We start from the raw sequence: 57,671 nt of genomic DNA, 5'->3' as shown, positions 1-57,671 counted from the left end.
TTTTTTGTAATTCGGATGAATCATCTAATCACCGTCCATTATCATATTTTGTAGGGAGTAGTCCAAAATGAATGACTGGAAATTCCCCTCAAAATATTCGATGGAATCGTTATATGCATAACGACTCCGCTCAAATACCAGTTCAATAAAGTTTAAGTCATTGTTTGCATCATACGGACCCACAAGCTGATTAATCCGCATGAAAGAAGCCGATAAAATATTTTCAAGGTTTTCGTCTTCTGACTTCCCGAAAATTTTCATCCGCTTCTTAAAGTTTGCTAGTTCTTTTGTAGCTAACTCATTCGCTTGTTCTTTATTCATTGGCATCGCCTCCTATTAAAGCGAGTAATTCTGCCTTTGTAGCCGTTTTAGAGTACTTGATACCATTTGCATCGAGGTATGCTTTAATCTCTGCTACCTTCCACGTTTCGTCGGGGAACGCCCCTCTTAAAAAAGGCGCTGTTAGTTTCCCAGTTCACCAACGGGGATCGTCAACGTCCATACTGCAGTTGCTTTAATATCTTTTGCACGACCATGAGCGAAAGTTTTTGCAACATATAGCTCCATGTCTTCTAGAGCAAGGGTTTGATCAAACTTATTAACTTTAGTACCGCCACCAATCCATGCATCATAACGACCTGTGACAAAGGTTAATACTTCACCTTTAGGTTGTGCAACAGATTCAACAATATCTAAATTGTAAGGCAAAGCTGTCACATATACGCCATTTGCATTTAAATGAGTGTACTGTGTTTTGACATCCCAAGCATCACCAGGATTCACAACCATCACGACTTTTCCTGCTACTGATAATGGTTTTCCGTTTTCTTTAACCGAATGGTATTTGTAAACACCAGTAATTTCTTTAACAGTTGTTTTAGGATCTGCAAAAGTTAAAACACCTTCAGCAGTTTTACGTGGATAAGTCGTAGCGCTACCTGAAGTAGAACCATTATTAATATCACGGTCTAACCCGATTGGCTTATCTTGTCCATCACCTGTTAAAAATGCTAACTCCAAAGCAACAGAAAAAGCTTCCTGAATTTGTAATCGAACGAAACGCTCAATCCATCCAGGTCCGAAGTCTTCTAAATCTTTTGGAATCACAACAAAGCAAGTTAATTTATTTTGAATCGCTTCATCATCATTAAACGTAGCTTCAAGTTGACCTTTGATTTCACCAAAGATTTTACCCCAAACAGCCACACCTGTCGTTTCCGCTTTTAAGAATTTCAAACGGAGCCCAGCATTTCTTAAACCAATCTTAGCAAGTAATGGATGTTCAGAAACCATATCATCAAAAATGTTGTCTTGTGTTTCTTGTGGTAGTAATTGTTCATCCTTGTAGCCTACTTCTTTATTGATTTCGTTAAAGAACTTTCGTTGAGAAGCATTTAGTTTACCATCTAAGGTTGTTTGACCGGCGAATGATTCAGCGCCTTGCGCACCTGCTTGTTTTGCTTCTTCCATCATAATGTCTAGCATTTCACTGTATAACTCACCTTGACGCTCAACTGGTTCGCCGTTTTGAACGGAATCAATCCATTGTTGTTTGACCTCTGTAAAGTTGCTTGATAATTTAATTGCCATATTTTGTTTCCTCCTAATTTTAAGTTAAAAAATAAATCTAGCAAACGGTGATTCGTTTACAGGTTTTTCCTCTTCGTCAATCCATTGTTGTAAAGTTTTCCCTTCGATAACTGTTTCTTTTTTCAGTTGATCAATGGCATTTTTTACGATACCTTCTAATTCTTCTTTTGGTACAGAAACTTTGACTGCTGCACTCGATACGTCTTTCTTACTTTTTAACTCTTTCATCGCCTGGATTACTTTTTCAGGCACCAATCCCATTCCCGTACTCGCAACCAATTGCGTATACTCTGGCTTAGTAAACATTACTTCATCAGCAAAACCGAGTTCAACTGCTTTTTCAGCGGTCATCCATGTTTCCTCATCCATTAAGACTCGTAACTCTTCTTTGCTTTTGCCTGACTTAATTTGATAAGCATTACTTAAAGAATCTGCCCAATTTTCTAGGTATTCAGCATCTTTTCGAAGGTCATTTTGATCACCTGCAGTGTACATCCAGGGATTGTGTATCATGATTTGTGCTGTTGGACTAATCGATACTACGTCTCCTGCCATCGCAATAATACTAGCGGCACTTGCAGCAACCCCCAAAATTTTAACGGTTACTCTTCCTGGATAGTCTTTAATCGTTGTATAAATTTCGCTTCCAGAATAGACATCGCCTCCAGGAGAGTTGATAAGAATTTCTACTTCCTCACCCGTACTTGGTAATTTAATATCATTTGGACAAGTTGAATCTTCATCAAACCAATCATAAAACCATTTGTCACTATTAGAGATAATTGGCCCACTCACTTTAATCTGTATTGTCATCTGTTTTCTCACCTTCTTTCAATAGTTCATAGTTTTTAGTCATTGCACGTTCATCCATTGTTGGGTCTGCTGATTTTTCGTACTCAAATTCTTCAAGCACCTGATTTGGTGTAAATACTCTAGAAGCAACCAGTTTATCAATCTGAACAGCAAACTCAAATGGATCACGCCTTAATACATTTTGAACTTTTACTCGCTCACCTTTTAAATATTCTTCTTTTTCAAGAATTTTATTTGTTAGTTCTGATTCTATCTTCTGAATCAGCGGTAAAATACATAGTTTTCGATAAGCTTCTAGGTTAAATTTCAAATCAGCCATTTCTCCATGAACTAAAGCTGAAGGAACACCAATCATTCTTGAAATATCATTTATCAAAGATTTCTTCATTTTATCCAATTCTTCAAGTGATTGATTCGAACTCCCAATCTTATTGGTGTATTCTTCATATTCAAAACCTTTTAGTTTCGGTACAATCGCAATCGAACGATCTTTAAACGATTTGTACATCTTATCGATAAATCCCTGTAATTTTTCTGTTGATGTCTTACCATTCTCATCCTTTTCATTATTGAATGTTCCTGTTTGTTCCACAGATACGGAAGCTCTTATTTGATTATTTCTCATTGATACTTCAATGATTCGGCCAAACAATTCACCATAGTCTTGAAACAAGCCATCAGTGAAACGCTCTAGTTCTTCATTGTTATACTCTAGATAAATAACCTCTGACATTTTGAAATTCCGTTTAAAAGTAAATCCTTTTAACGTTACTCCTTTAAAAACATCCTCATACAGTGCTGATTCCTCACGATAAAAATCTTCAGCAATTAATAATTGGTCATCGTCAGAAACAACGATTAAAACTTCATTATCATTCATCAAACGATAAATGACCTTTTGCCAAAACTCACTAGCAGACATATCTTTATTAGGCCTGACATTAAGAAGATATTGCCAATCTACCTTTGTTAGACCTGTTTCATCGCGAATCTTTACTTGCATTGTAGACATCGTACGACTAACAAAATTAAGTACTGATTCCAAAGCCATTCTTTTTAAATAGGATCTTATTGATGGGTCTGATGCAAAATCAAAGTCAAACATTTCTGCAATTTCTTTATTTTTTGTAAACACTTTTGTTAAACTATCAAACAAACTCATTTGTTCACCACCTTTCGATATAATATTCTAAATAATCTAAGTGTTGATTTAAAAAATAATACATTGTATAATGTTCGTTATAAAGTTATGGAAGGGTGGCCGAGTGGTTTATGGCGCTGTACTGAAAATACAGTAATCGAGTTTTCGATTCAGGGGTTCGAATCCCCTTCCTTGGTATTATTCTAGAGCGCAATTGCGCTCTTTTTTATTTTAAAAATCCAACTCATCCAACATATCGAATGCTGAATTATAATCCACTTGATCTTCTAACTCATTCGCTTTATATAAAGCATGAATGAATGCTTGGAAGCCATCTGTCTTACGTTTGATTTCTTCTTTCTTCAAAAATTTCTTTCCATCTTCTGTTTCTTTTACATAAATATTATTGGTAAACCATCGCATTAACGGATTATCACCAAAAATAAACTTGCTATTAGCAAAACCATCTTCAACTCTCGGTGCCAGTAATGGATGCAAATTGGACGGTTTCCGTAATCGAACCACTTCAAAACCTTCTTTTTCAAGCATTGGTCCCAAGATATCCGCTTTATAGTTATCTAGTACAATCATTCGTACTCCATATTGGTTCCTTGCTTCAACAAACCAATTAACTACGTGTTTTGGATTTAATGATGGTTCATTTACAACTTTCATCAACCCCATTTTTTCCCAACTTTTAATTGGTGCTTTTTTTTCACTTCCGACTACTTGTTCTTTTAATGAATAACCATAATGGACATCACAGAATTGTTTCATCGCAAAAGTAAATGATTTAAATGCATACTCATCTTTCTTTTTAAATAGAAGCCCACACGTTGCAAAATCTCGAACACTACCAAAATCTAGTCCGCCAATCGGAACAGAATCGAGTTTAAAGAATGGTCGATTAGTTGCCGTCAACTCTTCTTTAGTCGCAACAGAGTTTTCCATCTTGTCTTCAATAAAATTCATTCGTTTCGTAACGAATGCTGGTCTTCCTGAAGGTTCTGTAGCTAACTTTTTGTATTCCTTCATAATTCGGGTTAACAGACGTTTACCACGCTTGTTTAATGGCGGTTGTAAAGCAGGATTCGCTTTTGGCCACAATTCTGGCTTATCCATTTCTCCAATATCATCTAACTCACAAATAAAAGGAAATACTCCGATAAATTCCGTTAAGCCATTTAAGATATCTTCACTTTCCCGGTATTTTGTATCAAAATAACCTTCTCGTACAAATCCTTTTGTACCAATAAAGAACTGTCTGCCATGATCAACTTTACCTAGACCACCTGAAAACACATCGACGATTTCGCTGTTTTCCATTTCGTGGAATTCATCATAGATAACGGCACCTTCACGGCCACCATCTTGTGAGCTCGCGTTACTGGTTTTATATTCAAAAGTTGATTGAGTTTCTCGACTAGTGATGCTACTTTTATATGCTTCAAACTCTTCTTCTAAATCCTCATTACCTTTTTTCTTAATGACCTGGTAACACTCTTTGTGGCTTCGCTTTGCTTGCTTCTCCGAGTTGGCCACAATCGATACATCATAGTAATCAATTCCATGTAACGAACTAATAAAGTAATTTGATAATGTGGAGATGAAACCATTCTTCCCCTTACCACGACCGCCAACAATTAAAAATTCATCAAATACTGTTTCATCGTCTTCAAGGGTAAACAAAAAGATGAATGGGGCAATAAATTTTTCCCAATCATCTAATTCAAAATACCAACTTTCACTAAAATTGATATAATTTTCAATTTGTTCTTCATCGAAGTAATAGAGATCACTTCTCGGTAAAATAATTGTTTCGATTAATCCAATTAATTTTACCCGTTTATCATTTAAAATTAATTCCCCGTCTTTCCATCTGTTAATGTATTCTTCTACATATTTATTTCTTAACATCTATTTCATCGCTTCAACAATGGAGATTTATTTTTTGGTTTCACTTTTGTGATTGGTAATAATTCGGTTAACTGCTTAATAATCGCTTGATATGTTTTGTCTCGATTATCATAGTTTTCCACTATCGGCCTTCGTCTATCGTACGGGGTTTGATTTTCACTCTGGCTAAATTTTTCATATTCTCCATTTTCAAGAATATCTTTCCAATTATCATCAAGCAAAACTTTTAATCGCGCTGCTTGAGTAATTAATCCTTCGACTAACTCTTTTAGGTTTTTAGGGATCGTTTCGAAAAGTTGAGCGATTCTATTTTCTTCTTCATTCACTCGTTTTTCCATCTCATCAATTCTGTCGTTTAATAGGTAAACTACCGATACGTCTAGAGCAGCTGCAATTTTAATTAACGTTTCTAAACTTGGCGAATTTCTTCCATTTTCGATACTGGAATAATAGCGAGAAGAAATGCCACAAACCGTTGATAACTCAACTTGTGTTAAGTTTAAATGAATTCTTTTTTCTTTCATTCGTGAACCAATCAACTCTTTATTCAAAACGATCACCTCCTTCAATTTTTATATGTACTGGGTGGGGGGAGGGGGTGGCTCCCACTTTTAGTTGCATTTGCTGAGTCATCCCCATCCACCGGTTCCCAGAATTGGGATTTGACCCCAAAATATATCGATGGGGGGTATGCTGTCCCTCACTTTTAATCTTTCTCAGATTTCTCTATTTGAATATCTTTTAAATCTTCTACTTCAACGAACATATCAATTGATACTGTGTTGGCCATTTCTCCATTTGTATTAACATTTAAAGTAAAGTCAGTAACACCTTTCAGCTTAACGCCATCAAGATGTACATGCTTATCAATGTATTCAAACTTCATTCTCTCACCACCATTCGTCGTCCCAGCGCTTTTTCTTTTCGCTAGGCCTGTAGTTAAACCGCTTATGCCTTTTGTTGTGACAGTCCTTGCATAGTGTACGAAGGTTATCAATATCTAAAGCAAGCTCTGGATAATCTTCTAGCTCTTTGATGTGGTCCACTTCGAGAATAGAATCATATTGTGTAGTTAACTTACCTTCATTCTTGCACCACAAACATTCGTAGTGATCTAACTCTAGTCGTTGCTGCCTTAGTATCTTCCATTCACTTGATGAATAAAACTTTGCGCGTGATTGTTTAGTTGAGACATCTAACATATTCCACCTCTTATGTGTAAAATTGGATAAAGAAAAAGACACCCAATGGATGCCTTACCCTTCTTCTTTATTATTCAAATGTTCGACCAATTGCTTTATTTCTTTATTTATTCCTTTAAATTTGTATACTCTTTTAGTTATATTATTTTTGGATGCTTTTAATCCTGTAGATATTTGATTTTGATTGATATCTACACCGACTAGACCATTTTTATCATCACTATAGTACTCTTCGATTTCGACCTCTTCTGAGTTGTTAATCCTTTCAGCAATCGCAATTTCTTTAAGTAACGGACCTACATTTGCTTCAAGTATAATATTTGATAATTTTTCCATCTCTTCTTGATCAAACTCTTTTTCTTTACTATCAGTTTGGATACCATATAGATTTAGCAATACTCTTGATAATTCTGATGTAAAACTAGACACTATTGTATTTAACATTCAAACACTCTCCTTGAATTATATTACCATAATAATACAAAACCCCTACCAATTAAGATAGGAGAAAAGAAGGTTTTTCGTAATCTTTCGACAATATTAGAATACCACATAAAAATCAAGGTGTCGGTAACATCAAGGTACCTTACGTAACGTACTGATTATATTACACCTGTTGATATAGCTATAACCATATCAGTCAGTGAAGAATATTTTATTCCGCTTTTTGTTTGAAAAGACATAAAATCTGGCTCTAGCACATATAAAACCAAATCTTCTAAATCAATTTTTCGAGATTGACACAATGTAGTAAGATAAAAATTTCCAGGTTTTTGTTGAATGTAATTTTTTAAAATTTCTAAAAAACTTATTAATTGATTAGTGTCCAACCTTCTCTCATTTCCTTGAAAGAATACCTCTGGCATTACAAATGTTAGTTTTATCTCTCCAAAACTTGCAGAAATTTCAGCATTTGGGTTACTACTATTAGTACTTATCTTTATCTCTTCTATCAACGCAGATGTACGTAAATTTTTACCGTTGTCTTTTACTGAAATCTCATGTGGTAATCTTTGATAAAATGGTGGTTCTTTGACCGAAGTTTCTTTACCATCTCCACTTGTGGTTATAACTTCACTATTAGGATCATAATTAACTTTGATGCCTGTTTTAGTTGATGTCTCCGCATCCGTCTTTTTCTTAGTATTATTTTTTTTATTATGTGGTTTATTTTCTTTTTTTTCCGGAGGATTAAAATAATCAAAAAGAACTTGAATAGAGTCATTTTTTCTTCTATCTATTCCTTTACTTGATAAACCACCGTTCACTTCAACGTATTCAGTGATTGACCTCACTCCAGTTTCCTCATCCTCCAAACGAGGACAATTGGCATCATGCTCATATGATCGATGCTTACTTAAATAAACCAATCCAGTACTTCTTCGGTTATAAACTAACTTTGCACCACACCCTTGTTCTGGACAGAATAAATTATCAATAACTATCAAAAAGTCTTCTCTTCTTAAGATATCCTCACGTTTAATAGACTCTTCAACACCGTCGATAACCACTAAAGCCTCATCAAATTTCATTAAAAAACCACCTTTTGCTATTATTAAGACAAAAAATCTGCTAGTATAATAGTCGGCAAACATAATACAAAACAGAAGAGCTAAGCGTTCCGCGCTTAACTCTGTATTTGTCTACCTATTATTATAGTGCCTTGTTAAGGTTTTATCAAAGGAATGCATAAATTAATTTAATTTATATTTTTTTATCGACTCTTTAATAGTAAAAGTCGGATGTTTTGTAACCCTACTATTGTCAACCACTCCATAATAATGTGGTACTAACGTGTTTCTTTCATCTAATTCTACATCAAAAGCTTCCTTGTTTCCTTTGTTGAAAAATAGGTATGTTCTTTCATAAGGGATATCAATCAACTCCCATCCATCCAATTCAATATTTTCTTTTTTCATATTATTTAAAGTCCCTTGAATGTCATTTTTTACCACGCTATCCAGGTCCTTTTCAATTCTTTGAAAATCCATTAGTTTAAATTGCATAATTTTTTATCCCCTATCAAATTTTATAATCCGCATCAACTCAGCATGTTTGTTCTTTATGTACTGATAAGCATATCCCGTCTCATCCGCTATTGATTCCAACGTCAACCCTTCAACATATTTCAATTTCAATATTTGCTGATTCAATCCAGTAAACTTCCCAATCAGCTCAACAATTTCTTTACGTTCTTTCTCAAGCTGTTCAATCCGATTGCTCAAATCTCTGATCACATCCTTTAATCTTGCTTGCTTTCTCAAAGCTGTTATAAAATTTTGGTGTTTAGCAAGGTCACCATCTTCACCGCTTGTATAATTGGACCAACGATACAGTTCTTTTTGATTTAATTTGAGTGACAGCCTTAAATCAATTAGTTCTTCATCAATGCCAATAATTGAGTTTACCCATTCATAAATGACAAATCACCTACTTTAGATTATTTTTACTTCATTCTAAATCTCTATCTCGCTCCAATCCTCAATCAAATCAATTGTTTTAACTCCTAGAGCTTTTGCTATTTTTTGTAAGGATAAAATACTGCAGCCATTTGTTGTTTTCTTTGTTAGCATATTTTGAATCGTTGCGCTGCCGAGTTCTTTTTCTAAATGTTTTCGCTTAATGTTATTTAGTTCCATGTAACGATTCATATTCTCATTGACGACATCAATAATATTTCGTTCCATATCAAAATCACTGCTCCTTCATTCGATATCTTTTTCCCAGCTATACTAAATCCAGTCTGGTTTGTTGTATTCTTGCTTTCGTAACTGACGATGGTTCCCAATGATGAACAAAATCCAAAGCTCTCATAAAATCTTTGTCTTTGATTCGCCCACGATTCGGTACGTTAAACAATTGCTTAATGCTCCTACCTAAATCAGCGAATAGCATACTTTTTGCTGATTGGTCTAAACGCCACTCATTACAAATTTGTGATACTTTACGTCTAACAGCTCTGTCAATCGTTCCTTTGTCTTCGTTAGTGATTAACTTATTTTCCTCAATCTCAGTTAAACGATCATCTAAATCGTCTACTCTTTGGTTGGTTTCAACGTTACCTGCTAAAGCTAATTCAATTAGTTCACGTGGTGACGTTGGAATTTTTAGTTGTTGAGCTTGATTGAAATAGTTTTCTTCTAAAGCATCGAACATGTCCCAAGCTTGGTCTGTTCCAAGCATTTTCGAATGACGGCCGGCTCCTTGTTTTGTGTAAAGGATCAATTGTCTAGCATATTTGTTGATAGCTACTTCGGAATTTGCTAAGTACCTCTTGAACTCAACTAATTCTTCGCCTTCTAATCGAATGTAATGTTTTCCTTCAATGGAACTTGTCTTTGTTATATCCAAAGTTCTGTTGAATACGCATCGCAGTTGTACCGTAAAATTCCGCTAATTGCTCAGCTGTCAATAACCGCTGATTGTTTAATTCAATTACTTCTGGTCTAATCATTTGTTTTCTCCTCTCATCCACTTCTGATTGTTTTTAACTGGTTTTATAACTCTCTTTGGTTTTGGAAAGATACGAATCACACGACCTCCACAGTTCGCAGCGATTCTTTCTGCTTCGCTAAGCTCAACAAATCCTTTTACAGACGATAACGAATCAACTTGCACGCCATCGCTTCCTTGATAAATATCACGTTTCACTGCATACATCACTTATCGCTCCTTTTTAATCGGCATAAGAGAATCTGAATCCTCTTGCTTTTCCATGTCTTGTAACATTTCCAGTTTTGCAACCTAAAGTTACTGTTTGTCTGGTAATAAGATAAGTATTTGCGACATCGCCAACTGAATCATAAATTTTTGTTGTTCCATTTGGCTCAATAACTTTTACTCTTCTTCGTTTTGCAGCATTATCGAAATTACGTTTTGTTCCCTCAATTGAAAAATCAGTTCTTTTACCAGGCTTTCCAACTAATTCGCAAACGTAAGTATAACCATCATCAGCTTTGACAACCATCGTTCGTTCATTCCTTGCTGTTATTTCACCATTTACTCTTTTATCTGACCTGACAACTTGATACATCTAATCCCTCCTAACTACCGTTATCTTTTTTAGCAGACAATTTTATTTGCTGTTCTTAACCAAATATCAACAACTTTTTGTAAATCATCGGGTACATGTTCTCTGTTTCTATTTCCTTGTATTTGTTGAATTCTTTTTTTTCTGTACTCGATTGTAAAAAAGGACTTCTCAGGTTCTTCTCGTTTGCGTGCAAATATGATGGTTGTTTTGCCTGCAACATGCTCGCCAATATATCCTGAACTACTTACGCAATGACGCAGTGCTTGGCCTTCTTTTACTAGGTCATCAGCACATTTTGGCAGTATAAATGAATAATCACCGATAACCATTTCAAGTGCTTTTAACTCCTCCGCTCGTGCAACAAATCCTTCTTGAACTAATTCTCGTTTCGTCGCATTGAGTGTATCGACTGCTTTATCATGTGCTTGGACTATATCAGTTGGAAAATAAACAATATTTTCTTTAGTTGTTTTTAAGTCCTTCAGCAACTTCAGATAGTCTCGGTAATAGCTGAAATCTGTTTTTTGTTTGATCAAATATTTTTGCAGCTTATTAATCTTTACGCTTCTTGGAATTTTGGAAACATCTTTATAAGCCATATATTTTTCAATTCCTGGTATAAAACGACTACCGACTTTCTCTAACGCTTGCTTCAGCAAATATTCTTTATAACCATATTGAGTATTTTTGAAGAAAGGTTTGAATTTTTTAAGCCAATTCTTTGTTACAATCCGCATGTCAATCTCGTTATTGTTGTTAGCAATATCATTAGCAAGATGCATCGCATTGATTTTTTGGGCATATTCAATTTGTTTGCGGTACTTATAAACTCGTGGGATATCTTCCACATATAAAAATGGCAGTTCAATATATTTCAATTCAGATACTCTGTGTAGCCTATCATGCCAGCGATTCTCATAGACTTCTGGCTGATAATATGAGAATAGCCCCACAGTAGGCTTCAATCCGAATCTAAAATTATTATCATCTGATTGAGATAACTTAATATGCGCTCCTTCAGCTAAAACTTCTAAGTTAATCAAACGATCTTTATATACTTGCTTGCCATTTTCAAAGAATGAAGCGACATTCCACGTTTGAATCTCAATCCTTTTACTTGTTGAAAGTACGATTACGAACAATCTGCTCTTATCAAAGAATGTTAGCCTCGAATTTTTAACGAGTTTCTTGGTGGTACAGTAAGAATGTTTTCTAGTGGATGCAATAATTGACTTCTCTTTGTTGCGCCATTCATACGTTGGCATTTGGCAATAAGCCCATTCAAAGAATGCTTTTGGAACCTTCAGTTTATTATTTGCATAATCGTTCGCTGTCTTAATCATTTAAAAAGTCCAGCAAATCTAATTGCTCCCCTTCTTCTGGCGTAAATTGAGGCTTATTCGGTTGTTTCTTTGTTTTTTGCGGTTTCTTCTCTTTTGTTTTAATTTCAGGTGCTTTTACCACTGCTGGTATTTTCTTTTCCATCTTCGGCAGCTCTTCCACGACAAAGTAATTCCTTATCCATCCAAAAACGACTTCATCTGGCACTCCTGTTGATTCGCCATCATCATATTTATAAGCTTCAGAAATACAATACTCTTTGCATTCTTTGATTGAACGGTCATCTTTTAAAATTCCTTGAAGTAATTCATCATCTTCTTGAGTACATAACCAATTGTGAATCGTATCTTCCATTCGACTATGTTTGTCAGCCATTTCTGCCAACATCTTTTCAAGTGCTTTTTCTTTTAATTGATTCATCGCCCGGTCTCCCTTTCCACTGGATCAAAACTTTCCTTTGATTTGTTTAACACGTATTCGATTGGCACCCACGCCTTATCTTTACCAACGGTTCCTTTACCTGGACCACAATATTCAATGTAATTTCCTTTTTTAGTGATTACGAAGGTTCTCAACTTCCATTCGTCGTCAATGCATCGCCCGATATATTGCGAAGGATTTTTATCGTTTGACCGAAAAGAGTCGATGGTCCATTTTCTAACATCGCAAAACATTTCAAATTCGATTCGCTTGATTCTGTATTCTCCAACATAATCTTTCATCGCAATTTCTCCTTATTGTGGTAATCGCTTAAAAAATCAACGTATCCTGGTGTCGGTACTTGGAATTCTTTTAACTCTTTTTCCGTCATATACCTACGGCCATAAATTGATTGCATTTCCTTCCACGTTGACCAAGGCACAAATGCAACCGTTCGGCCAATCATACAAACGACACCAACGACTGCACCCATCGCTTCGTGGTAAGTTAATCGCTCAGATTGGTACAAAGTCACTACATCCTGTTTTATTCGGTCTTTAGAGGTAAACTTTGCTTCAAATGCGATTGAACGGCCACCTTTTAATGTCCCTTTGAAATCAGGTTGCGCTCTACCAGTGAAACGACCGCTGAACGTTCCTCTTTGTCCTAATTTTGTAACGATAAATGGCTCTGGCGTCTTTTCGATTAAAGCCAAGCATTTATGTTCGTAATAAATGCAGCCTTGCTCAATCAATCGCTCTAAAAACTTGCCATCGTAATTACTTTTTCTGTTAATATCTCTTCTTTGATAACCCATTGTGTTTCCCTCCTGATTTCTTTAAGGTTCAACCTTCAGCATTTCAACATATATATGCCAACCTGATTCCTCAATTTCTCTAATTTGAGGTTCACCGATAATGTAATAACCTGGAAAACGAGAAGAAAAAATATCTTGGCCTTGATTATTTTCCTTAATTACATTGGATAACTTTCGTTGTGACCACCAAGAGTCGTTGGTAGTTTCTGTTGGCTTTTTTAAATTTTGGCTACTAGACCATCTTTTCTTGCCTTTCGCCCATTGACGGTTTATCCATTTTTCTTGTCCAGTTAAATAAATTGCTATCTTTTTTAGGCCATTAGAACCACCTTGAATTCTTTTTGTTTCAACGATACCTCTTGATTTAGCGTTCTTCCCTCCGCCAACTGACCAACAATTCTCGACATCATCACGTGTAAAGCCTGAATCCTTCGGCAATTTATTAATAACTAAATGATGATGGATCCTTTTCATGTATTGACCATCTTTATCTATTTGGTAAGAAGTGAACCACATGTACTTTAGTTCAGCTCCCGCATTTTTATATAATCTTTTTAATTTACCAATCATACTTCGCTGGTCCTTTGCAGCCTGATCTAAATCTTTAGGCAAAAACTCATGATTATAAGTCAATGTGGCATAATAATCGCCTTGGACAAAATTAGCATGTAATAACAGCTCAGCATTTTTTCTGCTTTTATTCGTATTCCAATTTTCTTGAGAAATTCTTGATACTGTTTTTTTCCTTCCTCTTGGCTCTTTACATTTACTTTCTTGCTCAAAAGTTCTTGTGTAAATACTGACTGCTTTTAGTGGACCGGCCGACACTGTTCTTTCTCTTACAAATGATTTCCTCGACATCATAATTTACCTCACGTTTTCAGCTATATTTTCTAACATGTGTCTCAAGTTAGGACTCTATAACAAGCTCGCTATACGTTGATATATCAACGTTAATCTTGCTTTTACTCTATACGTTTGGTATAATTACTTTGTCGAGGTAATTAGTTCCAAACGCAAAGGTCAGTGAGAAATCGCTGACCTTTTTGCTTATTTAGTTTTGTGTGTATTTCATAATTCCCTTTTTCGTGATACAATTTATTTAATAGTTTTGTTATCGGACTGATTTGCTTCCCGGCGATCAGTCTTTTTTTGTTTTAAAATAATTTTGTTTGATTGTCTCCGTTTCTGCATCTCAGCTTTAGACAATTTCTATTCATTCTCCTTCCTGCTCCCCATAATCCCGATAATTTTCAGGATTTTTGTAGTAATTACGTATCGCTTTTCGCTGCATCCGTTCTGGTGCTAGTTCGTCATAAGCAATCAACCAAGCAACTGCAGCACAGGGAACTACTAATTTAACCCACACAGGAAAAGTGCCTCCAACTGAAACACCAACAACGAAAATCATTAACGCCCATCCCAACCGTTTTAACTTATTCCAAGTCATATTGACTCTCCTTTCTAATCGTAAAAGCTTAGTTTCCATTGGCGGTGGTGGATTTTTAATTATTTTCCAGTAACCAAGCCTTTACTGCACGTTTTGAAAATACTGTTTTTCGAGCCGATAACATTTTCCCTTTCGGTAAACCTTTAGCTAGTAATTCCTCAACATAACTTTCCGAACAGTTGTCTAAATATCGAGCCAGTGAAGCTTTACTAAAAATTAAATCACTATCAATTTCACTGTCTCGTCTGGCTCTATCTATTGCTTCTAATGTTGTTGCATAAACCTGTTGGCTAATTGCATTTAATTGCTCTGGAGAAAGTGTATGACTAACTTCAACTTGTACTGTTTGCATACGATTCACCTCCTTCTGTTATTCCTTTTGAAAGAATGTTTTGTTATACTGGTTGTATAGTTCAATTTACCGAAAGGGGCTGATGTTCTTGAAAGCAGTTTTGAACTCAGCTGTGTCTCAATAACAGAGTCATCGCGATATCTTTACAGCCGAGGGGTATCAATACTCAGTCAGAGGTTAATGACAGAACCTGAATGTGAGGCTAGTTGGGAAACTGAATCATATGCAGTCGGCTCAAAATAAATGATGATAAAATTATTTTCAACAGCAGTGCTGGGCGACGATACCAGCGAAGTGTTGAAGATGTGCTGACACACATCTGTGGACTCTTAAAAATTTCGCAAGCCGTCCGAGTGTCAGATCGGATGGTTTTTTATTTGAAAAAGTCGTTCATATCCACTTCCCTAAATTGCTTATAGATCCTTTTCAGTAAATTGAAGCTAGGGTTAACAAAACCATTTTCTAGCTTTACATAATGAGAATAAGAAACAGCTATTTTTTCAGACATTTGCATCTGATTTAAATCGTGACTCTTTCTTATCTCTTTTAATACTTTCACCTATGACCACTTCCTTATACATTCGTTCCACCTTTACATTAATAAAATTAGAAAGGTAGTGAATATTTTGTCCTCATACTTTAATAGCGATTTATTTAATGCAGTACAAAGAGCAACTAGCTCTACCAAATCTATCCAAAATCTCGTTAACTCAATTAGCAATACTATAGTTATTCAAAACAACAGAATTTTTAGTGATGTAAGCCATAGTATGATGAACTCGATACAGCTAACCCAAGCTACATCTTTCAATAGTGCTAAAAATGCTTATCTTGATTATTTACGCGTCCAACCCTCGATACTTGAAATTCAGAAAGTGTTACTTACAAACTACGTTTCAATGAATACTCATTACTTCTCTGGATTGAATAACTTAAAGTACCTCTATCCAGATAGTCTTGATTTTAGAATTACTGTTCTTAATCAAAATATAAATGAGAAGATTGAACTAATCACCGAGACTGTTGAGCAACTCACCAGAGAAAAACTTGATAGTCAGGGCAATACTGATGATGATATTTTTTCTCATTTTCTTATTGATGCACAAAAGCAATCCAAAGAAAACGATGATATTGCTGAAATAAAACGCATAGTGCTCCAAATTTATGAGGAAAAACAACGTCTCGATCATTCCGTGAACCAAGAATCGACAGAAATAGAAAATACTGATAGTACTGCTAAATTGTCGCAATCTACTGTACAAAAAATCATCGCCTTCCTGCTCGCTGTTCGATTAGTATTAGATTTATTGGTCATACCTGAAGATGCACATGGTCTTCTTGTATGGGTTAGTGAACTTTTGACAAAACTTCTTAACCTCTAGTTATAAAAATCCGATTTCAATAACTCGCTGTTTTGCTTATCTCTATTTTTCTAGAATTTTTCCCTATCTCCTTCAATCTACTCTCGATAGATTGAAGGAGATAGGTTTGTTTCTTTTGCTCTTTAAAAATATCTTTTATTAATTTTTCCACCTATCCCACCTCCTCTTTTCTCTGTGTGAACGAAATTATGAAACTCTTCTTCTTGTCTTTAGAAAATACGAAATTTTCGTATTCGTTTCCTAAAAAAATTTCATCGTAGCTTATGTTAAAAGCTTTTATGTACTTCGATAAGAGGCTATCTTTTATATTTGTAGAATCTTTTTCCATATTTTGAATAGTCCTCGGAGAAACTTCAAATAAACTAGCCAATTCTTCCTGTGTCATACTAGAGCCAATTCTCAATTCTTTTAAAGTTTTCATCTCGTCACCGCCTTTCTTGAGTCCAATATAATACGAAAATTTCGTATTGTCAAATAAAAGTTCGAAAATTTCGTAGTTTTATGTTTACCTTTTGTATTTTTTTGCGTATAATACGAAATAATAGGAGGTTAATAAAATGAATGATATTACAAGAAATCAGATAATCGCGACAAATATTAAACGATATATAAAAGAAAATAAAATAACCCAAAAAGAACTTGCTGAGTCTATCGGTATCTCTCCCTCCACAATGAGTGATTATATGAATCTGAGATCTAATCCTTCCCACGGAGTAATTCAAAAAATAGCTGACTTTTTTGGAATACTAAAAAGTGACATTGATACAACTTATAAAGAAAACAATGATATTTCTAGAGTATTTAATCAACTACATCCTGATAGACAAAAGGCTGTATATGAATTTGCTGAGCAACAATTGTCAGATCAAAACAACATTGTTCCGTTTAAAAAATCAGAAGTAACAGATAATAAAGATAAAAATTTAGAAGTGCTTGCTGCACACATTGATGAAAATACAACTGAAGATGAAATGGATGAGATCACTGCATTTATTGATTCTTTACGTGATGAAGATTAGTGGTGACTGCTATGATGAATAAAACTGAAGCGTTAATGGCCAACTATCCTAATTTAAAATACAAATTCAATGACCGGATGCCTGAAAAACTTAAAGGGTTATGTAAAGGCAATATCATCTATCTGAACCCTAACCAATCCAAAGAGCAACTTGTTGGCACGTTAGGAGAAGAAATTGCTCACTATTTAACGAGTGTTGGTGATATTACCGCCCAGGATACAAATGAGAAACGTAAGCAGGAACAAAAAGCACGAGATTTAGGTGCCACTTTAGTCGTCTCCCCTGCTGATTACATTGAGTGCTTTAACCAGCGCTTATCCACCAGATGGGAATGCGCTGAGTATCTAGGAATCACTGTTGAAACATTAGATGAAGCAACGAATGTATACACTTCTTTTAACGATGGGAAGTTAGAATACAATGATCACACTATCTTCTTCCGCCCAGATGGTATCGTTGATGTGGTGAAGTGGATAAAATAAAAAATAAGCTAAGCAATGTTTGCGGCATCGCTTAGCTCTTTAGCCCTATTTCTAAGACTTCTTGAATATATTATATCAGAGAAATGGGGTAATATGTTTGGCAACTTATGAAGAAATGACTAGAAATATTTTAAGAGACAATTTTGTACAAGAAACATTGGAACAAAGCAATTTATCATCAGAAGAAAAGTACCGATTTATTCACCATATTGTTAGCGTGTATTCGGGATTAAAAAGGCATCCCTATCGTCTTTATTACAAAGATGATCTCCCAACTGATTACGTATGCCTAGATATTGAAACTACTGGATTAACTAAAAATGATAAAGTAACCCAAATAGCAGCAGTCAAGGTCGTAAATGACACAATCGTTGATACTTTTGAATCATATGTCAATATCGGTGATACTGAGCTTCCTATTCAAATATCCTATCTAACAGGAATCTCAAAAGAAATGCTTGAAGATGCCCCTTCATTTGATGAAGTCGCAGATAGTTTAATTGAATTTTTGGATGGTCTATCTCTTATCGGACACAATATAACATCTTTTGACTTACCATTCTTGGCTAGAAATGGATTGGATTTGAGACAATTACTAGCTGTAGATACTGTTGGTTTTGCAAAAGCCTCTCCTTTAGGTTTAGAAAATCATAAATTAGAAACTCTAATGGACTATTACGGGATCAACACTACAGCACACAATGCACTTAATGACTCTTTAGCGACTGTCGAAATATATAATGCGTTGAAGAACAAGGATTACAAACGAAGAAGAATTTCTGAAGACTATCCTCAAATTTGGGAAGACACAAAGTTTTCATATACAGGCGCTTTTGCAAATTTCACTCGTAAAACTCTTGAAAATAAAATTTTATCATTTGGTGGAACTATTTCTAAGTCAGTTACAAAAACAACTGATTACTTAGTAGTAGGTCAACAGATTGCAAAAAATCTTACTGATGGTGTTCGAAGTTCTAAAGAAACAAAGTGTATGGAAATGATTGAGGATGGACATCCTATTAGAATGATAACCGAAGAAGAATTCTTAGGTCTACTACAGGAGGTAAAAAATTAAAATGATACAGAAAATTACATCTAAAACAGGATTAGTATTCCTCTTCAATGACATCCCCAACGAAAGAAGAAATAAACTAGGAATTGCTTCTGGAGAATCAATCTTACTTACAATTTATGAAAATGATAGTTATTATTTTACGACCGATATCAACCTCATCGCCTATGATGCGATTATTAAAACGGAGGATCCTACTCCACTTGAAATTGATTTTTTTGAATTGCTACGAAACGAAGAAAAAAGAGAATTGAAGTATAAGCGCGCACTCGTTAATGAATATGAAATCGCTAAATATGTTCATTACCTTCCTAAAATTAAATATACCCAAGAATTAATAGATGACCAGATTTTAATTAAAGGTGAAATTAAGTATCCTCAAGATTCAATTCACGAAAAAGAAGTCCCTAATATCATGCTTGACGATGAAGTGATCGAAGTTACAAATGATACACACTTTCAAATCTATACGGATTTAGAAAACGTAGGAAGTAAAATTGAATTTAAGATGGACTTACCAAAACAAGTAGTTACTAAACCTTATAAAGTAAAAGAACCAAAGTAAAAGAAATACCTTTTTAAAAGTAATAGATCGCTATGTGTAAGATTATAAAACTGATATATTGGGGGTTTTAATGTTATGGATAAAATGGTGGAAAATAATTTAAAAGGAATAGACTTAGAAAAACAAGGAGATGTCAACGGAGCTATTGCGTTGTATGAAGAAAACGTCGCAGCAAGATTTATCGGTAATCATCCTTATGACAGATTAGTTATTATTTATAAAAGATTAAAAAAGATTGATGATGCCAAAAGAGTGTTAAATATTGCAATCGACGTTTTTGAAAACGATGTTGTTATTACTCGTGCTGATAGAATACCTAAATTAAATAAATTTAAAGAAAAATTATCCAAACTAAAGTAAAAATAAGTTTGTAAACTAGATAGATAAATTAAATAATATAAGGAGTTTTTCCCATGAATACTACCACCCATTTAGATGAAATATTTTTTAACACTTTATCAATACCTGATAATACCCAGTATTGGCTATGCCGTGCAGATGGTGGAAAGTATTATGAAGATTTCCATAGAAATAATTTTATAGCTGTAGAAAATGATGGTATCAACATAGACCTCTTGCATGATATCGAAGCTAAATATCAGGATACAGATGAAGAGGAAAAAAGTAAATTAATACTTAGCAGTTACAAAACTGCATACGTATCTTCACAATTTTATTTAGACGTATTAAATGAATTAAATAAAGAAAAGCCAGATGAATTTGACAAAAACGTCACTCGCTATAAAACTAAAGCCAGCATTACAGCTACTCGTAATTTCAACTTTGTTTATAACATGAAAATTGGAGATTTCGTTATTGTTCCTGGCATTAGATCGCAACAATATTTAATCGGCATAATAGTATCTGAAGAATTTGATTCAGATATCGATAGACTTACTGAAGCTGTAACTCTCCTATGCCCTTCTTCTTTCAAAAGAAAAGTTCATTGGATACGTGAAATTCCAAAAATTACTTTGCCTAATTCTTTGTCATGGGGGCTTCATGCTCAAAAAACAATCTATGACATTACTGCTCACGCTGAAGATATTAATAAATTGGTAGCAACATCATATATTTACAATGATAAATTTTATCATCAACTTTTAGTTAATACACCTGATCCAATAACTAGCTACCAGTGGTTCCAATTCCAAAGAGCTATTTTTGAAGTTGCTGAGGATAAAAGTAAAGAGATTTTCATTAAAACAAATGTACAGTCACCTGGTGTGATTGAATTTGTTACTAATCCTGATAACCTTCCTATTATTCTTGTTGGTATTGGCGTTTTATTTGGCGATGTAGATACTTCCGCAATTGGAATAAATGTTAAGTTTAAAGGTTTAATTCCTTTCTTTTTACCTTCTGAACGTGCTAAACGAATAGCTCAGAAAATTGAACAAAAATTAATTGCTAAAAAATCTGAAGCCCAATTAAAAAATGTTGAACAACTTGCTGAACTTGAGTTAGAAAAAGCAAAAACTGAAAATGATATAGCAAAAGCCGAATTACATGCACTTCAGTTGAAAAATAAGCAAACACAGCTTGAACTAGATGATGCTCAAAAACAATCAGATGATGAAAAAGAAAAAGAACTGTTCCATGAAACAGTTCAAAAAATTGAAATTCAAGATGGAGAATACAAACTACCTACTTTTGATGAAAATCAACACGAGTCAATTAAACAATTACAGGTGGAAGATCCTAGTGTGCATTTCGAAAAGACACATGAAACGAGAATGGATTCTGACGACTAGTGCCTTGTTTTATTTTAAAAATTAATATTACAATGATTAAAAGCACAACAAAAATAAGCTTTAAATTTAAGGTTACAAAAAAATCAACAAACCAAAAAAGAGAGTAAAATAAACTAGTGACAAACAAGTAACCAAATAAAATTTGAATTCTGTTCATTAGTATCTTCCCCTTTCTTTTGGCTCAATTATATCAACTTTTACTGTAAATTTCTAGAATAAGATATTATTATTAATAAACACATCCCTCGCCCCTACCAAAGATTGAGTGGATGTGCATAGCAAAAAAGTCTATGAAATCATAGGCCTGTTTTGTTATATCTATATTACCAAATTGAAAGGAGTGATGCAAAGTACTTTCCTCTTCTCTACTGTTCACTTGGCGGTGGTGGTAGAATGGAGAAATTCAATGGCAGATATTAAGAAATATAAGAAAAATGATGGCACGACTGCTTACATGTTTAATGCTTATGTAGGCAAACATCCACGAACTGGTAAGAATGTCTATCGTAAACGACAAGGATTTAAAACGAAGAAACAAGCGGAAATTGCGTATGCCAATCTTATCACTGAAATTGACGAAAACGGCATTGAAGATATTAAGAAACCTATTACGTTTGATGAATTATATCATATATGGTTTGATCAGATTCGATTGGACGTTAAAGGTTCTACGGCCAACTCTTATAGGCGTTGGTATCTGAATTATATCAAACCTTATCTTGGTGACGTGTCCTTAGATAAGTTGTCCGTAGTCACCTGTCAAAAGTTCGTCAATGATTTGAGAAAATCAGGTATTAACTCTTACGCCCAGCATCGTCACCTTGCGAATCAAATTTTACGATATGCTGTCTCTATGGAAATCATTCCCGATAACCCAATGAGAAAAACCATCTTACCTCGTAGAGTCAAAAAAGAAACTCAGTTAAAGTTTTATACTAAATCGGAGTTAGAACACTTTTTTAATTGTCTTGAGGATGATGCCCACCAAATGAGATTTGTTTTCTTTCGTGTGTTAGCCTTTACTGGAGTTCGAAAAGGCGAAGCTTTAGGACTGCAATGGGAAGACATCGACTTTAAAAATAAGAAGATGAGTATTAACAAAACGGTTTCTGTTGACCTCGATGGAAATACCGTCACTCAGGAGCCTAAAACGGACTCCAGTAAGCGAGTTATTAGTATTGATGATGTAACTCTCAAGTTACTCAAAAAATGGCGTATGGTCCAAAGAAACGAGTATTTCCAACGAGGCTTTAATACTTCAAGTAAAGAACAATTCATCTTCACACAAGAAAACAATCAAGTTTTCAAAGGTGAGGTTGTCACTTACTGGTTGAATCGAATTATTAAGAAGTATGATTTACCACGTATAACACCACATGTCTTTAGACACACACATACAAGCTTGTTATTGCAAGCGGGTATTCCAGTGAAAGAAGTATGCGAAAGATTGGGTCACAAAGACATCACAATCACTCTCGGAATCTACGCTCATGTGATGCCTGAAGAGCAAGAAAAGACGGCTTTGAAGTTTGCTAATTTTGTTGGGTTTTAAATCAATGCACAGACCTTTGCACAGACCTCTCCCACTTTTTTTACACTCGATAGGCTAGAAAGTTGCTGTTATAAGCTTTCTAGACAAAACTTTTTTCATGTTAAGTAAAAATTCTTTACAACAACTATTGCAATGCTTCTTTTCATTAGGTATAATAATTAGTGTTGATTTATACGTTTTTCGTATAAGAACTTTCATTATCGGAGGTGAAATAAATGCCAAACATCGAATCTGCAATCAAACGCGTTCGCACAAGCGAAGACGCAAACGCACTAAATTCATCTCAATTAAGCGCGATGCGTACTGCTATCAAGAAATTTGACCAAGCAGTTGAAGCTGGAGCTGATAACGCAGCTGAGTTATACAAAGCAGCTGCTAGAGCAATTGACATGGCTGAAACTAAAGGCCTAGTTCACAAAAACAAAGCAAACCGCGACAAATCTCGCCTAAGCAAAAAAATCGCTAAATAATAAAAAAGACAATCTGACTTAATCGTCAGATTGTCTTTTTTGTTTTATTTGCGAATCAATTGACTCGTTTTTAAAACGAATAACTGAAAGATCAATTCTTTATCCATCTGTCCCGTTTTAATTTTAAAATCATTTTCAATTAATTCATCATACAGTTGAGCCAACGTTTTAATTTCAAATTTCCTTGCTTGTTGCATCGCTAATTTTACGCGAAAAGCATGAATTTTCAAAACTTCGGCAATCGTTCCTTGTTGTTGGCCTATATTTTGTAAAAAACGGACTTGTAGAAGTAAGCGAATTTGACTCATCAAGATTGCATTAATCTTTATCGTTTCTTCTCCTTGTACGAGCAAATCATCATAAAGTCGTAACGCTTCTTGTGCACGTCCATCTAGGACACTTGAAGTTAAGTCAAAGACATTTTGTTCAAGCGACTTTGGTACAAGTGCTTGGACTACTTCTTTCGTAATTTGACGTTCCTCACTAGCAAATAAGCGGATTTTTTGCAGTTCTTGCATGGCTTTGGATAAAGAAGCATCGGTCAAAAAGAAGAATAAATCAAAAGCTTCTCTTGTAAAGGTTAGCTGGTCATTCGCAATCGTTTGTTGTAAGTATTTACGTACTTCGGCCTCCTTCAGTGGTTGTACATCGATTAATTGACCATGTTTTTTTAAGCGTTTCGTAATTTTTTTACGCTCGTCCATCTTGTCTGCTGCAATCCAAAAAACTAAAATTGTTGTGTCTAGCGGGTTCTCCAAATATTCAATCAGAGCATCCAAATCATTTTCAGGTGCATTTTTTGGTTTTTCAGTCGTTAAAAAGAAAGGACTTTCAGCAAATACTAAACGGTTGTCACCAAAAAAAGGGCTCGATTCAACTTCTAACAAAAGTTGACTGACGGGCGTCTCTTTCAAATCAAATTGGCTAAAATTCAAATCATTTTCTTCAACGTTTAAACGTGTTAAGAAGGCCGCTCGTACTTGTTCCTGTAGAAAACTCTCTGTTCCTAAAACAAAATAAATATTTTTTAATGGTTTTTGCTTTATCTGTTGTAATACTGCTTGCATATTCATTCGCTGTGTTCGAGCTCCTTTCCTATCGTTTCCCTATTTATCCTATCATGAAGGACCACGATTGACTAGCGCTCTTTTTATTTTAGGTAATTTATTTGATCCATCCCAAATATAACGAATCATCCCCTCCTGATCTGTTCGGAAAACTCGTACTCGATGATTTTCAAGCGTCTCTAAAACTTCTGGATGCGGATGGTTAAAATGGTTATTTAGACCACAGGAAATAATACTATGTTTTGCATTAATCGCTTCGATAAATGGAGCAGTACTCGATGTCCGACTGCCGTGATGTCCCAATTTGACGACATCTGTTTGAATTGTAGGATAGTTCCGTAAAAGTTGAACTTCGCCTTCTTTTTCTAAATCTCCCATAAACAAAAATCGCAGATCATTAATACTTGTCTGAAGTACTAACGAATCTTCGTTATTCCCAGCTCCTTTTTTAGTAGGAGCTAACACATCAAATTTAATAACTCTTCCAACTTTCTCCCCTTGTTCTAATTCCCTCACCTTCGTCTTCTCTAATAAACGCTTATCTAGGTTTACCATATTCTTATGTTGTAATGCTCCGACAGACAAATACAATACCTTCACTTGAAATTCTCGTAAAATATCCTCTAGGTCACCCGCATGATCAAAATCTCCATGGGTTAAAAAAAGACCATCAATCGTTCGGACCCCTTCACCTTTAAGAAAAGGAATCAAAGTATAGCTCGCATTAGAGGGTCCCGTCTGCTCTTCATTTTCAAAAAAATTCATTTTTCCGCCCGTATCAATGACGTATACTTCCCGGTTCCCAAAACTTTGCAAGACAATACTATCTCCTTGCCCCACGTCAACAAATGTCACAGAAGAATAGAGCGGAAAACGAGGAATGAGGATATATATGAAAAGCAAGATAAAATAGCGATATTTCCATTTCTTTGATTGATAAGTCGCCACACCTACAAGTAGCAAGAAAAATAGACTCAATAGCTGAATTTTTCCAGTAATCATCACAAATTGGTCAGAAAATTGTAGGAAATCTTCAAAAAATACTAACCCTTGATTATAAAATGACACAATCCAATTAATCGGAAGGTGAACTGCCGCTAAAAGACAGAGTATGACTAGACTTGGTAATAAAAGTAAACTAAAAAACGGCGCGATAACAGCCGTTAAGACTCCTCCTAATAAAGGTATTTCATAAAAGTAAAACATTAAAATCGGACTGGCCAACAAACTGATTTCGATACTATAATAAAAAGTGTTTTTTTGATATTCAGCGCTCAATAAAATAATTAGAGATAACAATATTGATAGCACACCGGACGTTTGAATCAGTGACTTGGGCTCTATTAATAATAAAATGAACAACATCAGGGAGAAACGATCGAGTGCCGACCAATAAATTTGTTTTTCTTTAAATAGGAATTGAATAAGATACATCAACATTCCCCGCCAAATACTTATGCCTTGTCCAAATAAAATAACAGCAAAAAACATCAATATGATAAATGGTATCGCAAACTCCTCAAAAGTTAATAAACTTCTACGAAACAAATAAAAACACCAGCCAAAAAAAATTGAAATATGCATACCTGAAATACTAAAAAGATGTAGAATTCCGCTACTCGTATAGGCCTCTCTTATTTCTTGGAACTCTTGATCCCGATAACCTAGCAACAATGCTTTAATATAAGTCGCAACTTTTCCAGAAAAAGATGACTCTACCCAATCGATAACTTGTGCACGAATTTTCCGTCCCGAAAACCAATGCTTTATTTTTCTTTTTGCCAAAATCTTTTCAATTTGAAAAGTTCCGATTTTATGATTTGAAAATTCATACCATTTGCGATTAAAACCATGCTGATTTCGTTCACTTTGACTATCTTTGTAACTTCCATGTACTTGAATTTCTTTATCCCAATTTTTTCGAATTCGCCAGAGAGCTGCTTCCTGATCTGTCTGAGTAAGATATTGAACATAAACATTCCCTTGTTTCGTTTTCCCTTCGAATGTTACAAAGGAATCATTGATTTTAATCGTATCAGGAAAAATCGTGATAGCAATGGTCATCTCTTGATTAACTGTCGGCTGTTGATTAGATCGCATGGAAACATTAAAGATAAATAAAAAAGCTACAAAAAAACTCAGTAACCCTAGGATTACTTGTTTTTTGTAGCAGATTGTTATAACAAAATAGCTCGTTATCAGCAGAAATAAGACTTGTTTTAATATGAGCGCATATAGCAGGCTGATAGCGATAATCATTGGAAAGATCAGTTGATTTTTCCAATGATTATTCATGATTATTTACTAAACGGCCAAAAGAAAGTTTCTCGAAGTATTTTGGATCCAACGCAACTTGATGAATTTCTACACCAACTTGTTTAATTAATTCTTTTGCATATTCATTATTGCGGTAATCATTTAAATAATGAATTTTTTTAATCCCTGCTTGCAGAATGGACTTTGTACATTGTAAGCAAGGAAAATGGGTTACATAAATCTCGGCGTTATCTGTTGAAACACCTAGGCGAGAACATTGTAATAAGGCATTGATTTCAGCGTGAATTGTACGAACACAGTGCCCATCAACTATATAACAACCTTCATCGATACAATGATGGTCACCACTTACTGACCCGTTATAGCCGCCTGCGATGATTCTTTTGTCTTTAACTAGCGTCGCACCGACTTCTAGACGTGTACACGTGCTTCTTAAAGACAACAAAACAGCTTGAGCCATAAAATATTGGTCCCAAGGAATTCTTTTATCAATAGGTATAGATTCTTGATTAATGTCTGTCATTTAGTGCTCCTTTAGGTTATTTGATTCGTTAGTGTCATCCTAGCAGAAAAACAGAAAAATTCCAACTGCTTTTAACACAGCAGTCATTACTCCAACATCTGCGATTTAAATGTCAATGAACACTCCACAAGGTCTTATTAGTATCTTCGCAATAGTCAGCATGTTTATTTTAATTAACCAAATAAAATAAACCTCCAAAAATTGTATTTTTTGAAGGTCATAGCATATTAGTTATTTAAGTAGATATTGCCACGATTAATTAAAGTCCGAGATTGTGTTTGACTGACCCTAGCAACGGCCTCTGCGCTGCAAGAAGCGTCCAATAAAACAAAACTTGCCTCATCACCAACTTTTGGCCACTGATAGACTCCCTCTGAAGTTAACGGCGTGATTCCTTTTGTCACATATTTCAAGCTTTCTCGTAATTCCCGTTCTGTTTTTTTACCGGTATATTCACAAAATTCACGGACTTTTTCTAAGACATCCCCTGATACATACGGACTCCAAGAATCATAGAATCCATCACAACCGATTCCAACAAAAACACCGGATTCAGTTAAACAATCGATTGGAATCAATTGACTATTTATACTAATTGGAATCGTTGTCAAGATAGACACATCATGTGCTTTTAATTGCTTGGCGAATAACTGCTGTTTCCCAGTGCTAATGCCTGCTAATCCGAAGGCATGACTAAAACTCGTTTTTCCTTTAAAATCTTGCTCATCCACTATTTTCAACCAATGTCTCATGGTGTAATAACCTAATTGTCCTCGATCATGTAAATGCATATCGACCGACACATTAAATTCTTTAGCCAAATCCATTGTCATTTGCAAAGAATTTTCAATGTCTTTATCAATCCCACCTGGATCTAAAGCGCCTAACATTGTTGCTCCTTGCTGTAATGCAGCTCTTAGCAAGTCAGGCATTTCAGGATGTTTTAATAATCCATGCTGTGGAAAAGCAACAATATCATAAGACAAATAATCTTGGTGCTTATCTAATGCCCGTTTGATGCCATATAAGTTTTCTAGGCCAATAAAAGGATCAATATTCACATGCGTACGAATATGATTTACTCCATTGCTTAAATGCTTTTGGATCATCGCGTCGGCTCGTTGCTCAATCGTCTCAGCTAAAGCAACCAACTCTTCTGCTTCCATCGCTAAACGTTCTTCTAGATTTTTGGCAGGACGAGATGCCTTCCACTGGAGACTCAAATATGTTTTATCTAAGTGATTGTGCAAATCACTAAATGCCGGTAAAGCCAGTTTCCCTTTTGCATCAAAGCTATTTTGATCTGAAGGGCTGTCTCTGCTTGGAATTATTTTTGCGATTCTGCCATTAGAATCGATTTCAAGATTGAAAATTTCAGTCATTGTCTGAATCCGTCCATATTTATCAATTGTTTCACTCGTTTCTAACCGAACATTTTTTAGCCAGTTCATCCACGGTAGCCCCCTCTCAATTCAAAGTTATCTTGATAAATAATTGCGCCTTTTGAAAGAACAGTTGAAATCGGACATTGGCGAGCAATTAAATGGGCTGAACTGACAGCGTCGACTAATATTAAATTAGCAGCATCATTTATTTTCGGCCAAACTTGTTGTCCTTCTTCATTTAATGGCGTGATACCACCTGTTGCAAATTTTAATGACTGACCCAAATGCCACTCATCAATCCAATTAAATCGTTTAGCGGTCATATTTAATTTTTGAATCGTATCGCCTGTCCCAAAGGGCGACCAATGATCAATTAAGCTATCATGACCAAGTGAAACTGGCACTCCTGTTTCATACAAATAGCGAATCGGTAAAGTAATTGCTGCAGAGGCACCAATCGCAATTGAACTTGCAACGTCTACATTATTCTTTGCCATACGGCTCACTAGATCCGCTAACTCTACTCGCGAAATTCCAGCTAGAGCAAAAGCATGGCTAATTGTGACTTTTCCTAAAAAATTGCGCTCTTCGATTTGATCAATTATGCGATGAATCTCGAACGCTCCTAACGTATCCCCATCATGTAAATGAATATCGATTGCTAAGCCATATTTTTCGGCCCAATCAAACGTTTGTTCCAGTACACCATTAATGTTATGGTCAATCGTCGCGGGATCAACACCACCGATATGAGTGACTCCCATCTTCAATGATTCTTCAAAAACAGATAAAAACTCTTCGCCATTTCGTAACAAGCCATGTTGTGGGAATGCCACGATTTCATAGGTTATTTTATCTTGATACTCATCCAAAATTCGTTTGGTTTTTTCAACATGAGACGTTTTCATCGTCGGATCCACATTTACATGTGTTCGAATATGTGTGTGACCATTAGCAATATAGTGTTCAATCATATAGCGTGTACGTTCTTCAGCAGTTGCAAACAAATCAGGAAGCATGTCATTTTCTTCGGAAATTCTTGTAAAGATTCCATTAACGGGCATAGTTGGTGCCGACCAATCCCCACCAAAAAACGTCTTATCTAAATGAACATGCATTTCTCTTAACGATGGTAATAACAATTGACCTTTAGCATCAATCGTATCAATATCTGCTACTTCCAATTGATCGGTAATTTCAACGAAGATACCTCGCTCAATCAATACGTCTTTTATAGCTGTTTTTGTTCCCACAACGCTATCTCCCAGATAGTCGTAGCCAATTTCTAATCGAGCATTTTTTATCAATAATTTCATTCGATTCCCTCCCCTTTTTTCTCTTTCTTACTATTATAACAGCTTGAAATTCCATTTATTCAGTGATTTCAACAAAAAAATGTCCGTTATTTTGGATTAATTAACTAAAAAAGCAGCCTATTCTCTGCTAGGCAGATGATAAGCCGCTAGATTTCAATTTCATTTTTCCCGTTACTCAATGCTTTGGCAACCGCTTTAATTAATTTTATTTGTTCCTTTGATAGTCTCGTTTTCCGATCATACAAATAACGCTCATATTCTTTTGTTAACTCGATAAATTTTTGATTTAAATTCGGTATTAATTGTTCAATCAAAATCGCATAGTCAGCTAATGATTGATTTTCAACCCTCTTACTTCGTCTCCCTAATCGATTTAAAAGAAAACGATATGCCCATTCAAATGGTTGTTTCTTTAACTTTAGGAGTAAAAGAATTGTCAAATAAACAAACCATCTACGTAAATACAAAACGAAAACTACGATAAGTGCAATCAAAAGACCTGCTACCAGATAACTCACAACTTTACGGATTGATATTTCTTTGTTTTTATCTACTGAAGTTTTCACTTCTGATGAATCTTCCTTTGATACACTTACTTGACTCGACTGTTCAACGGTCTCATTGGATTCTTCAGTAGCAACCGACTCGGTACTTTCAGTTATCAAGGGTAGTTCTGTGACGTCTTCAGAGACATCTTCTTGTAATGGCTGTAAAAAAGAGGGTGTTGGTTCAAAGGGTAACCAACCATACCCTTCAAAATAAACTTCTACCCAAGAATGTGCATCGTTGTTACGAACCGCATAACGTGTTCCTTCCTCTTCAATAGAAACTGGCGTACCTGACGCGAAGCCTTTGACCCAACGTGCAGGAATACCAATCGAACGTAGCATCACAGTCATCGAGGTTGAAAAGTGATCGCAATAACCGACGTGTGACTCAAACAAAAAATGTGAGACGAAATCTTTCCCTTTTTCCGGATAAGTCGCATCAATTTTAGAATAACGAAATAAGTCATTACTTTTCAAATAATCCTCAATCGCTTGTACCTGTCCAATTAAGCTCAATTTCCCTTCTACAATCTCTTCTGCTAATTGACGAATCGATGCAGGAAAAGATTCTGGAAGTTGTAAATAATCAACTGAACCTCTCGGTAGTTGTAACGGTACCAAAGCTAAATCATCTACCGTATAGTCTAAATTTTGCCAATCCATTTGAACTGAAATATCTTTTAAGGAGTCCTCTGTATTGACACGACCAGAACGGATCGAATGGGCCAACTCAATAGGTGTATCTGTTTGAAGCGCTAATGTCACTCGACCATAAGGCAATGGAATGTATCGTTCATCTCCCGAAAATGTCAGCTGAATTTCTTCAGGTGGATCCAAACGTTGCTGGTAGTCCAAAGTGGTAAGAGTGAGCTCGTTCATCGTTCTTTCAGGTTGACTGTTTTCGGATGGACTTTTTTGCCACCCCTCTCCTGTATAGATACTTTTACTCTCCACACGCCAATAATGGGCATTTTTTTGCAACGCTTCAAAAACAAGTTGATTATCATCAAAAATCGGACCGCCCAACTGTTCGTCGTTCTCGCTAAATCCTGTTCTTGACGCTTGTGGTAAACCTTGTTTTTCAATAAAATGATATACTCCTTTATCATTCAACCAATTGCGAAAAGAACCACTCACAGATAAAAGCGGTCGCTCGATCTTTTCTTTCGGAAGATTAAGCGCACCCAACGAGAGGACAAGCAATAGTAGAATATAGACTACATGATTCGATTTTTCTTGTGGCATTTTTTGATTTTTTAGATAATATTGTTGAAATAGACTAATAGATAGGACTAAAACCAACGGGAAATAAAAATCTTGACGATTGTAAATAGCTAAAATAAGTAAATAACCTACGAGAAATACTGTGCTTAGCCAAACTTGCTGATACTCGACAACAAGTTCAATTAAAACGAGTGTTGTAAACAATAGTAAAACAACAGCTAATTCATGAGGTAAAAAATTAGCCCTCCCACTCACGAATATTTGCGATGCTTCGATAAGCTTTGTATAAAATGTTTCCAACCACGAAGAAAAAGTAACCTGAGACATGGGGATTAATACATATAAACCGCCCAGGAAACTAACAATGTAAGTAGGATAGCGTAGTAGCTTAGACGGGATTAATAACGCCGTCAAACTAAGAAGTGCCACATTAACAAAACCAATACTTTTATGCTCAAATTTATAAATCAGTAAAAACTGATAAAACGTTATTGAAAAAGCCCAGTAAGAAGTAAAGCTTAGAACAAATTTCTTTTGAATCCTAGTCAACATTAGTTGCACCACCTTTAACGACGAGTATTTCATATGAAATCAAGTGAAATCGTTTTTCTTGAAAAACTCTGGTTAACGTTTCCGATAATTCGGGTACGAAGACACAGACGCTTTCAGTCTGTCGATACGGAATCTCAGGAATACTCCCAACGGGTTGTACTTTCGAAAAATCAACCAGTGAGTCTAACTGGCTATTAGCTCCGTTCGCCCCAATTAACATGAATCTTGCAGATGTTTTATACGTTCTAAATAACGTATAAAACAGGCTCAACAATGCCTCGAAATGGGTGCTCTCAATACCATAAAAAACAAAAAGCCATTGGATCGGCTCATCTCTTTCATATTCACGTGTCATCAGGGTTTCCATACGACTCGAAGTTTTCCAATCAATTAGCTTTGTTGATTCACCTTCGCGATACTCTCGATAGTTTTTCAAGGTATAAGAGGTTTCTCCATACGCTTTTTTGTTTGTTACTTTCTCAATTACAGCAATTGCTTCATTAATAAGTGGATGTTTTTCAGGCAAGACAATCCACTCAACAGGAAGAATCATTTCGCGCTGCTTGATAAATAAACGAAAAAAATCACTCGTTTGAAGAAAAAGACTTTGATTTTCTATTACACCTCTTTGAGAAGGCTCCCAATCAATTTGAAGCATTTTTTCTTGCCCAAAATAATTTGTTAGTGCGCGATACTGTTGAATTTCTGGAAATGTTACACGCAATGTATCGAAATAAAGAGGTAGTTTCATTGCACGTCCAATGACTAAATTAATCGATTTTTTTTCATTAACGGTTAAATGTATCCGCTCTGTATTTTTTACTTTGAGCATCCTTAACGGACTGATTAGCGACAAACACTCGAATAAAAATAATAACGAAAAAAAGATAAAAAGCACCCATCCCGTATCATTCGTAAATATAATCGCATAGAGAAAAACAAAAAGATAAACAAGAATAATAAACACGACTCTTCCTATAATTTTGAAATATTTCACTATTTACCTCCTAACCGGGACAGGAACACTTTCTAAGATTTCATTCAAGATCTCATCACCTCTTTTATTAACAACTCTTCCGTACTTTAATTGTAGGCGATGCGAGAACACAGCAGGTAAGAGTATTTGAAAATCTTTTGGCGTGACAAACATTCGTCCTTCCGTCATAGCAAAGGCTTTCGCACCACGAATAAGCGCCATACTACCTCGAGGACTAATACCTAGTTCTACCTCTGGATGTGTTCGACTTTTTTGAACAAGCGCTAAAGCATACTTCGCGACAATATCATCGATGTAAACTCTATCAACTTGTTCTTTCAAACGAATTATTTCATTTTCATTCATCACTTGTGAAACAATATTGGGCGTACTTCGCTTTCCAGTCATTAAACGCAATTCATCTTCTTCTGAAGGGTACCCAATTGCCAATTTAAATAAAAACCGATCGAGTTGCGCCTCTGGCAAAGGATACGTTCCTTCGTATTCAATTGGATTTTGAGTAGCGAGGACAAAAAAATGCTCCGCCAAGTGAAATGTTTGCCCGTCTACTGTCACAGAATTTTCCGACATCGCTTCTAATAACGCCGCTTGCGTGCGCGGTGTTGTTCGGTTAATCTCATCGGCTAATAAAAAATCAGTAAAAACAGGGCCCTTCCGAAACTCAAAAGCATTCGTTTGTCTATTTAAAATCGACACGCCTAAAATATCACTAGGAAGTAAATCCGGGGTAAATTGGATACGTGAAAACCGACCATGTATTGCTTCAGATAGGGCTTTTACTAGCATTGTCTTCCCAACCCCCGGGACATCTTCAAACAAGACGTGTCCTCCAGCCAATAACGCAGTTACTGTTAATTGAATCACCTGTCGCTTTCCTAAAATAACTTTTTCAACTTCATCGATTAGTCTTGTAATACTAGCCAAATTTTCTTCACTCAAAACATCGCCTCCCAAAAAATATTATGTAAGTCTATCCTACCATATTAAATTGTTTTAAACGAAGAGATATGGGTTCTTAATGTATTATTATTTTTAATTCTAGATAAAAAAACTTGCTAGAAATTCATAGCAAGTTTTTTAGGTTTATATTTATTTTTTTGAATTTTCCTTGTCACTATACTAGAAATGTACTTTTTTTAATCTTCATTCCTAATGAACTAAAGTTTCCGCCTGTTACTGAACCTTTTAAAATAACTAAACTATCATTAGTAACTGTCTTTAAGATAATATCTCTCAACTCTTCTACATTCTCAAACCATGATAATCGAGTATTTTCTTGATTATCAATAAATATTTGTTTTAAATGTCCACCGTAACCAAAGATATAATCATAATCACTATCAAGTAACTTTTCAATCATTTTTTGATGAGTGTCTGCTGTTATTCTCCCTAAATCCATAATTTGTCCAATAACAAATATTTTTTTACCTGAAAATTGCTCAGCAATCGATTCGCCATAGTCAATTGCATTAATCATAGAAGGAACAGCAGCATTATGACTATCGTCAACTAATAAAAAAACTGTTTCTAATTGCGTTTTTAACTGTGTTTTCTCCATAATTTTAGGGAGCGAACGATAGTCAACAAATCTATTCAAATATGTCTCAATTGGTTTTCCTAATACATGTAGAGAAAGCAATGATGCCAGACTATTTGAAACCATTCCTAACGAAGCTGTTTGGAGTTGATACGTATATTCTTTTTCAAAAAATTGAATTTTTACTTCATCGATATATTTTTTATGAACAACATTCTTAATATAAACGTCAGCTGACTGATTATTTATCGAATAGGTAAGTATATTTTCTGTCTTAAGTCTTGCCGCTTTTTCTACAATTGTAAATGCTTCTTCGTCCATATCCCTATTAATGATAGCAGTTCCTCCATCTGTAAGTCCCTCAAAAATATTCGACTTCATTCGAGCAACAGACGATAAATCTCTAAAGGAACTCATATGAGCTTCTCCTACAGATGTTACAATTGCAATACTTGGCTTAATTATTTTGGTCATATTTCCAGAGTCATAACTATTCAATGCATTTATCGATACTTCCAACGCACAAATATCAGGTTTATTGACTAGTTTTGATAAATATAATGGCATCGCAAAGCGAACATTGTGATTTCCTCTATTCTCTAACACTAACTCCTCCTCCAGTAAATGACTAATCATTAATCTAGTTGAAGACTTACCAACAGATCCTGTAATAGCAACCACTGCGTTATTATATTGATTTCTAATCATTTCTGAAAAACTCAACATAAACTCCCATGTATTATCAACAATAAATTGAGGTGTTTCATTCAATAGATGGGGAATTACCTTTTCTGTGACAATTAAACCTAAACGATTACCGATATCCTTAATTTGTTCATTCCCATCTGTCCATGAAACATCTTTTCCTTTATTCACAAATACTCGACGTTCTTTAGAGATACTAATAAACATTGTTTGATTCATATTTTTAAGATTTTTGAAATGTGGTAAAAAATATTCAACATTAGTAATCTCTAATGGTAATTTATTATCATTAGCGTAATACCCCTCAAAATATGACGGTAATTTTTTTATTATATTTTCCAAAATGAGTCCTCGCTATCGTTAACATCTCTTATTTATCTATATTTTTAATTCTGGCTACTGTATTTTATTATGAAATCCTACTGCTTACTTTCTAATGCCTGTCGCAACTGTTTATTCTTCTTTATGAGTGATAACACAACAACAACTAATAATAACACAACAATTGCAATAATTATTAATCGCCACGGAAAATCTGGTTGTTCAAGAGAAACATCCGCTGCGTTCAAATTTTTAGCTTCTGTGTTTTCAATAGTAAAGGTCGGGCTTCCTTCCCAACGTTGTTCACCGTGGACTAGAGTTGTCTTAATCTTGTATTCACCTGGTTCGAATGTTGTTCCTTCTAAAGAGATAGTGTAGTCTAGCAACGCATTGGGTGCTAAGCGGATTTCTTTTTCTCCATGAAATGTGGTAGGCTCGCTATCCTTTTCAATCGTATAAGAAAATTTTACGGTTTCGGTATAAGTTGGGGAAAGATTCTCAATGTGCAAACCGATGGCATTTCTACCATTAACGTGCTGCGAATAGGCTTTGCCAATTTTTAACTCTGGTGCGACCGGTTGTGTATTGGATCGTAATAAGATTGCTAATTCTCTAGCAAATAAATTTTGAATATTTCCATCAAAAGCATCTGATCCGACTTCTTTGATGTAAACGCCACCTGCTAGAACACCCTCGAATTTTTCATCTGGCATTTTAATTTCGACCAAGATATTTTTTGTTTCTTTGGCATTTAGCGTAACTTTTTTCCGAGAAATATTAACAAAATCCTCAATATTATACACTGCTGCTGCAGCACTTTCTAATTCACTATTCGTATAAACAATGGTGCCGTTACTGTTGTTCGTTGCTTGATGAAATGAAAGTTCTAGGGTTAACTCGGTTTCATTCTTATTTGTTAAAGCAACTGGTAACGTGATAGTTTGACTGGGTTTTAATTGTAAATCATAGTACCTTAATTGTTTTTCAACCTGTTCTTCTGGCGGTTGAATATTCACATCAAAACTATTCAGTGTATTTGAAAAAACAATATTTGATGGAAAGAAAAGACTTCCAAACATGAGTAGACTATAGAGTCCTTTTACTAAATAACTGCGCATTTCTTTCCATCCTTTTCTAAATTATTTTAAGGTGTTGTTCCGTCGTTTAACGTCCATGTTAGACTCGTTGTGTATGTTCCGACTTTTTTATCGGCATTTGCTGGAATCGCTAATTCAAATGATTCTAGTGCTAAAAGTGTTTCACCCGCTGCCTGTGAGCCATTCGCTTCTAGGATCGAAACCGCTTCTCCAGGTTTGAAGACTAACGAACTATTAACACCTGGACTAACTTTGGGTTTTTCAGTTGTTGTGTGATGAATCAACTCACCAATATTAAAAGAAAGTTCTGCATTTTCTAGTTTAGTAGAATCGTCAATTTTAAACCAATCGTCTTGCGTCACCGTCAATGACCAGCTTTCACCATTTCCTCGATCATCTCGAACGATAATCCCGCCTTTGGTAATCTCCCCCCCAACAACACCATCTTTTCTAGCAATTAGTATTTCACTGCTTCTTTGTCCAATTTTATGCGAACCAAAGTTCAAGTCAGTTGGTAATCGATAACTTGCGTCACCATCGTCGGGATTTAATGTGAAATCTCCAGGAGTAAAGGCAACTTCGCCATTCGTCCCATCGGTCGTATCTGCTGCTAAAACCGTTAATGGACTTGCCACCCCAAATGTTGCTACTAGAATCCCCAATACTAATTTCATTTTTTTCATTTTAATATCCTCCTATTTTTATCAAAATAATAAAGTGCGATACCAATTAAAACCATACCAATAATAACTAAACTATTTTCTACTTTCTCACCAAATTGTCCCAAACGTCGATCCGATTGCTCAGTTGTATTTTGCTCAACCACTTGTTTTTTTATATTTTTTTCAGACTCATCAAATTTATTAAGGATGGCGTCTTCTTGATAAAATTCGATTCGGCCTGTTGTCGTCTGACTATTCACCGTCAGAGGAAATAGCATGAGACAAAAAAGTAACGAAAGAGAAATAATGAACTTCCTATTCATATCCCCCTCCTAAGGTGTTGTGCCATCTGACAACGTCCAAGTTAAATGTGTTTGATAGCTTCCACTGTATTGCAAGCTATTCGCTGGTAGTTCAAGTTGGAAAGCAATCGATGATAAATCTAAAAACACAGAATCGGATGCATTCGTTACCGATATTATGGGATGCATTTGATTCAGAGTAAAAGCAGATAACGTCACTTGCTGATTTTCAGCCGATGTAACAATCCCTCCTCCAGCGTCACCCGTTAGAGACGTAAAATCAATGTTTAATTCCGCTGTATCTAAAAAATGATTCCTATTTTCATGTTGCCAAACTTGAGTCTGAGTTACACCAAGGCTTAAATTCCGATTTCCTTGTCTCGTATCCGTCAGAGTGATGTTCCCTTTTTCTGTCGCTGGTAAAGCATAGGGCATTCTCGCTTGAATTCGATGGCTACCAAAATCCAAACTATCCGGTAAATGAAGGTCTAATTGTAGAATCTCTTCTGGCCCTAAATAAATTAACGTGTTTCTGTTCGATGTTTTTAACAGATCCAACTCAACTAAAGTAAGTTCACTAGCTTGCGTAATCGTCCCGATGAATGTGGCATCCAAGTTTGAAACTAAATTCGCTGGCCTCGTCACAGTCATAGGCATCGTGATGCTTGTACTACCTAAAACTGTGGCGCTCAACAATTGAGCTCTAGCTGCTTCAGGATTTTGCAATAATGCGCCCAATTCTTTAATCACATTATTTAAGCTGCCTAATAGTACGCCTAATAGAAGTCCTAAAATACCTAAACTCTTTTCCAGTTGTTTCAATGAATTCAATAAATTTGTGACTAAACCCAATAGTTGATCAACTAGCTGGGTATCAATATCGACCGTAGCATACTGATTATTTCCTTCGACAGTAATATCAAACGTTTGATTAAAGTTTTCTATCGATGCTAAATCTTGGATCACAGATTGTACTGCTTTAATTAAATCAATTGATGATAGCAAGCCTAATATTTTTTCTAAAAGCCCTAGCAAACCACCAAGTAATCCACTAGTTAAAACACCATTCAGATTGACTAATCCGCTGACTGTGACACTCGCAGGCCCACTTGGTGAAATTAAGGTTCCTTCTTCCGTTACAAATTCATCGGGATAAATTAGCATTCCGCGAGTTGGTTTGTCTGGCAAGAGCTTTACATCCGCTAATCCCTTCGATTCAAACGTAAAATCGACGAACTTAGTAGCTTCGTCTGGTTTCCAACGATTATCAGGTGTTGTGCCACTCGTATTATCGACCGAGATGTTTGAAAAAACCTCTAAGTCAACGAGTGACAAGGCATATGCTTCCCTTGCCCCGATTCCACCGTTTATAAAAATGGAAAAAGTTAAAAGAATTGCCACTATTTTATTAAAATACTTATTTTTATTCCCTTTGTTTTTCACTACGATCAATCCTTCACCATCGAGTAATGACTCATGCATCACTTAAAAAATTTTGAGAAGCATTTTACCACCTTCCCCGTCGGATTTTATCTTTCTCGACAAAGCGTTTCGCATCAGTCGGTATTTTTTTCGGTGAGTCGTCAGTATTGACTTCCCAAGGATAGCGTCCATTCTCATCTTTTTCGTACTGTCCAAGATTTTCAACAGTGGTTGTTTTTCGTTGTAATTTTCGATACTGCCGAACAAAAAAGACTGTAAAAACAATGATAACTAGAGCTAGAACACGTACATAACCGTAATTCATACTACTCACTTCCATTCATAAGCATTCTAAAGTTGACAAATCCTGACAAAAAGTGTTCCGCATCATCAATTCTCATTCGGAAACGATCGTGTCGAGCAAAGAAACCATATTCAATTTTATATGGCGCTTTAAAATACATCGCAAACTCTGGAAACATGACTCCTGTAACCATTTCATGGTGTGCTCGATGTTCCATCACCTCAAAAATTCGATTTTTAGCATCCTGAAAATCAGCATCAGAAATGACTTTTTGACGATTGTCATAAACTTCTAATTTTAAAATCATTTTAGCCGCAGCTGTTAAAAGTTCCAGCATGGTTGGATAAGCAGTGTCACGTTTCTCAATAAAATTCAGTCGATTCAAAGCATTTTTAAGTCCAAATTTATAATACTCGTCTTGCTCCTCATGCTTCAAAAATTCATTCACGGCATAACTTAACCAGTGATCATTATATTTTTCGTAATTATGTTTAACAAAGTGACTCATCAATCGTTTACAAATAGCAAATATTTCTTCATCTTTCATTAACTCATATGCACGTAGCATAGAAAATAACGCCTCGCCATCATAGTAAATAATTCTGAATTGCTCTTTAATTTTCAAATTTTCATCAAACACATGAATCGTTTCATTTTCTTTTGTTAAAAAAATTTTTTCGATTGTGTGTGTGAGGGTTTTCATATTCTCAAAAAACTGTGTATCTCCTGTAATTTGTGTATACTTGGCTGCAGCTAGAATTGCCATTGCTTGTGCACCTAATTTATATTCGATCACACCTTTATCAAAATCTTTAATCAGGAATTCACCTTGATTGACTTCTGATAGATGCTCAAAACCCCATAACAATCCTTCTAATCCACTTTGAATCATTTTTTTATCAGCTAAAAATTCAGCAGCTTCAAATAGTGCATAAAGTGATGAAAAGTGACGAATAGAATTATAGTTATTAATTTGACTGTCATAACATGGGAAGTATCCGTATATAAATTTGCCCGTTTCATCTAACTGGTCCAATAAATAATTGGCTCCACGTTCAATGACCAAGTCCAAATTTTCTTGAAAGTTCGTTTCCTCAATGACTCTGACTTGATTGCCAATGTCATCGCTTAAGAGTTCATAAGTTGTATCATTTTCAATAAAGAATGCTTGTGTCTTAAATGTATGTATTGTTGATTTTAATAAATAATTCATTGTGTACTCTTCAACATTGTATTTTCGTTTAATATAATTTTTGAAGTTTTTCTCAGAAAATTGTAATTGCGGTCGATTTTTACCAACAATATGCTCTTTACTCGGAATTAAAATCGCATTTGCGACAAGTTCTTCTTTTAAAAAAAGGCGTTTCTTGAATCCTTCTACACGAATACCAAAAGGAATATAATTATTTCGTTTCACTTCATCAATCGATTCTAATAATTCCTCAAAACTTAACGTCTGTTCTTCTGTAATTAAGTCGATACGATAATAAGCAATATTACTAGGTAAAGAACGGTAAAAAGCGAATAATTGTTCCCAACTTTTTTCAAACGTTCTGCCATAGAATTCTTTTACCTGGCAACGCGCCTTATTTTGTCCATAACTTAAAACCAAAACCGTTGTTTTAAGCGCAGGATTTACATATGTTTCCAGATTACTAAATAATTGATTAAACGCTACTTTCCCCAAGTGTCATCCTCCTAATTTTAAAACAACGAGGGATAAATATTTATCCCTCATTGAAATGTTGCTTATTTATTTGTAATCATTTACTTCTTTTTCTTTTTTCTAGAACCCCATAAACCTAGTCCAGATAATCCAGCTAAGATTCCTCCTAATAGAGGTGCTGAACTTGCTACTGATCCTGTTTGAGGTAGACGGCCACCACCAGGTTTGTTTACTCCAGAACCCGGTTTACTATTGTTGCTTCCGTTATTTCCACCTGTTTGAGGTAGTCTACCTGATTCTCCCGGTTTACCTGGCTCCCCTGGTTCTCCCTTATCACCTTTGTCTCCCTTGTCTCCCTTGTCTCCTTGTTCTCCCTTATCTCCTTGATTTTTATCGGAATCGCTGTCTGAGTCGGAATCACTATCTGAATCGGAGTCGCTGTCTGAATCGGAATCGCTATCTGAGTCTGAGTCGCTATCTGAATCGGAGTCGCTGTCTGAATCGGAATCGCTGTCTGAGTCTGAGTCACTATCTGAATCAGAATCGCTGTCTGAGTCTGAGTCGCTATCTGAATCGGAATCGCTGTCTGAGTCTGAGTCACTATCTGAATCAGAATCACTATCTGAATCGGAGTCGCTGTCTGAGTCTGAGTCGCTGTCGGAGTCGCTATCTGAATCGGAATCACTATCTGAGTCTGAGTCGCTATCTGAATCGGAGTCGCTGTCTGAATCGGAATCGCTATCTGAGTCTGAGTCGCTATCTGAATCGGAATCGCTGTCGGAGTCTGAGTCACTATCTGAATCAGAATCGCTGTCTGAGTCTGAGTCACTATCTGAATCGGAGTCGCTGTCTGAGTCTGAGTCACTGTCTGAATCAGAATCGCTGTCTGAGTCTGAGTCACTATCTGAATCAGAATCGCTGTCTGAATCGGAATCGCTGTCTGAGTCTGAGTCACTATCTGAATCAGAATCACTATCTGAATCGGAGTCGCTGTCTGAGTCTGAGTCGCTATCTGAATCGGAATCACTATCTGAATCGGAATCGCTATCTGAGTCTGAGTCACTGTCTGAATCGGAATCGCTGTCTGAGTCTGAGTCACTATCTGAATCAGAATCGCTGTCTGAGTCTGAATCACTATCTGAATCGGAGTCACTGTCTGCTTCATCAATTGGGATAATCGGAATATCTACTGTTTCACTTGGTTTTTTTCCTGCTTCTTCAGATTTCGCTGATGCAATGTCATCTGCTGCTAATTCTGGAACAGTTACTTCCCATGTGCCATCAGGCGCTACAACCGTAGTGTAATCCGTACCATTAATCGTTACAGTGATCGTAGCTCCAGGTGTACCTGTCCCTGAAATTTTCGTATCTCCTTCGTTTGCATCATCCACAATTGGTGCAGCTGATGTTTCTAATGGAATAACTGTAACATCCACATTTTGACTAGGATCTTTTCCATTCTCTTGTGCAAATGCATAAATCGTATCATCTGGATTTAATGCTGGAACAGTAACTTCCCAACTGCCATCAATAGCGGCTACGACTGTATAGTCTGTACCATTGATGTTCACTGTAACTGTTGCTCCTGGCACAGCGGAACCTTTAATCGTTTCATCGCCTTCAGTTGCTGGATCAACTAGAGGTGCATCGGTTTGCTCGGCATCTTCTAATTGGAAAAAGACTTCTGTATTCGCTTCTATCGAATTACCAATCTCTACTGAAATCGCATTTCTTTGTGCAAGAACGGCTTCAAAGCCACCTGTATAAACATTACCAGAAATCGATTTTCCAGAAGCAATTAAATTAGCTCTTGTCGGTGTCGTTGCAGTGACTGGGAAAGTTACAATCACTTCACCTAAGACAGACGCGTCAAGAATTTGATTACCAAGTTGACCTGTATTCGTTAGTAATCCTTGAATTGTTGTAATTAACGGCGAAACCAACCCATCAAGCGCGGTATCTAAGACCGTAGAAATAAGTTCATTTACTGGATTTAAAAGAAGTCCGACAATATCTCCAAGTACGCCCCCAATAATAGGACCTAACAAGCCTTCTGCACCTGGCAGAATTGCAACATCAAAACTTAAACCTTGAACAACATTTAAGACATTATTCAGACGTTCTACCACTGTAGTCAAAATTCCTTGATCGATATCAGCTAACAGTAATGTACCACCTTGTTCTATCTCAGCATTGATTGTTTGATTCGTCACTGCAATATGTGTTAATTGATCTGTAACAGCATTCAGCTGTGTTGTTAATTCAGCCACAATATTTTCATTGCCATTGATTTTTACTGATAAAACATCACTTAAAGCTGTATCACCTAATAGTAATCCAACCAGACCGGACAATCCTGGAATTCCCTTGATCACTTCTTTTAACGGTTGATTCAAAGTATTATCGACTGTATTTCCAAGTGGCTCGATAATTGCAAGGATTGATGTAACAAGATCGTTTAATGAACCCACTGTTTCTAAATTCAATACACTACTTAAAGTCAAATTGGCTGTTCCATCTGTTGTAACCAATCCTGATAATTCTGTTGGAATTCCAACAGCTGCTACGCGATTACCGTTTAATACATCTGCATCAGCTAATTGAATTCCTTTGACTGTGAACGAGAATGGACTCGCTGCGCCTATGGCATAAGGACTATCAAACGTCGTACCAGAATCATTGCTAGCTAAAAGTGATTCAAATAATGTCGCATTGACAATCGATGCTTCCACCGCTTGTGGCGCTAAAAGTAATGTTGCAGGCGTAACAACTGCCCCCGTCAGCATTAAACCCGTAATGGCAGCATTTGCAATCACACGATTTCTTTTCGATCGACTCTTTTTATTTTTTAAATCCATAATTTTCTTATAATCTTTATTCTTCAACTACTTTTCCTCCTTGCACATCGCAATAATATTTTTAACTCCTTGAGTTACCAACACAAAACAGCAGGGTTTTTTTCAAAACCTCCTTTTATTCCCCTCTAAAAATATTTAAATATATTTTATTCAATCTAAGATATGCAAGATATTAGATTAGAATACCGAAATTAAAGCGACACAGTAAAAAAACGTGTCTAAAACTAGTAAAAAGCTGCTGCCAAGTCATTGCTTATTTCATCAATTGGCGTGACAGCAGTTAGTGACCCTTGAATGATTAAACGATTGGTTGCATCGTAATCACCACAAGTAATCAGCGTAACAATTGTTTCTCCTGGGACTTCATCCAAAACATGTGTAGCGTCTGGACTTACCCACTCTTTTAAGTAAATAGTGTATTCGTATACGTTATTTAAATCATTCAAATATATTTTTTCACCTGGTGAGGTACGTGATAATGGGGAAAATAGCGCATCTGAATCATAGGACAAGTGGCTTGCTAAGGCATAATTGCCGCTTCCCATCTCTTGCGTTTCAGATAACGTTCCTGCTCCCCACAGCAAATGTTCATTCGCTAATCCCATGAAAACAGGGAGATTTAAATCGACACTTGGAATCAAAATCCCAGCAATTACTGGATAATCTCTTTCATTTTTATCCAATTGCGCTTTTAAGACGGCTTCAGTACTGATTGGTTCAACAGCATTAAAATCAAAAGTTACCTGATCTGATTTCTGGCTATTTTCTTTTACATCAGTTCTTGTATAATTGGCAATTGCAAATTTTTGTGTATTCGACTTTACAACTATATTTTGTATCTGCTTGCTGAATAAGAAAAAAAGACCAATAATCAATGCACAGAAACACAAACCCTTGGAAAACTTCGATTGAAACACACTATGACCCTCCAATCATTCATTTTGAAAATGATAATTTTCTTTCGTTCTCTCATTTCGGATTAATAATAGCATCGTTATTTTTAATTAACAACTAATTTGTTCATAATACCGTTCACAGATTAGGGTATTATGACTTATCTTGTTTTTTTTACATTTCATAAAATTGAAAAAAACAAAACCAAAACCAAAGAGTATCCACGCCGAACTATCCCAAAACCCAACATTTGAATACCAAAAAAAATAACATTTATTTTTAATTACTTTAAACTTAAAACCACTGATTAGTTGACACTATACAAATAAACACCTTTCATAAATAACATAACAAGTAACATTAAAATAATTCCCGACAACGATTGGCTATCGCGTGAAAAAATGAAAAAACACATGAAAAAGACTACAGTCTTTTTCATGTGTTCAGAAACATGTTATTTGAACATCTTTATTTTCAGTCATATTTTTATCATTAGTTTGAGCTTTTCGAAAGTTTTTTCTCCAAAACCAGAGACTTGTAATAAATCTTCAATCGTTCCAAACGGACCATTTTCTTCACGATATGAAATAATTGCTTGTGCTTTTGATGGTCCAACCCCCGCTAATTGTTGCAACTGACTTAAATCCGCCGTATTGATATTGATCAAATCCTCCGTCAAAGAAGATTGTTTGTCTTCATTTTTGTGTACTTTTTCAAATGAAAACTCTACTTCATCTTGACTGGGGACATAAATCATCTGCTGATCGCTTAATTTTTCTGCTAAATTCAATTGCCGTTCCTCGGCTTTTTCAGTAAACCCTCCTGCCAGCAAGATCAATTCATTTAGTCTTGAATCACTTGATACTTCATACACCCCTGGTTTTTTTATTTCCCCTTTAATATCAACTAGAATTGTTACAGCTATGTTATTACTGGTACTAGTAATAGTACTCACTTCTAATAAGCTTTCACTACTAGATTCGACTGTCTCCCAAAGTTCTTCTTCTTTCGATGAATCATTTAACATCAAAAAAAGAACGATGATCAAAACTATTACACTCCCACCGACTATTACCAATCTTTGTTTTTTATCTATTTTCATCGCATATTCCCTCCTTTTCATTAGAACATACTAAAAAAGCAAGTTGAATTTTTTTCAACTTGCTTCATTTCATCAATTAATTTTTAAAGGAGTGAATCGGCGCTGGAATACGTCCACCGCGCTGAATAAAATCAAAAGACTTCGCTGCATTAACTTTCATCACAGGTGCTGTTCCTAACAATCCGCCAAATTCAATCATATCACCAACTTTACTATCTTTCGCCGGAATAATTCGCACCGCTGTCGTTTTGTGGTTAATGACTCCAATTGCTGCTTCATCTGCAATCATTGCAGCAATCGTTTCGGCCGTTGTTTCACCAGGGATGGCAATCATATCTAAACCAACTGAACAAATGGCCGTCATTGCTTCTAATTTTTCTAAGTTTAAGAATCCATTTTGAACAGCTTGAATCATCCCTGCATCCTCTGATACCGGGATAAAAGCTCCAGATAAACCACCTACATGATTACAGGCCATTACGCCACCTTTTTTAACGGCATCGTTCAATAAAGCTAACGCCGCTGTTGTTCCGTGCGTTCCGACAGATTCCAAGCCCATTTCTTCTAAAATAAAAGCAACACTATCCCCCACAGCAGGTGTCGGCGCTAATGATAAGTCAACAATACCAAACGGAACGTTCAAGCGCTCTGAAGCGACTTTACCAACAAGTTGTCCCATTCGTGTAATTTTAAATGCTGTTGTTTTAACCGTTTCAGCAACCACATCAAAGCTTTCCCCTCGAACTTTTTCTAATGCACGCTTCACGACACCAGGACCACTGACACCAACGTTAATCACACAATCCGCTTCACCGACACCATGGAATGCGCCTGCCATAAATGGATTATCATCGACCGCATTGGCAAAAACAACTAATTTTGCACAGCCCATATCAGAAGCTTCTGCTGTTTCTTTGACCATTTCACCCATCAGTTTCACCGCATCCATATTGATTCCAGTTTTCGTTGAGCCAATATTCACTGATGAGCAAACAAAATCGGTTTGTGCTAATGCTTGAGGAATGGAACGAATTAACGTTTCATCCGCTCCCTGATAACCTTTTTCCACTAGAGCGCTGTAACCTCCGATGAAATTCACACCGACTGTTTGAGCGGCACGATCAAGCGTTTTTGCAATTTGAATACACTCTTCTTGTGTAGCGTGAGCCGCAGAAGCCACGATGGCAATCGGCGTGACTGAGATGCGTTTATTAATAATAGGAATCCCATATTCTAATTCAATTCCTTCACCAACAGAAACCAAGTCTTTCGCTTTTGTTGTAATCTTTTGGTAAATTTTTTCACACATTGCTTCAATATTACTATCCATACAATCCAGTAGTGAAATTCCCATTGTAATTGTTCGAATATCCAAATGCTCTTCTTCGACCATTCGAATCGTTTCTAAAATATGATTAACTTCCATCTTCAAACCTCCAATTATAATTTGTGCATCGCTTCAAAAATTTCTTCATTTTGAATACTGATTTTCACACCTAAAGCTTCACCAATATCTGATAATTCTTTTCGTGTGTGCTCAAAATCTAATTGTGGATTTAATTCAAGAACCATCATCATTGTGAAATACTCTTGCATAATCGTTTGCGTTACATCGACAATATTAATGTTTAACTCTGCTAATTTCTGGCTAACCCCAGCAATAATACCAACCTTATCTTTTCCAATAACCGTTAAAATTCCGCGCATCTAACCACTCCTTTTTGTTTTTATTAGTATAGCACATTTAACCATTGAAATAGTGGAATTTTCTGACTTTTCAAAAGGAAAAACGAACTATCTACTATTTTAACGATTTATCATTCATTTTTAGTGGATAATCATTCAATTGAATCTCAAAACCTACTCTGGGTTACCTGCTAACACTAAAACAATCAAAAAATAAGGCCATGACATTCGTCACAGCCTTAAGTGAAAAGAGTTTTTCTATAAAACTTTATTTAAGAAGTTTTGTGTTCGTGGATTTTGAGGAGCGCCAAAAATTTCACTAGGTGTTCCCTCCTCTTGAATGATTCCTTCATCCATAAAAATCACACGGCTAGCCACTTCACGCGCAAATCCCATTTCGTGTGTTACAACGACCATCGTCATACCTTTATCAGCTAAATTCTTCATAACGGCTAGTACTTCGCCTACCATTTCTGGATCTAATGCAGAAGTTGGTTCATCAAATAACAGTACATCCGGATCCATGGCTAAAGCACGAGCAATTGCAACACGCTGTTGCTGCCCACCTGAAAGACTTGCAGGATAACTATCACTTTTCTCTTTTAATCCAACTTGTTCTAATAAACGGATCGCTTTTTCTTTCGCTTTTGCTTCTTCTTCTTTTTTAACCTTAATAGGGCTAATCGTTAAATTATCAAGAACCGTTTTATGTGGAAAAAGATTAAAACTTTGAAAAACCATTCCCATTTTTTGACGTAATTGATCAATGTTTGCATTTTTAGCTAAAATATCTTGTCCCTCAAAGACAATAGAACCCGAGGTTGGTTGTTCTAATAAATTCATACAGCGTAAGAACGTACTCTTCCCACTCCCTGAAGGTCCAATGATAACTACTACTTCACCTTTTTGAATGGTCAAATCGATACCTTTTAATACTTCGTTTTTTCCGAATGCTTTATGTAATTGACTAATTTCGATCACTTGTGTTCATTCTCCTTTCAGCGACACCTAATAGGCGTGATAAACTAAAGGTTAAAGCAAAATAAATTAAAGAAACGACAACATATGGTAAGAATGGTTTAAAACTCGCTCCTTGCACATTTCCTGCTTGGAAAATCAACTCAGAAACACCAATGACTGAAACAACCGATGATTCTTTAATGACTGTTACAAATTCATTCCCTAATGCCGGTAAAATATTTTTAATTGCTTGTGGTAAGATAATATGACGCATTGCTTGCGTTTGATTCATTCCTAACGAACGAGCGGCTTCTAATTGTCCACGATTCACACCATTCACACCGGCACGAATAATTTCTGCCACATATGCCCCACTATTAATCGATAACGCGATACAACCTGCTGCTAAACGTGAGACTTCAAAGCCTAAAATTCCGGTACCGAAATAAACAATAAAAATTTGGACGAGCAATGGTGTACCACGAACATATTCGATGTAAATCGTTGCTAGTACACGGATCAATTTATTTTTGGCTAATTTCATAAAGGCCAGTAAACCACCTAAAAGTGTTCCAAACAAAACACCAATTAAGGCTAAGAAAATAGTATAGCCCGCACCACTAATGTAAAAAGGTAAATATTTTTTTAAAAACCCGGTTTCATCTTCAATTAAATAAGTATTGGCTTCCTCTTGGTAACCTTCTAATAAATTATTTTCAATAATTTCTGTAATCGATGCATTGATTTTTTCTTCTAAAATCGGTGCATTTTTGGAGAAAGCAACCGCAACGTCTTTATTCGCATCTTCAAAAGAAGCGTCTGAATAAATAATATCATCGTGACGATCAACATATCCTTTAGCAACAGGACCTTCCAGAATCGCCCCTTCAACTTTCTTATTTTTCAAGTTTAAAATGACATCTGGAATTTTTTGTAACGACACCGCTGTAGCATTAGGCATTTCGCTAAGCGCTAGTTCCTCTTGTGTGGATTGTTTTTGAACAGCGACGGACAAACCATCAAAGTCTGCGATGGATGTTAACGACTCTTTATTTTCTTTTCGAATCAACAATTTTTGCTCTATCGTCATATAAGATTTTGAAAAACTAACTTCCTTTAATCGCTCCGGTGTCGGTGACATCCCTGAAATAATTAAATCAATTTTCCCAGTTTGTAATGCTCCCAATAAAGCATCAAATCCCATCGGCTCAATTCGAAGTTCAACACCTAAGTCTTCTGCAATTTTTTCTGCAACTGAGATATCAAAACCAACAATTTTTTGTTGCCCATCGACTTCTGCATAAAATTCATAAGGGGCATAATCAGGTGATAATCCAACAACCAACGAACCTCTTTCAACGATTCGGTCATAGGACGGATCTTTTGCGGCCGCCTCTACATGAGCTAGCGGCATTAATTGACTTGCTAGTAAAAGTAAACTCATTAAGAAGAAAAAGCCTTTTTTAAATTTCACGTTTTATTCATTCCTTTCAACATAAATGTATAAACATACATCAAAACCGTTTATAAGCATAACATAAACTTTGTATTTGTAGAAGGTTTTCTTTCATTATACAAAAAAACTAATCAATGAGTAATCTTCAACTCACTGATTAGTTGTTTTTGTTATTTCGGCATTTCTCCAGACCATTCAAAGGCTTTTTTAGCAATAATTACGGCAATGATTTCATTTAATATCGCTGCCGCAGCAATTGTTCCTTGAATAACAACGGCAGATTCAGCGTCAAAAGTGTTTAATGAATTCACCGCAATCCCCGTAAATACCAAAGAAACACCGGAATGGGGTAATAGAGTTAAACCTAAATATTTTTGAACTGTTTGAGGCATTCCTGTCGCTTTCGCCCCAATAAACGCACCACTATATTTACCAAAAGCCCGAGAAACGATATAAACGAGCGTAAAGATACCTGCACCTAAGATTAGGTGATAATCAAGGGGTGCACCCAAATTCACAATGACAACTAATAATGAAATTCCCAAAATCGGATTAAATGCTTCCATAATTTGATATAGTCGTTCCTTGGAAACAAGATTCGCAAAAACGGCTGAAAAAGCCATACCGATTAACATAAAGTTAATCATTGGTTCACTTAATAATTCTTGGTTAATATAAATACCAACGGATCCTGCGATGACAATAAAAAAGACCAGAATCATTTGCGTTTTAATCTTAGACATTTCTTGCTTTAATAAAAAACTAGAAATATAGCCAACGATTGCACCAATAATTACTGGCAGAACAATCATAATAGCTAACGTAGAAAAAAGAGAATTCGATGAATCCCCACTTTTAGTCGCAGTAATCAGTCCATTTATACTGAAAAAAACAATTAAAGCAACCACGTCGTCTAAAACAGCCATTGGTATCAGAGTTTTAGTGACTGGCCCGTTTGTTTTAAATTCTCGAACAATCGATAGAGCCGGTGCAGGCGCTGTTGCCAATGCAATACTACCAAAGATAAATGCTAAATAAATCGGTATATTTGTAAAATAAAAAATAATTGAAAAAGAGAGTGTCACAACTGCAAACGCCCCTAGGGATTGAGTCAATGTTGTAAGCAAGATTTGCTTACCTGATTTTTTTAAGTCTTTTAAAACCAATTCAGTACCAATCATCAATCCGACACCACACTCAAGTAAACTCAAGAGTATCTTATACCAATTAGCCGCTAATAGTGATTCCCCCATCAAACCAAACGCATGTGGTCCTAAAGCCATACCTGCTAGTAACCAACCTAAAATGGCAGGCATTTTAAATTTTGTAACCACCTTTCCCAGCATAAATGCAAGAGCTAATACCAATAAAAATTTCAAGACTACCAACTTCAAACATCCTTTCAACGATTGTAGTGCAATAAAACAAGCTTTTTATTACTTATTTAGTGTAAGCAAGGTTTTTGACTTTTCTATGAAGAATTCACGAATAAGGTACGGTCGTTTTCCCACGGAACCCCCGAGCTGCGTAATATGAATCTGCACCATTATGGTAAGTAAACGTTCGATTATAGCGTTTATCACCAAATAATGCGCCACCTAACTCTCGCACTTCATTCGGTGTTCTTAGCCAACTAGAAGTCTTTAAATCAAAAGAACCAAGTGTTTGTAAATAATCATATTCTTCTTCTGAGAGCATCACAATACCCATTTTTTTTGCACAATTCATTGCACTATCTTCGGGTTTATGTTTTTTTCGAGCAACAAGTGCCGCTTCATCGTAACAATAACTCCTCCGATCTTTTGGTGATTCTCATGAACAATCATAAAAAAGATACCCTTGATCATCCATTGCGACAACATCTGGCTCGCCACCAGTTCTTTCCATCATTAATAGTGTTTCTAAGGATTCGGGATGTTTTTTTAGTGCCGCTTCAACCTTTTCCCAAGACATGTTTTCATGTCGATTAGTATGTTCTAAAAATCGTTCCTTTAGTCTTTCCACTAAGTTCTCTAAATGGATTTCCTCTTGCGTCATTTTTGTCTCTCCTTATTTTTTGAACTCGCAAGTAATCAGATGATCATTGACCATTCCTATAGCTTGCATAAAGGCATAAACGGTTGTACTACCAATAAATTTAAAACCTCTTTTTTTCATTTTTCGACTAATTTCATCTGATAATTCCGTTGTCGCAGGTACTTCAACGATCGTTTTCCAAGGATTATTTTTCACCTTATGTTGAGTGAACCCCCAAAAATAAGCATCGAAACTACCGTATTCTTCCTGAATCGCTAAAATTAATTGCGCATTATGAATCGCTGCTTTAATTTTTAACGAGTGCCGAACGATCCCAGCATTGTTCATTAATTCTACAAATTTATCCTCATTATATTGAGCCACTTTTTGAATCTCGAAATTGTCAAAAGCTTGACGAAAATTTTCTCTTTTGTTTAAAATCGTTGACCAACTTAAACCAGATTGCATATTCTCAAGTACCAACATCTCAAAAAGCTGTTGATCATCGTGAGTTTCTTTCCCCCATTCATGGTCATGATATTCTTGTTCTAATACACTTCCATTTGCCCATTCACAGCGCATTCTTATCACTTCTTTCATCTATCTCTATTAGTCTATCGATGACCGTAGAATCTTTTCCATTTTTTTACCTTTAGCAAGCTCATCAATTAATTTATCCAAATAACGGACTTCTCGCATTAAAGGTTCCTCTATTTCTTCAATTCGAACGCCACAAATCATTCCTTTAATTAGTGAACGATTGGCATTCAACTTCGGCGCTTGCGCAAAAAAGTCTTCAAAATTAGTCTCAGCGGCTAAATGCTGATCGATAGCCTCTTGTGTATAGCCCGTTAACCATCGAAAAACTTGATCCACTTCTTCTTTTGTTCGTCCTTTTTTCTCCACTTTCGTTAAATATAGCGGGTAGACACTAGCAACCGTCATTGTATAAATACGGTGTTTCTTCATTTAGTTCGCCTCTTTCTTTTACTCTTCATCTCAAACAGTGGCAATGTGAAAAAGTATTAACTCTAACAAGACGTTAAATTTATTCATACTTGGAGTAACAACTAACACCAATGTATCTTGAATTTTCCCCCGTGCTCATCCTGATTGATTCCTATTCTTCATTATAGCAATTTATTTTTTATTTTGTCATATCTTTTTTTCGCGCAGTCACCTATAATTAAAACAATGGTCTTAAAAACTGTTATCCCTCAATTGGCTTATCTCATAAGACAATTATTAAAATAACAGGGAGGAGAAATTGTTGGTAGAAACACTAAATAAGCACGTCTATGTTGTCCTATCGGGTACGGACACTGTTCTAGGTAGAATTATTCAAAAAAAACTAGGCGTCAGCTATAACCATTGTTCGATTTCTTTAGACGAGGATTTAGAGCGAATCTACTCATTTGGTCGAAAAACGTATTGGCATGTCTTTTCTTCGGGCTTCGTCAAAGAAAGTAAAAGTAGTGGGTTTTATAAAAAATTCGGCAATACTCGAATTATTGTTCTAAAAATTCCCGTAACTGAAAAACAATGGAAGAGAATAAGAAAAAAGATTTCGGCATTTAAAGCAAAACAAGATATTTATCGCTATAGTTTGATTGGATTAATTTATTGCGATTTAGGTATAGATATTAAGCGGAAAAATAAATATTTTTGTTCTCAATTTGTTACGGAAGTCCTAAATACATCTGGTATCACCTTATTTGATAAGCCAGAAACCTTAATTCGCCCACATGATTATTTGAAATTAACAGAACCTAAAATTATTTATTGTGGTAAAATTCGAAATTACGGTCATAAAGAAACGCTGACTCGTCACTTTTTACCTCAAACGATTCAATAGGCAAACGAATATGTATTCGTTTGTTTTTTTATTTCAATATTATGTAACATATACTTTACCTTTAAGTAACATATATGTTACCATTACATCAATGGAGGTTCATGTCATGAAAGATATTCAAGTAAGAAACCAAGTAAAACAGCTACGACTCGCACAAGGGAATATGACACAAAATGATTTGGCGAAACAAGTCGGTGTCACTCGACAAACAATGCACTTAATCGAAAACAACAAATACAATCCAACAATTAGAGTGTGTTTGCTCATCGCCAAAGCTTTGAATACATCAATTGATCAACTTTTTTGGATGGAGGAATCTATATGAAAACAATTATTACCTACTTGCCACTCATTGCACTTATTATTGCACTTCGCTTAGTTGGCGATTCACTATCTTCAAAATTAATCGTCGGCATACTCATCTGTCTAGTCGTTTACGCTAAATATCAACGACACAAAGGTATTGATAACAATGTTGAGTATGATGAACGCGTTGAAGCTAACATTAGCAAATGGTCACTACGTACCGTTTATTTGCTTAACTCTCTTTTACTTGGGATTCTGTTGATCAATCAGTCTGCACTTTTGAGGATTAACATCAGTCCAACATTTATCATTTTATATTTAATCGCGACTTTGATTATTCCTTTTTACTTGATACCAACAATTATGAAAAAATTATAGGAGGATCGATATGACAATAGAAATTATTCTTTTAGGAAGTTATTTACTTTTCTCTGGTTATTTGATTGGAGTCAAAAAAGCACTCTGGATTTTAGCTGGTTATAACGAGAAACGCGTAGCCGATAAAGAGAAGCTAGCTAAAATGGTCGGCTTTACCTATGCCATACTAGGTGCTTTGTTACTATTAGCCGGTCTGATTCGTGTGCCGTTTGCCGAACCGCTCGCAATTGGTGCTCTTGCCGTAATTATTCTTCAAATTATTTATGTTCAAATAAAAATGGTTCAATAAAAAATCCAGTATCTTTACGAAATTTCGTAAAGATACTGGATTTTTTCCGCAAATTATCATTGATCAATGCGAACAAAATGATTATCAGCCACTTCTTTCCATTCAAATTTCTGTGATAACTCGATTTTTTGTTGAATCACTTTTTGCTTCATCGCTTGACGAGCTAATTTAGGATCCGCAATTGGTGCTGCAGCCAATAATTTTTTTGTGTATAAATGCTGCGGATTTTCGAATAATTCTTTTGTCGGTGCCAATTCAACAAGTTTCCCTTGATACATGACAGCAATTCGATCAGATATATGACGAATCACAGATAAATCATGTGAAATAAACAAATAAGATAAGCGAAATTCTTGCTGTAATACTTTTAACAATTGAATAATTTGTCCTTGAATTGAGACATCTAGCGCTGAGGTCGGCTCATCACATAAAATAAAAGCCGGTCGATTAACAACCGCACGTGCAATACCAATTCTTTGGCGTTGACCGCCACTAAATGACCGTGGTAGTTTATGAATCGCTTCTCCTTTAATCCCAACTGTTTCAAGTATTTCTTGCGCTTTTTTCTGCGCTTCTTCTTTTGAATCTGTCAGTAAAGGTTCCATCACAAGCTCTAATGCACTCATTTTTGGATTCAATGCAGAATACGGATCTTGAAAGATGATTTGCATTTTTTGATAGAAGGTCTTTTGTTCACTTTTTGACAACTGTGATAGTTCCTGCCCTTCAAAAAAAACACGCCCCGAAGTCAATTGTTCTAAGTTTAAAATACTTCGTCCTAAGGTAGTCTTCCCACTCCCCGACTCACCAACTAAACCAAGCGTTTCTCCTTGATGGATCGTCAAAGAGACATCATCGACTGCATGAACTTCACTCACTTGCCCACGCCAGTTTTTTGTACTAAAAATCTTATTCGCCTGCTCGACACGTAGCAACTCCGTCATTTCGCTATCTCCTTTGCTATTAACCAAATTCGGTGTGTTTCTGAAATCTCTTTTTGAATGAGATGATCCGTTAATTGTTCATTATAGGTAAAAGTCGTCAGTTTCGCGTCTTTATCTCCTAAATGAGCAGCTAGAAGAAGTTGCTTAGTGTAAGGGTGTTGCGCATGATAAAAAATATCATCTACCGTCCCCTCTTCAACAATTCGACCTTGATACATCACTTTAATTTGATCACACATCCCCGCTACAACGCCAAGATCATGTGTCACCAAAATTACAGATAAGTTATTTTGTTCTTGTAACGTTTGAATTAACCTTAGTATTTGGGCTTGTATAGTGACATCTAGAGCAGTCGTTGGTTCATCGGCAATTAAAAGTCTCGGCTGTGCTAGTAACGCCATCGCAATCATTACACGTTGACGCATCCCACCAGACAATTCATGTGGAAATTGCTTCATTCTTTTTTCAGGTAATGAAATACCAACCTTCTCTAACTCCGCAATAGCTAACTTTTCCGCCTCTTTTTTAGAGACTTTTTGATTACGACGGATAACTTCGATTAAATGATAACCGATCCGTCTTAGTGGATTCAAAGACGTCATCGGATCTTGAAAAATCATCGAAATTGGTAACTCTTTCGGACTTTGTTGTTCAATACCATCAAAAATAAACCGTTCAAAAGTTGCTTCAACATTTTCAGGCAAGATATTCAAAATACTTTTCATAGTCATACTTTTTCCACTACCAGACTCACCTACAATACCGACCACTTGTCCTTCTGGAATCTTCAAGTTAATTTCTTTTAAAAGTGTTTGAGAACCTTTTTTGTGATGATAGCTCGCTTGTAATCCTTGGATTTCTAAAATATTTTGTGTCATCGATCAAACCTCCTTTTGTAATATGGCTTTAATCATATCACCCAAATTATTGAAGGAATAAACCGTTAGGACAACAAATACTCCAGGTAAAATTGCCATATAAGGTGCTCTTTGTAAACTGCTTTGAGCATTTTGTAATAAACTCCCCCACGAAGCCATCGGTTGTTGAATTCCCAATCCTAAAAAGCTTAAGGCTGATTCAGTCATAATCGCACCAGAAATACTGGCTGAAGCTGCAACAATTAGAGTCGGAAGTACAGCAGGGAAAACATGTCGAAAGATAATTGTTGAGGCTGATTGCCCAATAAACTGGCCATACAAAACATATTCCCGCTCTTTCGCAGCTAATGTTTCGCCTCGAATCAATCGTGCAATGCTCATCCAAGAAAAACCACCAATCACAATAATAATCGTTGATAAACCAGGGCGCAAGAAAACGCTCAGAACAATCACCAACACCAGCCAAGGGATCGCAGATAAAACATCGACGATTCGCATCAAGACATTATCAACCCATCCACCGAAATAACCAGAGACAAGTCCAACAAACGTGCCAATCGTGGTGGCTGTAACCATTGCTAGGACGCCGACAAGTAGTGAGACGCGTCCGCCATACACTACACGAATAAAGTAATCGCGTCCAACTTCATCCGTTCCAAATAAATGCTCAAAACTCGGTGGTTGCGACATATTACTGACATTGGTTGCATTTGGATCTATTGGTAACAAGGGAGCCGTAATCGACAATAAAAAGAGCAACACTAAATAAATA

Annotated in this window: 69 protein-coding genes, 1 tRNA gene and 2 pseudogenes (2 of these 72 running past the window's edge); 14 read left to right on the top strand and 58 right to left on the bottom strand. The window is 35.8% G+C overall.

Going from position 1 to position 57,671, the window contains the following annotated elements; translation table 11 throughout:
* The 6 genes and pseudogenes from IEV09_RS01970 to IEV09_RS01945 all read right to left on the bottom strand — a co-directional run.
* Positions 1-24: the start of a phage head-tail adapter protein gene (locus tag IEV09_RS01970; protein WP_188366573.1), read on the bottom strand. It extends 345 nt beyond the left edge of the window; 24 of the gene's 369 nt are visible here — the first part of the coding sequence; it begins with the start codon at positions 22-24; its stop codon lies beyond the left edge, outside the window.
* Positions 25-321, bottom strand: a complete 297-nt coding sequence (locus tag IEV09_RS01965; protein ID WP_188366572.1) for a hypothetical protein — start codon at positions 319-321, stop codon at positions 25-27.
* A pseudogene (locus tag IEV09_RS12830) lies at positions 314-418 on the bottom strand (hypothetical protein); the annotation flags it as partial. The gene IEV09_RS01965 and the pseudogene IEV09_RS12830, both read right to left, overlap by 8 nt.
* A gap of 44 nt (positions 419-462) precedes the next feature.
* Positions 463-1,590, bottom strand: a complete 1,128-nt coding sequence (locus IEV09_RS01955) for a phage major capsid protein (protein WP_188366571.1) — start codon at positions 1,588-1,590, stop codon at positions 463-465.
* Positions 1,591-1,614: 24 nt separating this feature from the next.
* Positions 1,615-2,403: a head maturation protease, ClpP-related gene (locus tag IEV09_RS01950; protein WP_188366570.1), complete on the bottom strand. Its 789-nt coding sequence runs from the start codon at positions 2,401-2,403 to the stop codon at positions 1,615-1,617.
* The gene (locus IEV09_RS01945) at positions 2,387-3,565 is read right to left on the bottom strand and encodes a phage portal protein (protein ID WP_188366569.1); all 1,179 of its coding nucleotides are present in this window, start codon (positions 3,563-3,565) and stop codon (positions 2,387-2,389) included. The genes IEV09_RS01950 and IEV09_RS01945 overlap by 17 nt, the downstream gene beginning before the upstream one ends.
* Before the next feature lie 89 nt (positions 3,566-3,654).
* On the opposite strand from IEV09_RS01945, the gene IEV09_RS01940 reads away from it, so the two are divergent.
* Positions 3,655-3,741, top strand: a tRNA-Phe gene (locus IEV09_RS01940).
* Positions 3,742-3,775: 34 nt separating this feature from the next.
* On the opposite strand, the gene IEV09_RS01935 is transcribed toward IEV09_RS01940, so the two are convergent.
* The 21 genes from IEV09_RS01935 to IEV09_RS01840 all read right to left on the bottom strand — a co-directional run bounded on the left by IEV09_RS01935 (position 3,776) and on the right by IEV09_RS01840 (position 15,635).
* Positions 3,776-5,461 carry a terminase TerL endonuclease subunit gene (locus IEV09_RS01935; protein WP_188366568.1) on the bottom strand — a complete coding sequence of 562 codons (1,686 nt, stop codon included), beginning with the start codon at positions 5,459-5,461 and terminating at the stop codon, positions 3,776-3,778.
* 5 nt (positions 5,462-5,466) lie between these two features.
* Positions 5,467-6,021: a helix-turn-helix domain-containing protein gene (locus tag IEV09_RS01930; protein ID WP_229731645.1), complete on the bottom strand. Its 555-nt coding sequence runs from the start codon at positions 6,019-6,021 to the stop codon at positions 5,467-5,469.
* A gap of 146 nt (positions 6,022-6,167) precedes the next feature.
* Positions 6,168-6,347: a hypothetical protein gene (locus tag IEV09_RS01925; RefSeq protein WP_188366567.1), complete on the bottom strand. Its 180-nt coding sequence runs from the start codon at positions 6,345-6,347 to the stop codon at positions 6,168-6,170.
* Between the two features lie 4 nt (positions 6,348-6,351).
* The gene (locus tag IEV09_RS01920) at positions 6,352-6,663 is read right to left on the bottom strand and encodes an HNH endonuclease (RefSeq protein WP_188366566.1); all 312 of its coding nucleotides are present in this window, start codon (positions 6,661-6,663) and stop codon (positions 6,352-6,354) included.
* 54 nt (positions 6,664-6,717) lie between these two features.
* A complete protein-coding gene (locus tag IEV09_RS01915; protein ID WP_188366565.1) occupies positions 6,718-7,107 on the bottom strand; it encodes a hypothetical protein in 390 nt (129 codons plus the stop codon).
* A 158-nt stretch (positions 7,108-7,265) separates the two neighbouring features.
* Positions 7,266-8,195 (bottom strand): hypothetical protein, encoded by a 930-nt coding sequence (locus IEV09_RS01910; RefSeq protein WP_188366564.1) that lies wholly within the window; start codon positions 8,193-8,195, stop codon positions 7,266-7,268.
* Positions 8,196-8,357: 162 nt separating this feature from the next.
* Positions 8,358-8,669: a hypothetical protein gene (locus IEV09_RS01905; RefSeq protein WP_188366563.1), complete on the bottom strand. Its 312-nt coding sequence runs from the start codon at positions 8,667-8,669 to the stop codon at positions 8,358-8,360.
* A 6-nt stretch (positions 8,670-8,675) separates the two neighbouring features.
* Entirely contained in the window at positions 8,676-9,059 is a 384-nt protein-coding gene (locus IEV09_RS12715; RefSeq protein ID WP_229731655.1) for an RNA polymerase sigma factor, read from the bottom strand.
* A gap of 60 nt (positions 9,060-9,119) precedes the next feature.
* Positions 9,120-9,350, bottom strand: coding sequence for a helix-turn-helix domain-containing protein (locus tag IEV09_RS01900; RefSeq protein WP_188366562.1), 231 nt, complete (start codon positions 9,348-9,350; stop codon positions 9,120-9,122).
* Positions 9,351-9,390: 40 nt separating this feature from the next.
* Positions 9,391-10,014, bottom strand: coding sequence for an ORF6C domain-containing protein (locus tag IEV09_RS01895; RefSeq protein WP_229731644.1), 624 nt, complete (start codon positions 10,012-10,014; stop codon positions 9,391-9,393).
* Entirely contained in the window at positions 9,986-10,117 is a 132-nt protein-coding gene (locus IEV09_RS01890) for an ORF6N domain-containing protein (RefSeq protein WP_188366561.1), read from the bottom strand. Before IEV09_RS01890 ends, IEV09_RS01895 begins: the two co-directional genes overlap by 29 nt.
* Positions 10,114-10,323, bottom strand: coding sequence for a hypothetical protein (locus IEV09_RS01885; protein ID WP_188366560.1), 210 nt, complete (start codon positions 10,321-10,323; stop codon positions 10,114-10,116). Before IEV09_RS01885 ends, IEV09_RS01890 begins: the two co-directional genes overlap by 4 nt.
* Before the next feature lie 16 nt (positions 10,324-10,339).
* Positions 10,340-10,696, bottom strand: coding sequence for a hypothetical protein (locus tag IEV09_RS01880; RefSeq protein WP_188366559.1), 357 nt, complete (start codon positions 10,694-10,696; stop codon positions 10,340-10,342).
* A gap of 29 nt (positions 10,697-10,725) precedes the next feature.
* A complete protein-coding gene (locus IEV09_RS01875) occupies positions 10,726-12,039 on the bottom strand; it encodes a PcfJ domain-containing protein (RefSeq protein WP_188366558.1) in 1,314 nt (437 codons plus the stop codon).
* Positions 12,032-12,457: a Cas9 inhibitor AcrIIA9 family protein gene (locus IEV09_RS01870; protein ID WP_188366557.1), complete on the bottom strand. Its 426-nt coding sequence runs from the start codon at positions 12,455-12,457 to the stop codon at positions 12,032-12,034. Before IEV09_RS01870 ends, IEV09_RS01875 begins: the two co-directional genes overlap by 8 nt.
* Positions 12,454-12,759: a hypothetical protein gene (locus IEV09_RS01865; protein WP_188366556.1), complete on the bottom strand. Its 306-nt coding sequence runs from the start codon at positions 12,757-12,759 to the stop codon at positions 12,454-12,456. The genes IEV09_RS01870 and IEV09_RS01865 overlap by 4 nt, the downstream gene beginning before the upstream one ends.
* Positions 12,756-13,274, bottom strand: coding sequence for a Holliday junction resolvase RecU (locus tag IEV09_RS01860; protein WP_188366555.1), 519 nt, complete (start codon positions 13,272-13,274; stop codon positions 12,756-12,758). The genes IEV09_RS01865 and IEV09_RS01860 overlap by 4 nt, the downstream gene beginning before the upstream one ends.
* Positions 13,275-13,295: 21 nt before the next feature.
* A complete protein-coding gene (locus IEV09_RS01855; RefSeq protein WP_229731643.1) occupies positions 13,296-14,102 on the bottom strand; it encodes a rolling circle replication-associated protein in 807 nt (268 codons plus the stop codon).
* A gap of 388 nt (positions 14,103-14,490) precedes the next feature.
* Positions 14,491-14,724: a hypothetical protein gene (locus IEV09_RS01850; protein WP_188366553.1), complete on the bottom strand. Its 234-nt coding sequence runs from the start codon at positions 14,722-14,724 to the stop codon at positions 14,491-14,493.
* A gap of 55 nt (positions 14,725-14,779) precedes the next feature.
* Positions 14,780-15,076, bottom strand: a complete 297-nt coding sequence (locus tag IEV09_RS01845) for a hypothetical protein (protein ID WP_188366552.1) — start codon at positions 15,074-15,076, stop codon at positions 14,780-14,782.
* 373 nt (positions 15,077-15,449) lie between these two features.
* Entirely contained in the window at positions 15,450-15,635 is a 186-nt protein-coding gene (locus IEV09_RS01840) for a helix-turn-helix domain-containing protein (RefSeq protein WP_229731642.1), read from the bottom strand.
* 211 nt (positions 15,636-15,846) lie between these two features.
* Here IEV09_RS01840 and IEV09_RS01835 point away from each other — a divergent pair, with 211 nt between their 5' ends.
* Complete coding sequence (locus tag IEV09_RS01835) at positions 15,847-16,458, top strand: hypothetical protein (RefSeq protein ID WP_188366551.1); 612 nt, start codon at positions 15,847-15,849, stop codon at positions 16,456-16,458.
* A 16-nt stretch (positions 16,459-16,474) separates the two neighbouring features.
* Here the strand turns inward: IEV09_RS01835 and IEV09_RS12800 are convergent, their stop codons facing one another.
* Together IEV09_RS12800 and IEV09_RS01830 are read right to left on the bottom strand one after the other, a co-directional pair.
* A complete protein-coding gene (locus IEV09_RS12800; protein ID WP_268234642.1) occupies positions 16,475-16,609 on the bottom strand; it encodes a hypothetical protein in 135 nt (44 codons plus the stop codon).
* Positions 16,610-16,879 carry a helix-turn-helix transcriptional regulator gene (locus IEV09_RS01830; RefSeq protein ID WP_188366550.1) on the bottom strand — a complete coding sequence of 90 codons (270 nt, stop codon included), beginning with the start codon at positions 16,877-16,879 and terminating at the stop codon, positions 16,610-16,612.
* A gap of 136 nt (positions 16,880-17,015) precedes the next feature.
* On the opposite strand from IEV09_RS01830, the gene IEV09_RS12795 reads away from it, so the two are divergent.
* From IEV09_RS12795 to rpsT, 8 genes are all read left to right on the top strand, one after another.
* Positions 17,016-17,477, top strand: a complete 462-nt coding sequence (locus IEV09_RS12795; protein WP_188366549.1) for a helix-turn-helix domain-containing protein — start codon at positions 17,016-17,018, stop codon at positions 17,475-17,477.
* A 14-nt stretch (positions 17,478-17,491) separates the two neighbouring features.
* The gene (locus tag IEV09_RS01820) at positions 17,492-17,959 is read left to right on the top strand and encodes an ImmA/IrrE family metallo-endopeptidase (RefSeq protein WP_188366548.1); all 468 of its coding nucleotides are present in this window, start codon (positions 17,492-17,494) and stop codon (positions 17,957-17,959) included.
* A 97-nt stretch (positions 17,960-18,056) separates the two neighbouring features.
* On the top strand, positions 18,057-19,034 hold the full coding sequence (locus tag IEV09_RS01815; protein WP_188366547.1) for an exonuclease domain-containing protein: 978 nt from the start codon (positions 18,057-18,059) through the stop codon (positions 19,032-19,034).
* Position 19,035: 1 nt separating this feature from the next.
* Entirely contained in the window at positions 19,036-19,596 is a 561-nt protein-coding gene (locus tag IEV09_RS01810) for a hypothetical protein (RefSeq protein ID WP_188366546.1), read from the top strand.
* Positions 19,597-19,671: 75 nt separating this feature from the next.
* Positions 19,672-19,956, top strand: a complete 285-nt coding sequence (locus IEV09_RS01805; protein WP_188366545.1) for a hypothetical protein — start codon at positions 19,672-19,674, stop codon at positions 19,954-19,956.
* Between the two features lie 53 nt (positions 19,957-20,009).
* On the top strand, positions 20,010-21,350 hold the full coding sequence (locus IEV09_RS01800; protein WP_188366544.1) for a cell envelope integrity TolA family protein: 1,341 nt from the start codon (positions 20,010-20,012) through the stop codon (positions 21,348-21,350).
* A 406-nt stretch (positions 21,351-21,756) separates the two neighbouring features.
* Positions 21,757-22,902: a site-specific integrase gene (locus IEV09_RS01795; RefSeq protein ID WP_188366543.1), complete on the top strand. Its 1,146-nt coding sequence runs from the start codon at positions 21,757-21,759 to the stop codon at positions 22,900-22,902.
* A 215-nt stretch (positions 22,903-23,117) separates the two neighbouring features.
* Positions 23,118-23,372, top strand: a complete 255-nt coding sequence (gene rpsT / locus IEV09_RS01790) for a 30S ribosomal protein S20 (protein WP_188366542.1) — start codon at positions 23,118-23,120, stop codon at positions 23,370-23,372.
* A 44-nt stretch (positions 23,373-23,416) separates the two neighbouring features.
* On the opposite strand, the gene holA is transcribed toward rpsT, so the two are convergent.
* The 26 genes and pseudogenes from holA to IEV09_RS01660 all read right to left on the bottom strand — a co-directional run bounded on the left by holA (position 23,417) and on the right by IEV09_RS01660 (position 53,218).
* The gene (gene holA, locus IEV09_RS01785) at positions 23,417-24,445 is read right to left on the bottom strand and encodes a DNA polymerase III subunit delta (RefSeq protein WP_188366541.1); all 1,029 of its coding nucleotides are present in this window, start codon (positions 24,443-24,445) and stop codon (positions 23,417-23,419) included.
* 45 nt (positions 24,446-24,490) lie between these two features.
* Entirely contained in the window at positions 24,491-26,539 is a 2,049-nt protein-coding gene (locus IEV09_RS01780) for a DNA internalization-related competence protein ComEC/Rec2 (RefSeq protein ID WP_188366540.1), read from the bottom strand.
* 187 nt (positions 26,540-26,726) lie between these two features.
* The gene (locus tag IEV09_RS01775; protein ID WP_188366539.1) at positions 26,727-27,239 is read right to left on the bottom strand and encodes a ComE operon protein 2; all 513 of its coding nucleotides are present in this window, start codon (positions 27,237-27,239) and stop codon (positions 26,727-26,729) included.
* A 227-nt stretch (positions 27,240-27,466) separates the two neighbouring features.
* Positions 27,467-28,690, bottom strand: coding sequence for an amidohydrolase (locus tag IEV09_RS01770; protein ID WP_188366538.1), 1,224 nt, complete (start codon positions 28,688-28,690; stop codon positions 27,467-27,469).
* Positions 28,687-29,940 (bottom strand): amidohydrolase, encoded by a 1,254-nt coding sequence (locus IEV09_RS01765; protein WP_188366537.1) that lies wholly within the window; start codon positions 29,938-29,940, stop codon positions 28,687-28,689. The genes IEV09_RS01770 and IEV09_RS01765 overlap by 4 nt, the downstream gene beginning before the upstream one ends.
* 146 nt (positions 29,941-30,086) lie before the next feature.
* On the bottom strand, positions 30,087-32,264 hold the full coding sequence (locus IEV09_RS01760) for a transglutaminase-like domain-containing protein (RefSeq protein ID WP_188366536.1): 2,178 nt from the start codon (positions 32,262-32,264) through the stop codon (positions 30,087-30,089).
* Entirely contained in the window at positions 32,254-33,261 is a 1,008-nt protein-coding gene (locus IEV09_RS01755; protein ID WP_188366535.1) for a DUF58 domain-containing protein, read from the bottom strand. The genes IEV09_RS01760 and IEV09_RS01755 overlap by 11 nt, the downstream gene beginning before the upstream one ends.
* 3 nt (positions 33,262-33,264) lie before the next feature.
* Positions 33,265-34,200, bottom strand: coding sequence for an AAA family ATPase (locus tag IEV09_RS01750; protein ID WP_188366534.1), 936 nt, complete (start codon positions 34,198-34,200; stop codon positions 33,265-33,267).
* A 175-nt stretch (positions 34,201-34,375) separates the two neighbouring features.
* Positions 34,376-35,845 (bottom strand): Mur ligase family protein, encoded by a 1,470-nt coding sequence (locus IEV09_RS01745; RefSeq protein WP_188366533.1) that lies wholly within the window; start codon positions 35,843-35,845, stop codon positions 34,376-34,378.
* Between the two features lie 77 nt (positions 35,846-35,922).
* Positions 35,923-36,942, bottom strand: coding sequence for a WxLIP family cell surface protein (locus IEV09_RS01740; protein ID WP_188366532.1), 1,020 nt, complete (start codon positions 36,940-36,942; stop codon positions 35,923-35,925).
* A 26-nt stretch (positions 36,943-36,968) separates the two neighbouring features.
* The gene (locus IEV09_RS01735) at positions 36,969-37,604 is read right to left on the bottom strand and encodes a WxL domain-containing protein (RefSeq protein WP_188366531.1); all 636 of its coding nucleotides are present in this window, start codon (positions 37,602-37,604) and stop codon (positions 36,969-36,971) included.
* On the bottom strand, positions 37,601-37,906 hold the full coding sequence (locus IEV09_RS01730) for an EF2685/EF0750 family sortase-dependent surface protein (RefSeq protein WP_188366530.1): 306 nt from the start codon (positions 37,904-37,906) through the stop codon (positions 37,601-37,603). Before IEV09_RS01730 ends, IEV09_RS01735 begins: the two co-directional genes overlap by 4 nt.
* 9 nt (positions 37,907-37,915) lie before the next feature.
* Entirely contained in the window at positions 37,916-39,328 is a 1,413-nt protein-coding gene (locus IEV09_RS01725) for an adhesive domain-containing protein (RefSeq protein WP_188366529.1), read from the bottom strand.
* A 64-nt stretch (positions 39,329-39,392) separates the two neighbouring features.
* The gene (locus IEV09_RS01720; RefSeq protein WP_188366528.1) at positions 39,393-39,632 is read right to left on the bottom strand and encodes a hypothetical protein; all 240 of its coding nucleotides are present in this window, start codon (positions 39,630-39,632) and stop codon (positions 39,393-39,395) included.
* Between the two features lies 1 nt (position 39,633).
* Positions 39,634-41,298, bottom strand: a complete 1,665-nt coding sequence (locus IEV09_RS01715; RefSeq protein ID WP_188366527.1) for a hypothetical protein — start codon at positions 41,296-41,298, stop codon at positions 39,634-39,636.
* A gap of 80 nt (positions 41,299-41,378) precedes the next feature.
* Positions 41,379-44,162 carry an adhesive domain-containing protein gene (locus IEV09_RS12810; RefSeq protein ID WP_188366526.1) on the bottom strand — a complete coding sequence of 928 codons (2,784 nt, stop codon included), beginning with the start codon at positions 44,160-44,162 and terminating at the stop codon, positions 41,379-41,381.
* A 197-nt stretch (positions 44,163-44,359) separates the two neighbouring features.
* The gene (locus tag IEV09_RS01705) at positions 44,360-45,052 is read right to left on the bottom strand and encodes a class A sortase (protein WP_229731641.1); all 693 of its coding nucleotides are present in this window, start codon (positions 45,050-45,052) and stop codon (positions 44,360-44,362) included.
* 455 nt (positions 45,053-45,507) lie between these two features.
* Positions 45,508-46,131 carry a helix-hairpin-helix domain-containing protein gene (locus IEV09_RS01700; protein ID WP_188366524.1) on the bottom strand — a complete coding sequence of 208 codons (624 nt, stop codon included), beginning with the start codon at positions 46,129-46,131 and terminating at the stop codon, positions 45,508-45,510.
* A 76-nt stretch (positions 46,132-46,207) separates the two neighbouring features.
* On the bottom strand, positions 46,208-47,557 hold the full coding sequence (locus IEV09_RS01695) for a PFL family protein (protein ID WP_188366523.1): 1,350 nt from the start codon (positions 47,555-47,557) through the stop codon (positions 46,208-46,210).
* A 14-nt stretch (positions 47,558-47,571) separates the two neighbouring features.
* Positions 47,572-47,838, bottom strand: coding sequence for an ACT domain-containing protein (locus IEV09_RS01690; RefSeq protein ID WP_188366522.1), 267 nt, complete (start codon positions 47,836-47,838; stop codon positions 47,572-47,574).
* 237 nt (positions 47,839-48,075) lie between these two features.
* The gene (locus IEV09_RS01685; protein ID WP_188366521.1) at positions 48,076-48,798 is read right to left on the bottom strand and encodes an amino acid ABC transporter ATP-binding protein; all 723 of its coding nucleotides are present in this window, start codon (positions 48,796-48,798) and stop codon (positions 48,076-48,078) included.
* Positions 48,785-50,221, bottom strand: a complete 1,437-nt coding sequence (locus IEV09_RS01680; RefSeq protein WP_188366755.1) for an ABC transporter substrate-binding protein/permease — start codon at positions 50,219-50,221, stop codon at positions 48,785-48,787. The genes IEV09_RS01685 and IEV09_RS01680 overlap by 14 nt, the downstream gene beginning before the upstream one ends.
* Before the next feature lie 182 nt (positions 50,222-50,403).
* A complete protein-coding gene (locus tag IEV09_RS01675) occupies positions 50,404-51,621 on the bottom strand; it encodes a cation:proton antiporter (RefSeq protein ID WP_209651410.1) in 1,218 nt (405 codons plus the stop codon).
* Positions 51,622-51,715: 94 nt separating this feature from the next.
* A pseudogene (locus IEV09_RS01670) lies at positions 51,716-52,270 on the bottom strand (DUF4256 domain-containing protein).
* 12 nt (positions 52,271-52,282) lie between these two features.
* Entirely contained in the window at positions 52,283-52,831 is a 549-nt protein-coding gene (locus IEV09_RS01665) for a DNA-3-methyladenine glycosylase I (RefSeq protein WP_373281466.1), read from the bottom strand.
* Between the two features lie 27 nt (positions 52,832-52,858).
* Positions 52,859-53,218: a DUF2200 domain-containing protein gene (locus IEV09_RS01660; RefSeq protein WP_188366518.1), complete on the bottom strand. Its 360-nt coding sequence runs from the start codon at positions 53,216-53,218 to the stop codon at positions 52,859-52,861.
* A gap of 301 nt (positions 53,219-53,519) precedes the next feature.
* Here IEV09_RS01660 and IEV09_RS01655 point away from each other — a divergent pair, with 301 nt between their 5' ends.
* The 4 genes from IEV09_RS01655 to IEV09_RS01640 all read left to right on the top strand — a co-directional run bounded on the left by IEV09_RS01655 (position 53,520) and on the right by IEV09_RS01640 (position 55,077).
* Positions 53,520-54,104, top strand: coding sequence for a C40 family peptidase (locus tag IEV09_RS01655; protein WP_188366517.1), 585 nt, complete (start codon positions 53,520-53,522; stop codon positions 54,102-54,104).
* 106 nt (positions 54,105-54,210) lie between these two features.
* Complete coding sequence (locus IEV09_RS01650) at positions 54,211-54,429, top strand: helix-turn-helix transcriptional regulator (protein WP_188366516.1); 219 nt, start codon at positions 54,211-54,213, stop codon at positions 54,427-54,429.
* Positions 54,426-54,788 carry a hypothetical protein gene (locus IEV09_RS01645; protein WP_188366515.1) on the top strand — a complete coding sequence of 121 codons (363 nt, stop codon included), beginning with the start codon at positions 54,426-54,428 and terminating at the stop codon, positions 54,786-54,788. Before IEV09_RS01650 ends, IEV09_RS01645 begins: the two co-directional genes overlap by 4 nt.
* A 10-nt stretch (positions 54,789-54,798) precedes the next feature.
* Positions 54,799-55,077, top strand: coding sequence for a DUF3784 domain-containing protein (locus IEV09_RS01640; protein ID WP_188366514.1), 279 nt, complete (start codon positions 54,799-54,801; stop codon positions 55,075-55,077).
* A gap of 56 nt (positions 55,078-55,133) precedes the next feature.
* On the opposite strand, the gene IEV09_RS01635 is transcribed toward IEV09_RS01640, so the two are convergent.
* The 3 genes in view from IEV09_RS01635 to IEV09_RS01625 are tightly spaced (at most 3 nt apart) and all read right to left on the bottom strand, a layout consistent with a single transcriptional unit that may run on beyond the window.
* Positions 55,134-56,021 (bottom strand): ATP-binding cassette domain-containing protein, encoded by an 888-nt coding sequence (locus tag IEV09_RS01635; RefSeq protein WP_188366513.1) that lies wholly within the window; start codon positions 56,019-56,021, stop codon positions 55,134-55,136.
* On the bottom strand, positions 56,018-56,899 hold the full coding sequence (locus IEV09_RS01630; RefSeq protein ID WP_188366512.1) for an ABC transporter ATP-binding protein: 882 nt from the start codon (positions 56,897-56,899) through the stop codon (positions 56,018-56,020). Before IEV09_RS01630 ends, IEV09_RS01635 begins: the two co-directional genes overlap by 4 nt.
* 3 nt (positions 56,900-56,902) lie before the next feature.
* Positions 56,903-57,671 carry the 3' portion of an ABC transporter permease gene (locus IEV09_RS01625; protein ID WP_188366511.1) on the bottom strand. Its footprint extends 53 nt past the window's final position, so the window shows 769 of its 822 coding nt (coding positions 54-822); its start codon lies beyond the right edge, outside the window; its stop codon occupies positions 56,903-56,905.

Source organism: Enterococcus alcedinis (genome assembly GCF_014635985.1).
GTDB lineage: Bacteria > Bacillota > Bacilli > Lactobacillales > Enterococcaceae > Enterococcus_I > Enterococcus_I alcedinis.
This window is presented reverse-complemented; position numbering and strand designations above follow the sequence as displayed.

Bases quoted from the DNA above. Each gene is read 5' to 3' on its own strand.
- IEV09_RS01680 (WP_188366755.1), bottom strand. From the start codon at position 50,221: ATGAGTTTACTTTTACTAGCAAGTCAATTAATGCCGCTAGCTCATGTA.
- IEV09_RS01935 (WP_188366568.1), bottom strand. From the start codon at position 5,461: ATGTTAAGAAATAAATATGTAGAAGAATACATTAACAGATGGAAAGAC.
- IEV09_RS01900 (WP_188366562.1), bottom strand. From the start codon at position 9,350: ATGGAACGAAATATTATTGATGTCGTCAATGAGAATATGAATCGTTAC.
- IEV09_RS01690 (WP_188366522.1), bottom strand. From the start codon at position 47,838: ATGCGCGGAATTTTAACGGTTATTGGAAAAGATAAGGTTGGTATTATT.
- IEV09_RS01850 (WP_188366553.1), bottom strand. From the start codon at position 14,724: ATGACTTGGAATAAGTTAAAACGGTTGGGATGGGCGTTAATGATTTTC.
- IEV09_RS01640 (WP_188366514.1), top strand. From the start codon at position 54,799: ATGACAATAGAAATTATTCTTTTAGGAAGTTATTTACTTTTCTCTGGT.
- IEV09_RS01765 (WP_188366537.1), bottom strand. From the start codon at position 29,940: ATGAAATTATTGATAAAAAATGCTCGATTAGAAATTGGCTACGACTAT.
- IEV09_RS01800 (WP_188366544.1), top strand. From the start codon at position 20,010: ATGAATACTACCACCCATTTAGATGAAATATTTTTTAACACTTTATCA.
- IEV09_RS01720 (WP_188366528.1), bottom strand. From the start codon at position 39,632: ATGAATTACGGTTATGTACGTGTTCTAGCTCTAGTTATCATTGTTTTT.
- IEV09_RS01805 (WP_188366545.1), top strand. From the start codon at position 19,672: ATGGATAAAATGGTGGAAAATAATTTAAAAGGAATAGACTTAGAAAAA.
- IEV09_RS01795 (WP_188366543.1), top strand. From the start codon at position 21,757: ATGGCAGATATTAAGAAATATAAGAAAAATGATGGCACGACTGCTTAC.
- IEV09_RS01890 (WP_188366561.1), bottom strand. From the start codon at position 10,117: ATGATTAGACCAGAAGTAATTGAATTAAACAATCAGCGGTTATTGACA.
- IEV09_RS01770 (WP_188366538.1), bottom strand. From the start codon at position 28,690: ATGAACTGGCTAAAAAATGTTCGGTTAGAAACGAGTGAAACAATTGAT.
- IEV09_RS01740 (WP_188366532.1), bottom strand. From the start codon at position 36,942: ATGCGCAGTTATTTAGTAAAAGGACTCTATAGTCTACTCATGTTTGGA.
- IEV09_RS01910 (WP_188366564.1), bottom strand. From the start codon at position 8,195: ATGAAATTTGATGAGGCTTTAGTGGTTATCGACGGTGTTGAAGAGTCT.
- IEV09_RS01860 (WP_188366555.1), bottom strand. From the start codon at position 13,274: ATGGGTTATCAAAGAAGAGATATTAACAGAAAAAGTAATTACGATGGC.
- IEV09_RS01905 (WP_188366563.1), bottom strand. From the start codon at position 8,669: ATGCAATTTAAACTAATGGATTTTCAAAGAATTGAAAAGGACCTGGAT.
- IEV09_RS01925 (WP_188366567.1), bottom strand. From the start codon at position 6,347: ATGAAGTTTGAATACATTGATAAGCATGTACATCTTGATGGCGTTAAG.
- IEV09_RS01920 (WP_188366566.1), bottom strand. From the start codon at position 6,663: ATGTTAGATGTCTCAACTAAACAATCACGCGCAAAGTTTTATTCATCA.
- IEV09_RS01730 (WP_188366530.1), bottom strand. From the start codon at position 37,906: ATGAATAGGAAGTTCATTATTTCTCTTTCGTTACTTTTTTGTCTCATG.
- IEV09_RS01945 (WP_188366569.1), bottom strand. From the start codon at position 3,565: ATGAGTTTGTTTGATAGTTTAACAAAAGTGTTTACAAAAAATAAAGAA.
- IEV09_RS01695 (WP_188366523.1), bottom strand. From the start codon at position 47,557: ATGGAAGTTAATCATATTTTAGAAACGATTCGAATGGTCGAAGAAGAG.
- IEV09_RS01820 (WP_188366548.1), top strand. From the start codon at position 17,492: ATGAATAAAACTGAAGCGTTAATGGCCAACTATCCTAATTTAAAATAC.
- IEV09_RS01830 (WP_188366550.1), bottom strand. From the start codon at position 16,879: ATGAAAACTTTAAAAGAATTGAGAATTGGCTCTAGTATGACACAGGAA.
- IEV09_RS01845 (WP_188366552.1), bottom strand. From the start codon at position 15,076: ATGCAAACAGTACAAGTTGAAGTTAGTCATACACTTTCTCCAGAGCAA.
- IEV09_RS01775 (WP_188366539.1), bottom strand. From the start codon at position 27,239: ATGACAGACATTAATCAAGAATCTATACCTATTGATAAAAGAATTCCT.
- rpsT (WP_188366542.1), top strand. From the start codon at position 23,118: ATGCCAAACATCGAATCTGCAATCAAACGCGTTCGCACAAGCGAAGAC.
- IEV09_RS01965 (WP_188366572.1), bottom strand. From the start codon at position 321: ATGAATAAAGAACAAGCGAATGAGTTAGCTACAAAAGAACTAGCAAAC.
- IEV09_RS01630 (WP_188366512.1), bottom strand. From the start codon at position 56,899: ATGACACAAAATATTTTAGAAATCCAAGGATTACAAGCGAGCTATCAT.
- IEV09_RS01810 (WP_188366546.1), top strand. From the start codon at position 19,036: ATGATACAGAAAATTACATCTAAAACAGGATTAGTATTCCTCTTCAAT.
- IEV09_RS01780 (WP_188366540.1), bottom strand. From the start codon at position 26,539: ATGCGATCTAATCAACAGCCGACAGTTAATCAAGAGATGACCATTGCT.
- IEV09_RS01835 (WP_188366551.1), top strand. From the start codon at position 15,847: ATGATGAACTCGATACAGCTAACCCAAGCTACATCTTTCAATAGTGCT.
- IEV09_RS01650 (WP_188366516.1), top strand. From the start codon at position 54,211: ATGAAAGATATTCAAGTAAGAAACCAAGTAAAACAGCTACGACTCGCA.
- IEV09_RS01660 (WP_188366518.1), bottom strand. From the start codon at position 53,218: ATGAAGAAACACCGTATTTATACAATGACGGTTGCTAGTGTCTACCCG.
- IEV09_RS01880 (WP_188366559.1), bottom strand. From the start codon at position 10,696: ATGTATCAAGTTGTCAGGTCAGATAAAAGAGTAAATGGTGAAATAACA.
- IEV09_RS01665 (WP_373281466.1), bottom strand. From the start codon at position 52,831: ATGCGCTGTGAATGGGCAAATGGAAGTGTATTAGAACAAGAATATCAT.
- IEV09_RS01635 (WP_188366513.1), bottom strand. From the start codon at position 56,021: ATGACGGAGTTGCTACGTGTCGAGCAGGCGAATAAGATTTTTAGTACA.
- IEV09_RS01700 (WP_188366524.1), bottom strand. From the start codon at position 46,131: ATGAAAATAGATAAAAAACAAAGATTGGTAATAGTCGGTGGGAGTGTA.
- IEV09_RS01760 (WP_188366536.1), bottom strand. From the start codon at position 32,264: ATGTTGACTAGGATTCAAAAGAAATTTGTTCTAAGCTTTACTTCTTAC.
- holA (WP_188366541.1), bottom strand. From the start codon at position 24,445: ATGAATATGCAAGCAGTATTACAACAGATAAAGCAAAAACCATTAAAA.
- IEV09_RS01950 (WP_188366570.1), bottom strand. From the start codon at position 2,403: ATGACAATACAGATTAAAGTGAGTGGGCCAATTATCTCTAATAGTGAC.
- IEV09_RS01875 (WP_188366558.1), bottom strand. From the start codon at position 12,039: ATGATTAAGACAGCGAACGATTATGCAAATAATAAACTGAAGGTTCCA.
- IEV09_RS01865 (WP_188366556.1), bottom strand. From the start codon at position 12,759: ATGAAAGATTATGTTGGAGAATACAGAATCAAGCGAATCGAATTTGAA.
- IEV09_RS01915 (WP_188366565.1), bottom strand. From the start codon at position 7,107: ATGTTAAATACAATAGTGTCTAGTTTTACATCAGAATTATCAAGAGTA.
- IEV09_RS01645 (WP_188366515.1), top strand. From the start codon at position 54,426: ATGAAAACAATTATTACCTACTTGCCACTCATTGCACTTATTATTGCA.
- IEV09_RS01735 (WP_188366531.1), bottom strand. From the start codon at position 37,604: ATGAAAAAAATGAAATTAGTATTGGGGATTCTAGTAGCAACATTTGGG.
- IEV09_RS01870 (WP_188366557.1), bottom strand. From the start codon at position 12,457: ATGAATCAATTAAAAGAAAAAGCACTTGAAAAGATGTTGGCAGAAATG.
- IEV09_RS01885 (WP_188366560.1), bottom strand. From the start codon at position 10,323: ATGTATGCAGTGAAACGTGATATTTATCAAGGAAGCGATGGCGTGCAA.
- IEV09_RS12795 (WP_188366549.1), top strand. From the start codon at position 17,016: ATGAATGATATTACAAGAAATCAGATAATCGCGACAAATATTAAACGA.
- IEV09_RS01955 (WP_188366571.1), bottom strand. From the start codon at position 1,590: ATGGCAATTAAATTATCAAGCAACTTTACAGAGGTCAAACAACAATGG.